This is a genomic window from Pedococcus ginsenosidimutans, from assembly GCF_039544395.1.
Taxonomy (GTDB): domain Bacteria; phylum Actinomycetota; class Actinomycetes; order Actinomycetales; family Dermatophilaceae; genus Pedococcus; species Pedococcus ginsenosidimutans.
Window position 1 is genome coordinate 1 of sequence record NZ_BAABLO010000003.1, and the last position, 55536, is coordinate 55536.

A 55536-nucleotide genomic window follows, 5' to 3' on the forward strand; every position below is an offset into this window, starting at 1 on the left:
GCAAGATCCAGTACGAGCGCGGCTCGATCACCGTGGCCCCCGAGGTCGCCCAGGCCATCGTCGACGGCAAGTCCGTCGTGGTCGTCCACGGCGTGGACCACAACAACGACGGCAAGTACGACGGCGCGACCAAGAGCGACCTCGACCCGAGCCTGCCCACCGAGGCCACCGACCCGGCCATCTGTGGCGTCCTCGCCGCGGCGCCTGCCGGTGGCATGGACACCGGCGCGGGTGGCACGTCCACCGGCACCAACGAGGGCATGCTCGCCCTCGGTGGTGGCCTGCTCCTCGCGGCGGCCGGTACCGGTGTCCTCACCGCCCGCAAGGCGCGCAACCGCGCCTGATGAGCACCAGCACGAGGTTCGGTGACCGCCGCGGCACGATTGCCGCGGCGGTCACCGCCCTGCTGCTCCTGGTCGGCGGCTCGGCTCATCACGTGTGGTGGCGCGTTCGACCAGGCCACCGACCACTACGTCGACGACATCGTCGCCTTCGCCCACCTCGTCGGCTGACGCCCTGCCTACTGCACAGCACTGGTGAAGGTGTAGGCGCCGGCCGACCCGGGGGTCGAGACCTCGATGCGGAAGTCCCCTGCAGGGAGCGCCCACTCGTGGTGCCCGTTGATCGCACCCCAGCTCTTGCCGGTGGCGACCTCGACGAGCTTTGACCCGTTGCGCAGCGGCCACGAGTACGTGTCGGAATCGAACACGACCAGCTGGCCACCTTCGGCCACGGTGAACGTGTAGACGTCAGCCGAGGCCGTCGTCTCCAGGTTGCCGGCGCCCTCCGCCGCGACGCCACCGACCTTGCCCGGCTCGACCTTCTGGCCGACTTGATAGGTGAACGACTGTGTGTCCGGCTTCACGAAGCTGGTGAAGGTGTAGGCGCCGGCCGACCCGGGGGTCGAGACCTCGATGCGGAAGTCCCCTGCAGGGAGCGCCCACTCGTGGTGCCCGTTGATCGCACCCCAGCTCTTGCCGGTAGCGACCTCGACCAGGTTTGACCCGTTGCGCAGCGGGCCACTGTAGGTGTCGGAGTCGAAGACCACGGTCCTGCCGCCCTCGGGGACGCTGAACGTGTACGCGTCCTTGGACGCAGTGGTCTCCAGGTTGCCCGCCCCCGCCGCGGAGACGCCGCCGACCTTGCCCGGCTCGACCTGCTGCCCGATCTGGAACGTGAACGACTGCGGGTCCGGCTTCACGAAGCTCGTGAACACATACGTCCCACCGGAGCCCGGAGTGGTGACGTCGATCCGGTAGTCACCCGCAGGCAGGGCCCACTCGTGGTGCCCGTTGATCGCACCCCAGCTCTTGTCGGTGGCGACCTCGACCAGGTTGGACCCGTTGCGCAACGCCCACGCGTAAGTGTCGGAGTCGAAGACCACGGTCCTGCCGCCCTCGGGGACGGTGAACGTGTACACGTCCCTGGACGCAGTGGTCTCCAGGTTGCCCGCGCCGTCAGCGGCGAGACCGTTGACCTTGCCCGGCTCGACCCTCTGGCCCACCTCATAGGTGAACGACTGCGGCTCCGGCTTCACGAAGCTCCCGAAGGTGTAGGTGCCCGTCGATCCCGGCCACTCCACGTCGATGCGGTAGTCACCCGCGGGCAACGCCCACTCATGATGGCCATTGATGGCCCCCCAGCCCTTGCCCGTCGAGACCTCGACCAGGTTCGAGCCGTAGCGCAGCGGCCACGAGTAGGTGTCCGAGTCGAAGACCACGGTCCTGCCGCCCTCGGGGACGCTGAACGTGTACACGTCCTTGGACGTGGTGGTCTCCAGGTTGCCCGCCCCCGCGGCGGCGACGCCGCCGACCTTGCCCGGCTCCACCGACTGGCCCACGGTGTAGGTGAACGACTGCGGGAGGGCCTTGGCCATCGAGGTGAACGTGTAGGTGCCGGCGCCCCCGGGCGTGGTGACCTCGATGCGGTAGTCCCCCGCGGGGAGATCGAATACGTGGTGGCCGTTGAGGGTCCCCCAGTTCTTGCCCGTGGCGAGCTCGACGAGCTTGGACCCGTTGCGCAGCGGCCACGAGTAGTCGTCCGCGTCGAACACGACCTGCTGGCCACCCGCAGGCACGCTGAACGAGTAGACGTCCTTCGAGGCTGTCGTCTCCAGGTTGCCCGCCCCGTCCGCAGAAACACCGCCGACCTTGCCGGGCTCGACCTTCTGACCCACCTGGTAGGCGAAGTCCTGCTGGTCCGGCTTCACGAAGCTGGTGAACGTGTAGGTCCCGGTCGATCCCGGCCACTCCACGTCGATCCGGTAGTCACCCGCGGGCAGCGCCCACTCGTGGTGACCGTTCAGCGAGCCCCAGTTCTTGCCGGTGGCGACCTCGACGAGCTTCGACCCGTAGCGCAGCGGCCACGAGTAGTCGTCCGCGTCGAAGACCACCGTCGAGGTCCCTTCCGCGACCGTGAACGAGTACACGTCCTTGGACGTGGTGGTCTCCAGGTTGCCCGCCCCCTCAGCCGCAACGCCGCCGACCTTGCCCGGTTCCACCTTCTGACCCACGGTGTAGGTGAACGACTGCGGGAGTGCCTTGGCCGTCGAGGTGAACGTGTAGGTGCCGGCAGCCCCGGGGGTCGACACCTCGATGCTGTACTCACCCGCAGGCAGGTCGAACACGTGGTGACCGTTGAGTGCGCCCCAGTTCTTCCCGGTGGCGACCTCGACGAGCTTCGACCCGTTGCGCAGCGGCCACGAGTAGTCGTCCGCGTCGAACACGACCTGCTGGCCACCCGCAGGCACGCTGAACGAGTACACGTCCTTCGAGGCCGTCGTCTCCAGGTTGCCCGCCCCGTCCGCAGAAACACCGCCGACCTTGCCGGGCTCGACCTTCTGACCCACCTGGTAGGCGAAGTCCTGCTGGTCCGGCTTCACGAAGCTCGTGAACGTGTACGCGCCGGAGGCACCCGGGGTCGACACCTCGATCCGGTAGTCGCCGGAAGGCAACGCCCACTCGTGGTGACCGTTGAGGGCGCCCCAGTTCTTCCCCGTGGCGAGCTCGACGAGCTTCGACCCGTTGCGCAGCGGCCACGAGTAGTCGTCGGCGTCGAAGACCACCGTCGGCGTACCAGCCTCCACCGAGAAGGTGTACTCGTCCCTGGAAGCTGTCGTCTCCAGGTTGCCCGCACCCTCGGTCGCGATGCCACCGACCTTGCCCGGCTCGACCTTCTGACCCACCTCGTAGCCGAACGACTGCGTATCCGGCTTCACGAAGCTGGTGAACGTGTAGGTGCCTGCGGAACCGGGGGTCGAGACCTCGATCCGGTAGTCACCCGCGGGCAGCGCCCACTCGTGGTGACCGTTCAGCGAGCCCCAGTTCTTCCCCGTGGCGAGCTCGACGAGCTTCGACCCGTTGCGCAGCGGCCATGAGTACTCGTCGGCGTCGAACACCACCAGCCAGCCGCCCTCGGGGACGGTGAACGAGTACAGGTCTTTCGACGCTGTGGTCTCGAGGTTGCCCGCACCGTCGACGGCCACTCCACCGACCTTGCCCGGCTCGACCTTCTGGCCCACGTCGTAGGCGAATGCTTGTTCGTCCGGCTTCACGAAGCTGCTGAGCACGTAGGTGCCTGCGGCACCAGGGGTCGAGACCTCGATCCGGTAGTCACCGGCGGGGAGCTGCCACTCGTGGTGACCGTTGAGGGCGCCCCAGTTCCTCCCCGTGGCGAGCTCGACGAGCTTCGACCCGTTGCGAAGCGGCCACGAGTAGTCGTCCGCGTCGAAGATGACCTGCTGACCGCCCTCGGCAACGCTGAACGAGTAGACGTCCTTGGAGGCGCTCGTCTCGAGGCTGCCGGCACCATCGGCCGTGACGCCCCCGACCTTGCCCGGTTCGATCTTCTGCCCGACCTGGTACGCGAAGGACTGCTCGGCGGGCTTGACGAAGCTCGTGAACGAGTACGTTCCGGCGGTCCCGGGAGTCGAGACCTCGATCCGGTAGCCACCCGCGGGCAGCTGCCACTCGTGGTGTCCGTTGAGCGCGCCCCAGTTCTTCCCGGTGGCGACCTCGACCAGCTTCGACCCGTTGCGCAGCGGCCACGAGTACTCGTCGGCGTCGAGGACCACCGTCGAGGTCCCTTCCGCGACCGTGAACGAGTAGACGTCCTTGGACGTCGTCGTCTCCAGGTTGCCCGCGCCGTCCGCGGTCGTTCCCCCGACCTTGCCCGGTTCCACCTTCTGTCCGAGCTGGTAGTCGAACGTCTGGTCGGTCGGCTGCACGAAGACCTTGGCCTTGTACTCACCTGCGACGCCGCCACTCACGGCCTCGAGCCGGTAGCTCCCGGCCGAGGGCAGCACGTAGCGGGCGCTGCCACAGTTGTAGCGGATCGGCGTCAGGGCGAGTCCCGAGTCGAGGCTGCGCAGTGTGAGGTAACCAGAGGTGGCACACGGCGCCTCGATGACCAGACCGAGCGCGGCCTGCGCCTCCGAGACGGTGAAGGTGTAGTCGTCACGGCCACCAGGGGTCTCCAGCAAGCCGGCTCCCGCCACGGGCTGGTCCTTCGAGATGTCGAGGGGGAGGGTGACCGCAAACGTCTGCGCAGGCTCGGTGTCGAGGGTGAGGTGGAGATTGTCCACGGCGAGCGCCGTGTTCGTGAGGCCGTGGAAGTTGTGGGGCAGCACCTGCAGCTTGAGCACCTGCGTCGCATGGTCGATGGTCACCTGCACGTTGTAGACGCGGAACTGGGTCCCGTCCTCCAGCGTGCCTGCCCGCTCGAACCTCAGGCGGACGTCCGGGTCGGCCACCGTGGGGTTGCCTCCCTCCAGTGGGAGGTTCACGGCCGGACGGTCATCGATCCGGACCCCCACGCTCTGGGGGTTGTCGTCCGTCTCGGTCGGGCCATAGGCGACGAAGTCCAGACCGTAGGTGAGCCTGTCGTGCCGGGGCACGTTGGCCAGTGCCACGGAGTACGGCTTGGTGTCGAAGAGAGGGCCGGCCACCCGGGAGGTAGCGGGGTCGTCCATGTAGGTCTCTGAGGCGAGTGCCGCGGGCACGGGCGAGCCGAAGTCCTCGACCAGCTCCCCGTTGTCGTCGAAGGCGATCTGCGTCGGGTCGGTGGCAGACCCGACGTCGGCAGCGGCCCTCACGTACTTGTCGTCACCGGTGGACACGAGGTCGTAGATGCAGTCCTCGAGTGCGGGTCCCTCCCCCACCCCCTCGTTGCGGCAGGTCTGGTCCGCGACGTTCAGCTCGGCTGCGGAGAAGTCGGCCAAGGTCGTGATCTGGGCCGGGAATGTCTTGTCCGTGTAGGACTCCGTGGACTTGCCCTCCGCGTACGTGAATGCCGACTCCGCCTCGGTGATGCGCCAGGAGTCCGCGAAGCGCCCGTGGACGACGCGAGCCGGCGCATCCGCCGCCAGGACCTCTCCCTGGGCGGTGACCAGGTCCTTGTCAGCAACACCGTCGTTGTTGCCCAGCAGGCCCTTCGAACGGACGTCCTTGTCCAGCTTGACGCTGAGCGTGCCTCGGTTGAAGCGGACGATGGCGCTCGGGTTCTCCAGGGCCAGGATCCGCTCAGCACCCGACCGCAGCAGGACCGAGCCGTCTGCCATGGCCAGGCCCCCATCGGCAGGCAGCGCGGTGTCGTCGCCGTCGACCAGCACCTGGCCGTTGGTGCGGAGCTCCACGACCTGCGTGCCAACCTTGACGGCGATGGCGTCCGTCACCGAGATCGAGGAACCCATGGGGACGAACCTGGCCTGGATGTCGAGGTCCCCGGCCTGCACCATGTGGAACTCGCCCACAGCCTGGAGGTCGTAGGCACGTCCGTCCAAGGTGACGAGGTGGGGGTCGCCGAAGGAGTTGGGGTTGAGGGCGCACGAGCCGATCACACCGAGCACCACTCCGGCAGACACCACAGCGGCCGCGCCGCCGATGGACGCTCCGGCCGCCGTCTCCGCCGTCGCCACGGTCGTCGTGGTGGCCACCTCGGTCGCTGCCCCTCCGACGAGCACGAGGCGTGGCGCGACCGTGCGCACCTCCGCGTCGACCTTGGTGCTGGCCCAGCGTGCGGCGGTGAGGCCCAGCTCTGCGGCGTTGAGCAGGCACCCGCCGAAACCAGGGCCCTCGGGGTCCGGGGGCCCCGTCGGGGTGTCAGTGGGGGTGGGGGTCGCGGTCGCGGTGGCGGTTGCCGTGGCTGTCGGGACGGGGTCCTGCTGGCACGGCCGGGTCTCGATGGTCCGAGAGACCAGCAGGACACCGGCATCGTTCGAGGTCGTCGTGTACTGGTCCCAGATCTCGTCAGGCTGACCCGGCCCGCACTTCGTCCGGCTGTAGCGGAACTGGTCGACGAACGGCACACCCGCCCGCGGCCCGAGTGCGTCGGCCAGGGCAGGGCTCCCGAATGCCAGGGGTGCGGCGGGGATGTTCTGGAAGCGGAGCTGGGCGAGGTACGCCTGCACCTGCGCGGCCGCGTAGCCGAGGCCCTCGCCGCCTGCCGAGGCGTCCAGCTTGACCTCGGACACGTAGACGGTGGGCTTGTCGTCCGTGCGCCGGTAGACGAGCAGGTCGGGACGGAAGCTCCCCGGGGTGAGCCCCATGTACGAGCTCTTGGAGGTGTTGACGAGCCGGGTCTCCCACTGGAGGTTGGGGGTGATCCCGGTGGGCGACGTGTCGCCGTAGACACCGGTCTGGTTGAGCTGCGAGATGACGCGCGCCTGGGCGATCGCCTCGACGCGGTCGTTCTTCGACGGTGCCGCCTTGCAGTCGGTGTACGGGTCGTACATCGCGTTGGGCACCAGGGCACGGCTGTCGTTGTCACTCGTGCAGCGCCAGACATAGCCGCGGCTTCCGGTGTTGCTGAGGCCGCCGATGCAGTCGTTGATGCTCTGCGTCGTCGTCTGCACCGAGTTGGGAGGGCAGGTACCGGACGACTGTGTGGCCACTGCAGTGGCCGCGCTCGTCACGGTCTGAGCCGCCGCTGGCGACCCGGCCACGAGCCCCGCGACCACGAACATCGGCACCACGCAGAACAACCCGGCCAACACGCGTCGAATCATCGTCCTCCCCCTGTTTGCCCCTACTGATCCCCATTCAGCAGGAGGAAGGTAGCAGCCGGGTGCGCGTGTTTGTAGGCGTTTGCCGAAACTCGTCCCCGGAGACCACCATGTACCTCGTGAGCGTGACAGTGGAGGCGGGGCCGATCAGGGCTCGAGCGGCAGCGCTGCGGCGCACAGGATCTGCTGGCGTCCAGCTCCAGGTCCACCTGGAGGACCACCGTGGGACCGAGGTGTCCTCGGTGGAGGACGTCCTCACGGCAGCTCTCGACTCCTACAGGACCGGCGCGCACGCCCTCTACCCGATGGCCGGCGGTCTCTGGGTGGTCGTGCCCGGCGAGACGAAGTGGAAGGTGGTCGTCGACGCCGTCGCCGGCGCGCTGGAGGACGCCGGCGTCACCGCGACCCTGTCCGCTTCCCCGCTTCTCGACATCGACACCTTCCTGCCCCAGAAACCAGTCACACCAACGGTGTTCGGTGCCTTCACGATGGCATCGCCACTGGCTGACCTACCGGTGAACGCGCACGGGGTGCCCGAGTTCCGCTGGGGTGTGGACCCCGCCGTCACGGACCGTGCATTCTCCTCCGCCCTGGACTGGCTGGCCGGTGTCGACGGCGAGATGGAGTTGCGCGGCGCCGGCCCCCTCCTGCCCATGGATGCAGTGGGCGGCCCGGCAGTCCTCCACGCCAGTACCGGGTACGCCGACCAATGGCTGGTGGCGCACGCGCTCGGACAGGGGCCGGGCCAGGGGCAGGAGCACTACCGGGCCGTGCATTTCGCACACTGGGGCCAGGTCACCTGCACCGAGGTCGCGTCGGGCCGACAGGCTCCGCGGACCGCGGAGTCGCTGCTGAAGCCGATCACCGAGCTCGCCTCGTCGTTGGACGCCGCGGCTGTGTGGCTCGCCAACCCTCTCTTCCCGTCGTGGAGCAGCCTCCTGCATGGTCCCCAGTGGATCCTTCGCCGAGACCTCTGGGCCAGCCATGTCCTGGACGTCGCCGGCATCCAGCTCCTCAGCTCCGACCAGCTCGACCGGGCCAGCGACCTCGCGGCGTGGAGTGTGGAGCGGGTGAGTGACGACCGATGGCTCGTCAGCGCCAAGGACCTGAGGGCTTGGTATGACGCCCCGGATCCGGTGGCTTGGGGACAGGGACGCTTCCCCGAGCCTGCGATGGTCGCAGCCGCACGGGCGGACTTCGGCGAGCTGGTCATCCAGCCCGAGGCGCTCTAGCGGCTGAGGTTTCGCTTGACGTCCTTGGCGCCGAGGCCGGCGACGGCTGCGCCGAAGGCCTCCTCGGCCGAGCGTCCCCGCTCCTGCTCGAGTGCGTGCAGCAGGCCGAAGGTGAAGGCGTTGTCGCCCTCGCGGTGTGCGTCGATCCCCCACTGCCGCAAGGCAGCCCGCGCCACCACGGAGTCCTGGTGCTCGCCGAGCGCAGACTGGACCTTCTTGGCCCGGCGAGCCACCTTCCTCGCCCCGGGGCCGAGGACGTGCTGCGCACTCTCGGCTGCGTACCGCAGGCGCTTGGCCTTCTTGCGCACGGCGTGCAGGGCTGGATCGCGGTCGGCGCCGTCCGCGGCACGGGCGCGCCTCGTCGCTTTCCGCACTGCTCGGGCACTCTTCTCCAGCAGCGGCGGCAGCACCTCGTCGGCCCTCTCCCCGGCCAGGTCCGACCACTGCGGCGCCTCCACCAGGTCGTCGAGGAGGTCTAGCAGCCGGTAGTAGCGCTCGCTGCGCATGGCCTCGTCGGCGGCCTCGGCGCCTGCTCTTTGGGCCTTCGACAGGTCCCTGTCGATGCGCGAGGCGACAGGACCGAGGACCAGCTCAGCCGGCTGGTCCCCGACCATTGCAGCCAGCCGCTGCCGCAGGACCTCGGCGTCCCTCGCCGGCGCGAGCACCTGGCCCACCCACCGGAGCTCCCCGATGACCAGGTCGTTCGCGCCGGCCACCCTCAGTGGTGCGAACGCGTCCAGGGCGGAGCGGAGCCGGCGGGCCGCGATCCTCAGCTGGTGGACGGCCCTGCGGTCACCCTCGCGCACTCCCCGGTCCTGGCGGACGATGGCCGCGACCTGGACCTGGACGTGCTGGAGCAGCACCGTGCCGGCCGTCGTCCTGCGACCCCGCCGTCGGCCGCGACCCGTCGAGCTGCCGGTGTCGTCGCGGCGGTGCGCCACGTCCCCGAGCACCCGTCGCACCTTCGACGACGACGCCGACACCACCGCGCCACACTCGAGGAGCGGGACCTCCAGGCGCTCGAGCAGGTCGGCGGCCCGGCCCTCCTCGAGCTCCAGCTCCACCTCTCGCCAGGACAGCTCCCGGTCGGGCGCGAGCAGGCTCTGGGCCACGACTCGGTCGTCGCACAGCGTCGCGAACGCCCGTCCCGCGTCGTCGAGGACCGCCTGCTGGAGCCGGTGCGTCCTCACTCTGGCGACCGGTCGCAGCGGACGGTCGCGGACGATCGCCCGGACGGGTTCCAGCAACCGCGACGGCACCGTCCGCACCGCGCGCCCGAGTGGGACCTGCAGCTCCGTACGCCGGTCGTCCTCACGCGGGAGCTTCAGGTGCCACCCGTCGTCGACGCCGCCCGTGCGCCGGCGGACGCTGATGCCGTGCCGGTGCAGGTCCATGCCGGCCGTGTCGAAGTAGACCGCCTCGAGGTCGTGCACCTCCTGCTGGCCCAGGGACGCCACCCCGTCGACGGTCGTGAGCGCAGGCAGCCGCAGGTCGTCGGCGACGTCGTACTTGCGCTCCACCTCGTCGTGCCGGGCGATGCTCGAGCTCATGGCTCATCGTCGCGCAGATCCTCGACCGTTGCCCTGCGTTCCGGATACCGCGGAACCAAAGGCAGCCGCCGCGAGCGTGGCCGAGCCTCCGCAGGCCCATTGGCGAGCCGGGACCGGTGCCATGCGCGGGCCAGCTCGCGCACGTCGCCGGTGCGCACGACCTCCTGCGCGAGGAGTGCAGTGCCGTCTTGAGCTCGGTTGCGAGCCTCGTGTCCAGCAGTCCCTCGGAACCGGAGCTCCGCGATCATGGCCCGGTCGACTGACCTTCCTCCACGCGGGCCCGCAGAGCGTCGATCTGTGCGCGATCAGCAGCAACCGCTCGACGGGAGGACCTCAGAGGAGGGTGCGCAGCGCGTCGGGGACGATGTCCACCCGTACCGCGGTGCCCGTGGGCAGCTCGACGACCTCGCCGTCCACCTGCAGGGGGAGCGGGGTCACGGTGGTGAACGCGTACGTCCGGACGCTCGGCTGCTTGCCCAGCCCGGTCGTGCTGGCCTTGATCGCAGTCGCGAGGATGCGCCACTTGGCGGTGTGCCGAAGGGTGATCACCTCGAACATGCCGTCGTCGGGCCTGCCCTGGTCCTCGGCCAGTGTGGCCACCTTGGCCATCTGCGCGATGTTGGCGAAAACCAGGCTGTCGAAGCTCTCGCGACCGGCGTCGTCGGTCTCGATCTCGAAGGGGCGGAACTTGGCGAAAGACCGCACGACGGTGACCATCTCGCGCAACGAGCCCTTGCCACCCTTCTCGAGATCGACTGCCACCACTGGGGTCAGGCCGAGCCCGATGTACGAGTGGGCATGGCGCACGACTCGGCCGTCGGGACCGTCCGAGGTGAATCGGAGGAGGTCTATCCGGCTGACGTCCCCACGGATGATCGCTTCAGCCATGGGCTGTTCCTGCGTCGCGCGCCGGTGGTCGTTCGCGTTGCCCGCAGCCAGGACCGCAGCCACGGCCTGCTCGTTCCCTGCCTGCATCACACCGTTGACGACCTCGTTGTAGCCACCGTCCCCACTCACCGAGACGACGAGCGGCACACCGCTCCGGGCGACAGTGCGCGCCAGCTCGGTGGCGTGGCCGGCGTGCTCAGTGGGGAGCATCTCGACGACGAGGTCCGGCGACCGTTGCGCCAGGTCTCGTCGCAGGTCGGCGGCTCGCTGCTGGGCCTCGCCAGTGCTGTTGGGGTTGAAGATCAGGACCACGCGGTCGAATGAGGGCACGCCCTGAGGGTAAGCGCGTTCGCAACAAGCCGTTGACCAGCGCGTTCGTCCCATTTTCAACGCCCGCTGAATTGACAGGGGAGGCCTGCTCAGACAGTCTTCAGGGACCGCATGAAGCGGCCGCCTCGTCGAGGCCGGCCGCCGCCCCCTCACTCGGAGGGGTTGAGTGTCCAACAGAGGGCCATTGCGCGGAATCCGATCCACACCTCCAAACTCGTCGGAGGAAACAGGAGTCCACATGGCTACCCAGACCACCACTGATGTCCACACCGCTCGCGGCTCGCGCCGTTGGGTGACCGAGACCCGTCCTGCGGCCAAGACGACCGAGCTGATCGCGTACGTCGCCGCTGTGCTCGCGGTCGCACTGACGGCTCTCTTCGTCGGAGACGGTGGAGACGGTGGCGCTGACCCGTTCAGCGCCGAGCAGGCCCTTCGATACATCACCTTCCTCACGATCGGCTACATGGTCGCCCGAGGCTTGGCCAAGTCGGGGACGCGCGGCAACGACAGCGACCACGACGCCTGACCAATGCCTTGACCTGAACTGCCGCCGGCCCCGCAACGACCTCGTGGGGGCCGGCGTCAGCTCATCTTCTGCAGGACTGAGGAACTCACCATGGGCGCAGCCCGCAGCAACCGGTTCCGGCTGGGGCCCATCCCCAACTACTCGGCCACGACGGCGAACGGCACGAGGGTCTCCTGCGCGGGATGCTGTCTCCCGCTCCCCCTCGGATGCCTCGCGAGCGTCGTGGCGCTACTCGTGCCGCTGGCCGCAGCAGTCATGCGGCGTCGGCGCGATCGCTGATCCTCCCATCGAGGTTCGGCGACCCCAGCGCGACAGGACGCCGTCCCGGCACACCGGCTGAGGCAGGACTTCGGGCCCAGGTCGTCCAGACGTCACGACCGCTCAGCTGCGGTACTGCTCAACCATGGGACAGGTGAACGGATCTCGTTGCCCCAGCCCCACCTGGTTGAGGTATCGGACGACGATGGCGTACGAAGCTACCAGGCCGGTCTCCGCATACGGCACGTCCATGCTGGTGCAGTAGGCCCGCACCAGGGGCCGGGCGTGGCGAAGGTTGGCCCTGGGCATGCTCGGGAACAGGTGGTGTTCGATCTGGTAGTTCAGCCCGCCCATGGCCGCGGTGAGGAACGCCCCACCGCGGATGTTGCGGGACATCAGCACCTGGCGTCGCAGGAAGTCGACTCGCGAGCCGCGGGGCACGATCGGCATCCCCTTGTGGTTGGGGGCGAACGCCCCACCGAGGAGCACCCCGAACACTCCGAGCTGCACGGTCAGGAATGCCGCGGCCTTGAGCGGGTCCAGGGCAAGCACCACCAGCGCGACGTAGCCGCCGAGGCGTGTCAGGAGGAGGGCGAGCTCAAGGCGTCGCCACGCCAGCTCCTTGTTGACCACGACGGCCCTCAGGCTCGCGGCGTGCAGGTTCAGCCCTTCCAGCAGCAGCAGCGGGAAGAAGAGCGCCCCCTGGTGAGCGCCCATCCAGCGACCTGCTCCTGAGCGACGTGCTGCATCCTCTGGTGTGAAGACCAACCCGCCGGGGGCGATGTCCGGGTCGCGGCCGACCTGGTTCGGGGCGCTATGGTGCCGACTGTGCTTGTGCGTCCACCAGCCGTAGCTCAGCCCCACCACCCCCGTGGACAGGACCCGTGCCAGCCACTCGTTGCCGCTGGAGCTGGACAGGACCTGGCGGTGCGCCGCGTCGTGGCCCAGGAACCCGAACTGCGCCAGCACGAACGCCAGAAGCACGGCGGTGGCCAGCTGCCACCACGAGTCTCCGAGGGCGACGGCCAAGGACATCACCACCCCGAGGCCCAGGGTCAGGGCGACGCCCAGCAGCAGGTAGAAGCCCCGCCGGCGCTCCATGAGGCCGGCTGCCCGGATCTCGACAGCCAGCTGCGCGTAGTCACTGGGTGGCCTGACTCGCCGCGCCACAGGCGGGGCCCGTGTCACTCCTGCCGCGCGGGCGCCGACGTCGCTGCCCGTTGCCACCGCGGGCTGCCGATGGTCCATGGATGCCCCGTCTCGCCGTCTTGACGCCGCCGGGGTCCAGGGCAACTCACTTTGGTCCCCTGACTCAAACACCACTGCCCCACTCACGCAACCGGGCGAGCATGGTCCGCCGGTGCGCAGTGCCGCCCGGACGTGGGAGGCGCGACCAGGCGCCCCCACGACGACAGGGAGCCTGCTCGAGGAGACCGCAGTGCCAGACTGGGAGTGACGTGCTGGAGAGAGCCGACGAGGGGACTTGAACCCCTAACCCCCTGTTTGCCTGCCCGGGGGTTCTGGCGGCTTCGGATCTTGCTGTGCGCGGCGGTTCTGAGCACGGATCTCGGCCGGGTGGTCGCGGTAGAGCGCAGACACCTCGGTGCGTCTCGGGCTCAAAGCGTGGGGCAAAAGGATGGGTCGGCGGCTCGGGCCACCACGCGGGCCTGCGCAGTGACCTCGGGCTTGGGTGGCTGGGAATTGCCCGGCTGCGATGCCGGTGCGGGAGCCCCTTGGACTGGTCTGAGAAGGGATGCCATACGGGTGGTGAGGGCTGGGGCTTGCGGCAGCCAGGCACGCGCCGGCCCCTGCCGTCATCAGCGCAGTGGGCGTGACCACTGACCGAACTGAGAGCAGCGCCCTGGGATTGAACCCGGGCGCTGCTTCATGCCGCGGCCTGATCGCCGAGCCACCCAACCACGCACCTCTGGGCGACGTGTCTGTGAAATACCGAGGCGTCTCAGAAGAGACCGGCACCTTGCTCCACGCATCGCGGTGGCCCGACACTCGCACCCATGATGCACGAAGGTCGAGACCGACGGCGCAGTCCGGCCGCTTTCCGATGAGCAGGGACGAGGTGGCGATCGGAATCATCTCGGCGCCGGGGGCGGCCGCCGAGCATGCGTCGATCCTCGCCGACGACCTGCACGCCGAGCTGACCTCTCACGTGCCCACCGTCACGTGGCGCGTGTCCACCGTGGTCGACGCCCTCGTGCATCCACCCTCCGACGACGCAGCCCTCGTCGCCGCGGCACGGGACCGGCTCTTGAAGGCAGGGTGGGATCTGGTCGTCTGCCTCACCGATCTACCACTCAAGGCTCACCGTCGACCGGTGGTGGCGCACGCGAGTCCGCTGCACGGCGTTGCCGTCGTGTGCCTCCCGGCGCTCGGCGCCATCGGGCTGCGTAGACGGATCCGGGACACTGTCGTCGGGCTGGTGCGCACCCTGCTCGGCGACACTGCGGATCACGCCCTCTCGAGCAGTGCCGCCGGGCTCGGACGCAGTGCTGGCGAGCTCGGCAGGAGCCAGCAGCCGGACGGCGACGGCAGTGTCATGTTCACCGCGAGGGTGCTCACGGGCAACCTGCGACTCCTGGTCGGGATGATTCGGGCCAACCAGCCGTGGAGACTTGCCATCGGCCTCTCGAGAGCGCTGACCGCCGCTCTGGCAGCTGGGGTGTTCGCCCTCGTCACCCCGGACATCTGGCAGCTGAGTGCCGCGCTCGGCTGGGTTCGGCTCTCGGGGATCGGTGTGGCGTCCGTCGTCGGGATCACGGTCGCCCTGATCGCGGGCGCGGGCCTGTGGGAACACACGTCGCACCCGGTCGGTCGCAAGCAGGTGGCCCTCTTCAACCTGGCTACCGCGGCGACGGTCGTCCTGGGTGTGCTCTTCCTCTACGCCGCACTGCTCCTGCTCGCCCTCGTGACCTCACCGGTCCTGGTGCCCGCACCACTGCTCCAGGCGGGCACCGGGCATGCGGTGCACCTCGGCGACTACGTGAAACTGGCGTGGCTCACCAGCTCCCTCGCGACAGTGGGCGGTGCCCTCGGGGCCGGTCTGGAGAGCGACGAGGCGGTCCGGGCCGCCGCGTACACATACCGGCAGGAGTCGCGTCAGAACGCGAGCGAGGAGTGACCGAGCGCCCGTCCGCGGCGTCCGACACGTGCGCGCCAGGCTGGTTCCCGTGGCGCGTCAGCCCAGGGCTCGTCACCCCACGGCTCCGCTCAGGCCTCGGCGGTCGGCTCCTGTCTGCGTGGCAGGACGGTGAGGACCATGCCGATCCAGGTGCGGAACTCGGCCATGTACGCGCGCAGGAACTCCTCGGTGGACTCGTCGGTGACCTCGCCGTCGTCGTGGAATACGTCTGGGGAGTACTGGATGTAGGCCTCGGGTGAGGTCATCTGGCGGGCGTTGCAGAAGCTGAGCACACCACGCAGGCTCTGTTGACCCATGGCCGTACCGATCTGGCCGATCGAGGCCCCGATCACGGCGGCTGGGATGTGGTCGAAAGAATTCTGTCCCCATGGTCGCGACGCCCAGTCGATCGCGTTCTTCAACGCCCCGGGGATGGAACGGTTGTACTCGGGGGTGACGAAGAGGATCGCGTCGACGGCCGCGATCGACTCCTTGAGCGCTCGGGCCTCGGGCGGGTAGTCCTGGTCGAAGTCCGGGCTGTACAGCGGCAGGTTGCCGATGGGGATCTCGCTGAACTCCAGGTCGTCCGGAGCCACCCGGATGAGGGCCTTGGACAGGATGCGGTTGATCGACGTCGATGACAGGCTTCCGACGAAATAGCCGACCGTGTACGTGGTCACGTGTTCCTCCTCGTTTCGTGATTTCTCGGGGTGTTGCGGTGGGTCACCGACGTCCTTCGGCCTCCAGGAACTCGTGGACCTGGCGGATCGCGACCGAACCCTCACCGACCGCAGAGGCGACGCGCTTGACCGAGCCACTGCGTACGTCGCCCACGGCGAACACGCCCCGGCGGCGGGTCCCGAACATGCCGTCCGAGCCATCGGCCGCCGGCCCGGTGAGTATGAAGCCCTTCGGGTCCAGGGGAAGCTCCCCCTGGAGCCATGCGGTGTGGGGGGCCGCACCGATCAGCATGAACAGCGCTCGCGTCGCCACGCGCTGCTCGTCATCCGACTGGAGCTGGTGCAGCAGCACCTCCTCGAACCCTTCCTCCCCGATGAGCTCGCGCACCTCGCTGTCGCGCCAGACCGTGATGCGTGGCGACTGCTCGACGCGGTCGGCCAGGTAACGGGACATGTCCCTTCCCAGGTCGTCGTGACGGATGACCAGGTTGACCACGGGCGACCGACGGGCCAGGAAGCAGGCCGCCTGACCCGCCGAGTTGCCGCCTCCCACAACGGTGACGGGGTCCTGTCGGCACAGCCGGGCTTCGAACTCCGTGGCGGCGTAGTAGACGCTGCTGCGCTCGAGACGGTCCAACCCCGGGACGTCGAGACGTCGGTAGCGCACACCCGTCGCGACGAGCACGGCGTGGGCGACCAGGCTGCCCCCGTCGGCCAGCCCCACCACGTGGTACCCGTCGGCCTCCGTGAGCGAGGTTGCCTCGCCGGGGATGCTGAAGGCGGCGCCGAACTTGCGGGCCTGCACCACGGCGCGGTCAGCCAGCTCAAGCTCACCATGTCCTCGACGCTGAACTCACCCGAGCGGAGGTAGGCGTCCGACGACCGTTCGACGTCGAGCTGCGCCGATCGTCGCGAGTAGTCGGGCCCGGGCTGGCCGACGGCCCGGTCCCGGACCAGCGCAGGCTCGACGTCGTCGATCAGGCACATGCACTTGTCGCCCTGACGCAACCCCTCCTCGATGAAGGGGTACAGCAATCGGTCGCGCTGGGCCGGGCCCGAGTAGAGCGCACAGAAGTGCGTTCCTGGCTTGACGACACCGACCCCCGGGATCCCAAGGCTCAGACCGTTCATGATGGCCACCGTTCACCGGTTTCCGAGGTGCACGTAACACTACGCGCCATCGGCACCCTGCGCCTTTACCTCGGCCGCCCCGCGTCCGCTCAGTAGTCGACTCCCCGCAGCGGAACCACCAGGGGTGACGCGGTGATGCGTCGTTCGGCCTCGGTCAACAGCGACGCCGGGTCGCCGTTGAAGAGGTCCACCCCCTCGGCGACGCAGATCATCATCGAGTCGAGTGACCTCACCGGGAACGTCCACTTCAGCCTGGTTCCGGCTGGCAAGACAGCCCTCATGAGCTGGATGCAGGACAGGCCCGTCCGCCTGCCTGCCCAGGAACCTCCCTGCAGGAGCCAGGCACCCGTGGCGCCCAACCGTTCACACACTGCCACGGTCTCGGCCGCAGTCAGCCCGTCGGTGTCAAGCACCACCCGCACTCGCACTCCACACGCCCGCATTGCCTCGACGAGCACGCTGGTGTCGTCGGCGAGACGACGCCAGCCGTCCGCCCTCAGCCGGCCGACGGTGGCAAGCACCCCGACTTCGTTCGCGCCTTCTGCTGCCAGCCGTCGAGACTCTGCGATCAACTCCCTGGGGGTGAGCGGCTCGACGTCACCGCCCTTGCTCCACCCGGGAATGGTGACCAGGCCGACCGAGGTACCAGCGAGGTGCAGTCCCACTGCGGGCACGTCCCCGGGCAGGGCAACCACGCTGGACAGCCCGCGGCGGACAGCGAGAGCACATCCGTCGCGCAGCGTGTGTGGTGTCGACTCGGAGAGGTAAAGGCGGTGCTCGAGCCTGGCTGCCACCTCACCGAGGGTCAGGGTCCGCCGAGCCCTGGTGACCGGCGTCGCCGGATCGTGCCCCGCGTTGTCAAAGACTGCACCCACGTCGTCCCCTTCATACGAAGGCTCGATCCCTATGCCGGTCCCACCGGACCCGGGGCCCACGGCAAGGTCCCGATGGAGGCGGGTGGTCCCGGACATGGGGGACGGCCCGGGACCACCCGCTGCGTTGCCACTATGGGAGAGCCGAGACCCTTCCTCCTAGCCGTTTCGCGCACACCGATGGCCACATCGCGCAGGGCGCTGAGAGCGCACCTCGCGCGGCTTTGTCTCCAGGCGCTACCCGGGCGGTCTCTGCAGGGTCCGGGAGGGGAGCTCTCCGAACTCACGGCGGTAGGCCGCAGCAAAGCGGCCCAGGTGCAGCATCCCCCAGTCGTAGGCCACGGACTCCACCGTGGTGCTCCCCGGCGTCGCCGCCACCAGGTCCCCGTGGATCCCTCTCAGCCGCAGGTCGCGCAGGTAGGCCATCGGCGGCTGCCCCACATGCGTGTGGAAGCCACCCTGCAGTGAGCGCACACTGAGGTGAATAGCTCGAGCCAGGACGGTGCTCGACCACGGCTCTGCGGGGCGCTCGTGCAACAGGTCGACGGCTCGTGCGACGGCGGCAGGGGCGGCGGGCCGGGCATGCCGTTGGATCTCATCGAGGTAGCCGTGGGGGTGACCCAGGATGAGCGCGTCGAGCAACCCCCTCTCCAGCTGGCGGCCGGCGCGCGGACGTTCCAGCAGACGTGCCGGGCTGTCCAACTCTCGACCGATCAAGTTCGCCATGCTGTGCCACACCCGCCCCTCGGGCGTGGTGAGACTCATGTGAAAGGGCAGCCGAAGGGGCGTCTTGACGGCATGTCCCAGGAGCCCCTCGAGCTCCGTCTCCAGTGTCGAGCTCGGGACCATGACGCACAGCTGGACAGCGTCCGAGCTCCACTCCATGGTGGCGGGGGCACCCTCTGGGAAGGCCGCGGCCGAGCCGATCGTGGTGGCGTGTGGTGCAGAGCGGCCCACGCGAGACACGGCGGTCCCCGCCAGGGGCGTGTTGACATGGATGTGCCGAGCCTCCTCGGTGACCAGCCGGATCCGGCGTCCGTAGCCGAGCCGCCCAGCCGTTGTCGTCCCGAGACGGGCAGCGGTCAGGAGCATGGACAGCCGACCTGGCTCCAGTGTCTCGATGCTGTGCGGCAGGTACGCGCCGGCGACGGCTGCCTCGGCCTCATCCGGCGCCGTCGCCCGCAGAACCGTCACCGACGGCGCCCCCGGCGTACCGCCCTCCCCCTTCGAGGCGCCGGCGGCCTGACCGGGTGGACCGTCGATGCCGTACGGCTTCTCCGTGCTCATCCGCACCACCCCCGTGCCTGCCGGGACACACTGGCGACGGCGAGGCTACCGGCGGGCCTGGTCCACCGCGAGGTGGTGAGGCGTAGTCGCGGCCCGAACATGTCGTGCACCACTATCACTCTTCCCCTGGGTGGGCCCGAACCCGAAGAGACCAGCGTGGTGTCACATTGATTCGTGCCCTAATTGTTTGTGCACACACGATACAGCGGCTCTCGTCGTGACCGAAATCGTGGCCCGCTGGGTCCGGTGGTGCGCCGTGGCTGCGGAGCAGCTAGACAGAGGGTGTGCCCCACGACCCGAACGAACCCTTCGTCCACGTTCGTGGAGCCAGCGAGCACAACCTGAAGAACGTCGACGTCGACCTGCCACGTGATGCGATGGTGGCCTTCACCGGGGTCTCGGGGTCGGGCAAGTCATCACTGGCCTTCGGCACGCTCTACGCCGAGGCGCAGCGTCGCTACTTCGAGTCAGTGGCTCCCTACGCCCGCCGACTGGTGCAGCAGATGGGCGTCCCCCACGTGCAGGAGATCACCGGTCTGCCGCCTGCGGTGGCGTTGCAGCAGCGCCGCGGCGCCCCCAGCTCACGTTCCAGCGTGGGCACGCTGACGACCTTGTCGAACCTCCTTCGCATGCTCTTCTCACGCGCCGGCACCTACCCCGCCGGCGCGCCCCACCTGGCGGCGGAGGCGTTCTCGCCCAACACCGTGGCCGGCGCCTGCCCCCGGTGCCACGGCCTCGGTGTGGAGCACGACGTCAGCGAGGAGCTGATGGTGCCGGACCCCTCGCTGAGCATCCGCGAGGGCGCCATTGCAGCGTGGCCCGGTGCGTGGCAGGGCGCCAACCTGCGCAGCATCGTCACCGGTCTCGGCATCGACGTCGACAAGCCCTGGCGGTCCCTCACGAAGAAGGACCGGCAGTGGCTGCTGTTCACCGACGAGCAGCCGAAGGTGTTCATCAAGCCTGAGCGTGACCGCGTCGACCATGGCTACCACGGCCTGTTCTGGAGTGCCCGCGCCCACATCCACCACGTCCTGGCCACCTCCAAGAGCCAGATGATGCGCGACAAGGCGATGCGCTTCATGCGGAGCGTCCCGTGCCCGGACTGCGAGGGAACCGGGCTGCGTCCCGAGGCGCTGAAAGTGACGTTCCGCGGCCTCAACATCGCCGAGATGAACGCGCTGTCGTTCACCGAGCTGGTCGCCCTGCTGCGGCCGGTGGCCGAGCTGCGGGAGGCAGCCGCGGCAACGTCGTCGGCCGACTCGGGTGAGGCGACCGAGGTGGCGGTGCGGCTGTGCGCCGACCTCGTCGCGCGGGTCCGGGTCCTGCTCGACCTCGGGCTCGGCTACCTCTCACTGGGGCGCAGCTCCACGACCCTGTCACCGGGGGAGGCCCAGCGCCTGCGCATCGCCACGCAGCTGCGCTCGGGGTTGTTCGGGGTGGTGTACGTCCTCGACGAACCCTCCGCCGGGCTGCACCCTGCCGACGCGGCGCCGCTGCTCGACGTCCTCGAGACGCTCAAGGGCTCGGGCAACTCGCTGTTCGTCGTCGAGCACGACCTCGACATCGTGCGGCGGGCCGACTGGGTCGTCGACATCGGTCCGGGCGCCGGCGAGGGTGGTGGCCGCGTCCTGTACTCCGGCCCGGTCGACGGCCTCGAGCAGGTGGCGGACTCCGTGACGGGCGCCCACCTCTTCGGCCGGGTGGAGGCACCACACCGCCCCCAGCGCGTCCCGCAGGGGTGGCTGCACCTGCGCGGGGTCAGCCGGCACAACCTCGAGGACCTCTCGGTGGACGTGCCGCTGTGCGTCATGACCGCGGTGACGGGTGTCTCCGGCTCCGGCAAGTCGACCCTGGTCACCCAGGTGCTGGCCGAGCTGGTGCGCCGTCACCTCGGGCAGGCTCCCGACGACGCCGAGGACGACGAGCTCGAGATCGACATCGACGCCGCCACCGGGCTGGAGTCCTTCGACCGGCTGGTGCGCGTGGACCAGCGCCCGATCGGCCGCACCCCGCGCTCCAACCTGGCCACCTACACGGGCCTGTTCGACGCCGTGCGCAAGGAGTATGCCGGGACGCCGGAAGCCCGTGAGCGCGGCTACGGCGCCGGTCGCTTCTCGTTCAACGTGGCCGAGGGACGGTGCGAGACCTGCCAAGGGGAAGGCTTCGTCACTGTCGAGCTGCTCTTCCTGCCCGGCACCTACGCACCGTGCCCGACCTGCCACGGGGCCCGCTACAACGCAGAGACACTCGAGATCGAGTACCGCGGCAAGAACATCGCCGAGGTGCTGGCCCTGTCGGTCGACGAGGCTTCCGACTTCCTGGCCGACCTGCCGGCGGCCGCGCGCAGCCTGACCACGCTGCGTGAGGTCGGGCTGGGCTACCTGCGTCTCGGCCAGCCCGCCACCGAGCTCAGTGGGGGCGAGGCCCAGCGGATCAAGCTGGCCACCGAGCTCCAGCGCGCACGTCGAGGGCACGCGCTCTACCTGCTCGACGAGCCCACGGCCGGCCTGCACCCCGCCGACATCGCTCTGCTGTTGCGCCAGCTGCACCGGTTGGTGGACGCCGGCAACACCGTGGTGCTGGTCGAGCACGACCTCGACACGATCATCAGCGCCGACTGGGTCATCGACCTCGGCCCACGAGGCGGGGACGAGGGCGGCCGAGTGGTGGCCACGGGCACACCAGAACAGGTCGCCCGGGCCGAGGACAGCGCCACCGCGCCCTACCTGGCCGCCCGCCTCTCGCCCCAGGGGAGTAGCGGGTAGGCGCGCAGCGATCCGGCTCCTGTACGCGAAGGCGTCGGCGCAGCCACCTATCCAGGTCGGCGGGCTCCTGCTACGTTGCCGAGGATCGGCCGCAGCCGTTCGACCGCGCAAGCGAAGGACTCAGACCCATGCTGACCAAAGCTCTGCTCGTGCGTCTCGAGGCCCTGCCGGGCAAGGAGACCGAACTCTCAGACTTCCTCACCAACGCGCGGTCGATCGTCATGGAAGAGCCGGGCACCGTCGCCTGGTTCGCCATCCAGTTCGGTCCGTCGTCCTTCGGCGTCTATGACGTCTTCCCCGACGACGACGCCCGCGACGCCCACCTGGCCGGTGGTGTCGGCCAGGCCCTCGGGCCGAACACCGGCGTCCTCTTCTCCGAACCGCAGATCGAGAAGATCGACATCCTCGCGGACAAGGTCCCGCGATAGGCCCACGCATCGACTGACCCAACCGGCATGATTCCCATGCGTCACCGGACACGGCGGATCGCAGAGAATCGCGTTGGCCGCCGTTCCGTCACTGACCCGGGTTCGTGACCACGTTGTCGGCCACCGCGAGCACCCAGGTGCTGCGTCGTCGGGCTGCGCTCGGGGTGGACCGGATGAGCCGGTGTTCGGCACCATCGACGGCGGGTTCCGAAAGCCCCGCACCGTGAGTCGGTGGCTGTTCCAGATCCGCGAGGCCAACGGCATGGAATGGGTCACGACCCACACGTGGCGCAAGACCACGGCCAACGTGCTCGACGGGTCGGGCATCACGGCCCGGATGATCGCCGACCAGCTGGGCCACTCGCGGGTGTCGATGACCCAGGACGTGTACCTCGGGCGGGGCGCCGTGGACCCTCGCGTCGTGCAGGCCCTGGAGGCGGCCGACCCCAGCCGTGGATCTCACAGCGTGGGGCACAGTGATGGATCTGCCGCCTCCGGCGAGGGTTCTTGAGGTGTTCGTGCTGGTCAGAGAGCCGACGAGGGGACTTGAACCCCTAACCCCCTGTTTACAAGACAGGTGCGCTGCCAATTGCGCCACGCCGGCACGCCTGCCTGCGCAGGACGGCCACGATCGTACCGACACGGACGAGCGGGCCCGGCACCACGCGGTACCGAGCCGGGCACACCACCGTCGTCACCGGTGGTCGCCCCGGTCCGCGAACTTTCGGCCACTCGCCCGCAAGCCCGGCCCCGGCCCGGACGACGCGCCCCAGCTTTCGGCCACTCGCCCGAAAGCCAAGCGGAAAGCCCAACCCCGAGCCTGAGCTCACGACCAGCCCGTACGACGCCCACGCCCAGCACGACGAAACGGCCCGGCACCAGGAGGTGCCGGGCCGCCGGGACGTCACGGACGGTGCCGTGACGTCAGCAGGTCAGTGCTGGTTCAGGTAGGACTGGAGGCTGCGCACGGTCGCGCGGTCCAGCGAGTGGGAGCCGTTGCGCTTGGCGCCGATCTTGGTCTGCAGCGCGCGGACGGTGCGCGGGCCGATGACACCGTCAGGAGCCGAGCCGACCTTGCGCTGGAGCGCCTTGACGTCGGTACGGGAGAGGTTGCCGTTGACCGACCCCCCGACCCAGCGCTCGATGGCGGCGTTGGTCTTGGGACCGCGGACACCGTCGACGACGAGCTTGCCTGCGGAGACGGAGTGGACCGGCGCCCTGCGGACGGCCGAGCGGGAGATGGTCGTCGAGGTCGATCCCGCGTAGACGGCTCCACCGTTGGTCCTGGTCAGGCCCGCGCGGGCGCCGCAGGTCGGCCACGCGCCGGGACCCTGCGCGGCGAGCACCTTCTGCGCGACCGTGATCTGCTGCGCCTTGGTGGCGCGGTTGGCGGTGCTGGCGTAGCGCTCGCCGCCGTAGGCGTCCCAGGTGCTGTCGGAGAACTGCAGGCCGCCGTAGTAGCCGTTGCCGGTGTTGATCGACCAGTTGCCGCCGCTCTCGCAGGAGGCGACCCGGTCCCACACGGTGGAGGTGGAGGCGGAGGAGGCGGTAGCGGTCGCCAGACCGCCGGCGACGGTGGCCGCTCCGGCCACGGCGGCACCGGCGATGCGGCGACGGACGGGCTTGGCTTTCCGAGCAGAGTGCTTCGGGGCATAGAACATTGCTGGGGGAGTTCCTCTCCTGACCGGCGCCTGCGAGGTGAGCTGTCGGGTTCGGGCTGTCAGGTGCCCGGCCGGTGGTCCCGGCTTCACCCCAAGGCCGCCGGAGCGGTCGAGTTGGGTCCCCCGTCCTCGTCGTGCCCGGAGATCTTCCGGCGAATCACCCGCCTGACGAGGCTCGGCGCTGCGGGTGAGCATGTGTTGGGTATGCCGTGTGGAGTTGTCGCGGCGCGTCTGCGCTGGTCAACCGTAAGGGGGGCCAGTCCCCCACGACAAGCGAGTCGGCGGAAATGGGGCCAAACGCCCGAGGTGTGGCCCGTGGGTCGCCTGCGACCGGCCGCGCCGACGGCCTCCTCGGGGGAACCGGGCGCACCACCGGGCGTGCCCCGGGGAGGGTCAGCGGCGGCGTACGCGGCGCTTCTGCACCATCCGGCGGTCGAAGGGCGCCGCCATGAACTCCCCCAGGACGCTGCCGGCCGCGATGGCCAGCAGGACCGCCATGGCGCCGAGCAGGGTCGTGATGCCGCCCTGGAGCGACAGCGAACCCGAGTCGGCGGACGAGCCGTTGACCATCTCGTAGAGGCCACGGAAGATCGCCAGACCCGGGAGCAGGCCGTAGGACGCAGGCACCACGAGGACCATCGCAGGGGCACCCATCCGCAGCGCCACGAGGCGTCCCACGCAGCCGAGGACGGTCGCGGCGACCCCGGCGGCCGCGAGCTGGCCCAGGGACTCCAGCCGGTCCACCCCGAGGGAGACGGCCACGCCGGTGGCGGACAGCAGGCCGGCAGGGACCACCAGGTTGCGAAGGCTGCGCAGCGACACCGCACCCGACAGCCCCACCACGAACGCACCGGCCACGGCCAGGCCTACCGGTGCGCTGAGCGCACGGGTCGCCATCACCGACGGCGAGACCAGCTGGAGGTGGAACGCCGAGGTGAGGGCCAGGGTCACCGACAGCCCGGTGGCCACCCCGAGGATGATCCCGGCCGTGGTGAGGAAGACGCCGAACATCCGCCCCGCACCGGTGACGGAGTAGCCGGAGATGGCGTCCTCGAAGGCCGAGGCGACCGTGCGACCGGGCAGCAGCACGGTGATGCCACCGGCCACGATGAACGCGAACTCCTCCGACGACACCGGCAGCCACCCGTTGGCGCCCAGGCTGAACGCACCCCAGGCGATGACCGTGGCGAAGAACCCGCCGATGGCGCACTGGTAGAAGTCCGGCAGGCCGTGCCGCCCGAGCGTGCGCGCGGCATACCCCACGAGCAGTGACGACAGGCCGGCGACGAGGGCCGCGACGGGGCCGGCCCCCAGCATCACGGTGACGGCGGCGGCGAGGACCCCCAGCGATCCTCGCACCGCCCAGCTCGGCCAGAACCGCGGCGCCCGGCGGATCTCCCGCAGCCTGGCCGCGGCGGCCTCGAGGTCGTAGCTGCCGGCGACGAGGTTCTCGACGAACTCGTGCACGGCGGTGAGCCGGGCGAAGTCACGCGTCGCCGAGCGCACCACGCGAAGCATGGTGATGGGCTGGCCGGAGGCGGTGGTGCACTGGACGAGCAGCGACTGCAGCGTGATGTCGACCTCGAGGTGGTCGAGCCCGGCTGCTGCCGCCACCGCGATCACCGACGACTCCACCTGGGGGGCCCCGGCGCCGCAGCGGAGCATCAGCTCCCCCACCCGCAGCGCGAGGTCGAGGGAGGCGCGCGCGTCGCGCTCCTCCGCCGCCGCCTGCCGGACCCGGGCGTTGCGGTACGGCGTGTGCCGCAACGAGTCGACCATGGGCAGCGTGTCGGTGATGTCCTCCCCGCGCCAGATGCGGCTGTGCCGCAGCGCCGGACGCAGCGCCGGACGCCGGGGCGGGAGCGGCGGGGTCTGCTGCACCATCAGGAACCGGTGCCCGGCAGGACGGCCGACGGGTCCTGCGCCGGCCACCAGTCCGGCACCCCGCCCTGCGTCAGGGTCCACACGCCCAACCCGACGGCGGCAGCGAGCAGCACGAGCACGAACACCCGTCCCCCGCGCCCCGGGCTCACCCCGCGCACGATGCTGCGCGAGCCGCGCCGCAGGCCGGAACCGCCCGGACCCCACCACGCCATGAGGCCGGCGACGACGGCGCCGGCGGCCACGGGCCCCGGAGCGTTCGGCTGCGGGGAGCCACCGGTCACCGCGACCATCGCCAGGGCGGCGCTGAAGACGGCGCACACGCCGACGACCACCGGCAGTATCGCGCTGACGAGGGTGGCGAGCGCACCGACCACGAGGTGCCAGGGGCTGGCTACCACGGCGAAGGGCACGTCCGACCTGCGCCGGCCCTTCTGGTGGCGGCGCAGCACGAGCGAGGTCACCGACCGGTCGGCCGTGCGCGCGACCCATGACCAGAGCAGGGCCACCACGGCGGCCACGACCGGGAAGGCTGCCGCCGCGGCCACGAACAGGGCCAGCACCGCCAGGAGGCTGCCGGTGCGCTGGGCCCGCCCGATACGGGGGTCGGGCTCGCCCGGCTCGCCCTCCCAGGCGGCCTGCCAGTCCGACACCTCCTCGTCGTCGAGGTCGAACGGCACCAGGTCGGCCACGTGGGCCGGCGCGTCCACGGGGACCGCGTCGCGCCACGGCGCCTCGGCGTGCGGCGGGGCGGCCCACTCCGAGGTCGGCTGCGGGTGGAGGACCTGGGTGTGACGGGCGTCGGTCCGCAGCACCTGGGTGACCGGCTGCCCCGTGGCGTAGCGCTCGAGCGCCTCCACGACCTCGTCGGCGTCGGGGCGCCGGCGGGGATCGGGAGACAGCGCGGCCTGCAGCAGGGGTGCCAGGGCGGGGTCGACGCCGGTGAGGTCGGGCTCCCCGCGGCTCACACGGTTGAGGACGAGGTCCATGGGCCCGCGCCCGAACGGCGGAGAGCCGCTGGCCGCGAAGGCCAGGGTCGCCGCCCAGCCCCACCAGTCGGTCGCCTCGGTGACCGGCGCGCCCTCGACGACCTCGGGCGACAGGTAGCCCGGGGTCCCCATGACGAGCCCGGTCATCGTGATGCGCACGTCGTCGGCGACGTGGGCGATGCCGAAGTCGATGAGGACCGGGTCACCGTCGAGCATGAGGACGTTGCCGGGCTTGAGGTCGCGGTGGATGACGTCAGCGGAGTGGATGGCGTCGAGCGCCTCGGCGAGGCCCCGACCGAGGGAGAGCAGGTCGCCACCGCGGATGGGCCCGTGATCCTTGACGACCTCGTCGAGCGGCGGCCCGGGGACGTACCGCGTCACGAGGTAGGGCCGCGGGCCGTCGAGGTCGGCGTCGATGACCGCGGCGACGCGCGGGTCGCGGATCCGCCCGAGGACGTCCACCTCGCGCGCCAGGCGCGTGCGGGCGTCCTTGTCGTGGGCGACGTGGGGACGCAGGAGCTTGAGCGCCACGGCGCGGCCGTTGGGGGCCAGGGCGAGGTGCACCACACCCATACCGCCCTCACCCAGCTGCTGGATGAGCCGGTAGGGCCCGACCTGTGAGCCCTCGGGCAGGCCGGGCCGGCCGTCGCTGTCCTCCAGGGCCTCCGTCCGCATCCCCCTACGGTAAGGGAGGGGCCTGTGTGAAACGGGTCAGGCTACTGCTGGATGTAGCCCACGAGCTGGTCACGTTCTGCCTGGAGCTCGTCGATGCGGTGCTTGACGATGTCACCGATGCTCACGATGCCGTGCAGCCTGCCGTCGACCACCACGGGCACGTGGCGGATCCGCTTCTCCGTCATCGTCCGGGCCAGCTCCTCGAGAGCGACGTCGGGGTCGCAGGTGGTCACGTCGGCGGTCATGATCGCCGAGATCGGCCCGATGAGCACCGCCGCACCGTCGCTGTGCAGGTGGCGCACGATGTCGCGCTCGCTGACGATGCCGTCGATGCGGCCCCCGTCCTCGCTGACCACCAGGGCACCGATGCGGTGCTCGTGGAGGAGCTCCAGCAGCCTCTCGACCGACTCGTCCGGGCGGACGGTCACGACCTGGTCACCCTTGCGACGCACCACATCGGAGATCCTCATGGTCAGACGGTAGACCGCTGGGGAAGCCACCGCTAGGGGAGATCGCACCCCTCGGCATAGTGTTGGGGGCCGCAGACCCGACCTCGGAGTTGATGAGCCAGTGCCCGGCACCAAGCAGAAGTTCGACCTCGTGATCGCCGCCAACCGCCTCCCCGTCGACCGCGTGGTGGATGCCGACGGAGAGGTCTCCTGGCGCACCAGCCCGGGCGGCCTGGTGACCGCCATGGAGTCGGTGATGCGCGGCCGCGAGGGCGCCTGGGTGGGCTGGGCGGGTGAGGCCGGCGAGGCGCCGCAGCCGTTCGAGCAGGACGACATGTTCCTCAACCCGGTCGCCCTGTCCGAGGACGAGGTCGCCCACTACTACGAGGGCTTCAGCAACGACACCCTGTGGCCGATCTACCACGACGTCATCGTCCCGGCGACGTTCCACCGCTTCTGGTTCGGGGCGTACGAAGCGGTCAACCGCCGGTTCGCCGAGGCCGTCTGCGCCGTCGCCGCCAAGGGCGCCACCGTGTGGGTGCACGACTACCAGCTCCAGCTCGTCCCGGCCATGGTCCGGGAGATGCGCCCTGACGTGCGGATCGGCTGGTTCAACCACATCCCCTTCCCCCCGGTCGAGCTGTTCGCCCAGCTGCCGTGGCGGCGCGCCATCCTCGAGGGCCTGCTCGGCGCCGACTACCTGGGCTTCCAGCGCGTCGCCGACGCGCAGAACTTCATCCGTGCCTGCCGCCAGCTGCTCAGCCTGCCCACCAAGGGCGACACCGTGTCGGAGTCGCGCTCGGAGGGCGCCCGGCGGATCCGCGCCAGCGCGGTCCCCATCTCCATCGACTTCAAGGGCCTCGAGGAGCTCGCCAGGCGGCCGGAGACCCAGGCCCGCGCCAAGGAGATCCGTGCCTCCCTCGGCGACCCCGAGACGCTCATCCTCGGCGTCGACCGCCTCGACTACACCAAGGGCATCGGCCACCGGATCAAGGCGTACGGCGAGCTCCTCGCCGAGGACCGGGTCGCCCCGCCCAGGCAGATGTTCGTGCAGGTGGCCACGCCCAGCCGCGAGCGCGTCGACGCCTACCGCGACCTGCGCACCGAGATCGAGGGTGAGGTGGGCCGCCTCAACGGCGAGTTCAGCAGCATCGGCGCCCCGGCGGTGCAGTACCTCCACCACTCCTACCCGCGGGACGAGATGGCGGCCCTCTACCTCGCCGCCGACGTCCTGCTCGTGACGCCGCTGCGCGACGGCATGAACCTCGTCGCCAAGGAGTACGTCACCTGCCGCTACGACAACGGCGGTGCGCTGGTCCTGTCCGAGTTCACCGGCGCCTACCACGAGCTGCACCAGGCGTTCGTCTGCAACCCCCACGACATCGAGGGCCTCAAGCAGACGATCATGCGGGCCATCGAGACCCCGGCCAAGGAGAAGGCCCGGCTCATGCGCGCCATGCGGCGCCGGGTCGCCGACCACGACGTCCAGCACTGGGCCGCCCGTTTCCTGGACAACCTCGCCAACGCCCCGGAGCGGGGTGGGGTGTGATCCCGGACGACCTGCGAGCAGCGGTCGAGGCGCTCGTGGCCCACGACCGCGTCCTCGTGGCCTCGGACTTCGACGGGGTGATGGCACCCCTCGTCCTCGACCCGTCGACGTCCACGCCACTGCCGGGGACCGTGGAGGACCTGCGCCGGCTGGCCGCGATGCCGGGCACGTATGCCGCGGTGGTGTCCGGCCGCGACCTCGCGACCCTCACCGAGCTCACCGGGCTCGCCGACAGCGACGTGACCCGGATCGGCAGCCACGGCGGGGAGTCCAGCGACGCCGACCAGCAGGCGCCGGACCTGACCGACGACCAGCGCGAGCGCCTGCGCCGGCTCACCGCCGAGCTGGAGGAGCTGTGCGCGTCGCTGCCCGACGGCGCCTACCTCGAGCCCAAGCCTGCCGCGGTCGTCCTGCACACCCGCCGGATGGCCAAGGAGGACGCCGACGCCGCGGAGGAGGCCGCCCTCGAGCTGGCCGGCCGGCACACCCACCTGTCGGTGCTGCGGGGCAAGCAGGTCGTGGAGATGAGTGTCGTCGAGGCCGACAAGGGCAGCGCCCTGGAGGCCCTGCGGGACTCCGTGGGGGCGCAGGGCGTGGCCTACCTCGGTGACGACGTCACCGACGAGCACGCTTTCGAGTGCCTGTCCTCCGACGACCTCACCGTCAAGGTCGGTCCCGGGGACACGGCGGCGCGGTTCCGGGTCGACGGCCCCGAGGACGCCGCCGAGGTGCTCGCCCTCGTCGCCGAGAGGCGCGCCGCCGCGATCGGCTAGCGGTTGGGGGACGCGCCGGTCGAGGCACGCACGACCAGCTCCGGCCTGAAGACGTACTCGGCCCGCGGGGCGGCCTCGCCGGAGATCTCGTCGAGCAGGGCCCGCACGGCCGCCTCAGCCATCGCCTGCACGCTCTGCCGCACGGTGGTCAGGGGCGGGTCGGTGAACGCGATCAGCGGCGAGTCGTCGTAACCCACCACGGAGAAGTCCTCGGGCACCCGCAGGCCGGCGCGCCGTACCGCGCGGATGGCACCGAGCGCCATGAGGTCGGAGCCGCACACCACCGCGGTGCACCCCTTGTCGAGCAGCCGTGCCCCTGCGGTGTCGCCGCCCTCCACCGAGAACATGGTCCGCTCGATGAGGTCGTCGACGTCGTCCTTCCCGAGCAGGTTGCGCATCGACGCGCGGTACCCGGCGATCTTGCGGATGACGGGGACGTAGCGGTCCGGGCCGATGGCCAGGCCGATCCTGGTGTGGCCGAGCTGCACGAGGTGGGTCAGTGCGAGGTCCATCGAGGCCACGTCGTCGTTGGAGATGAACGGTGCGTCGATCCCCTCGTGGTAGCCGTTGACGAGCACGATCGGCACCCCCCGCTCGCGCAGGTTGGTGTAGCGCTCGGGGTCGGTCGTCACGTCGGCGTGCTGGCCCGAGACGTAGATGATCCCGGCCACCCCGCGGTCGAGGAGCATCTGGACGTACTCGTCCTCGTGCACCCCGCCGGGGGTCTGGGTGCACAGGACCGGCGTGAACTGGTGCCGGGCCAGCGCGGTCTCGATGATCTGGGCGAACGCCGGGAATATCGGGTTGGTCAGCTCCGGGACGATGAGGCCGACGAGGTCGGCACTCTTGCGCCGCAGCCGCGAGGGGCGGTCGTAACCCAGCACGTCCAGGGAGGTCAGCACCGCCTCGCGCGTGGACTCGGCCACCCCGGGCTTGCCGTTGAGCACGCGGCTCACGGTGGCCTCGCTGACATCGGCATGGGCCGCGATGTCGGCCAGTCTCGCCTTCACGACGCGCCCTCCCCTGGTGTTGTGTTGCGGGCTGCGCGCAATCTAGCAAGAACTTGCAGCAGCCCTGCGCACCGCCGTGCAAGAAGTTTCACCCACCCCGGGCCCACGAGGAGCAGCGCTCCGCCGGCCACCCCCTGGGCAGGTGGTGGCGCAAAGTGCCGTGCTCGGTCAGACTGACCTCACCCGCGGACACCGACGTCCCGGGTGTTCCACCTTTACAACGGATCGTCCGGCACGTTCCTGCCGGTGAAGGAAAGGCAAAGACGCCCATGGCAACTGTGAAGTTCGACGAGGCCACCCGCCTCTACCCCGGCAACGACAAGCCCTCTGTCGACAGGCTCAACATCGACATCGAGGATGGCGAGTTCCTCGTCCTCGTCGGGCCGTCCGGCTGTGGCAAGTCCACCTCCCTGCGCATGCTCGCGGGCCTGGAGGAGGTCAACGCCGGCAAGATCTGGATCGGCGACCGTGACGTGACCAACCTGTCCCCCAAGGACCGCGACGTCGCCATGGTGTTCCAGAACTACGCGCTCTACCCCCACATGACCGTCGCCGACAACATGGGTTTCGCGCTCAAGATCGCCGGCGTCGACAAGGGCGAGATCCGCAAGCGCGTCGAGGAGGCTGCCAAGATCCTCGACCTCGAGCAGTACCTCGAGCGCAAGCCGAAGGCCCTCTCCGGTGGCCAGCGCCAGCGTGTCGCCATGGGCCGCGCGATCGTCCGGTCGCCCCAGGTCTTCCTCATGGACGAGCCGCTGTCCAACCTCGACGCCAAGCTCCGCGTCCAGACCCGCACCCAGATCGCCTCGCTCCAGCGTCGCCTCGGGGTCACCACGGTCTACGTCACCCACGACCAGGTCGAGGCCATGACCATGGGTGACCGCGTCGCGGTGCTCAAGGACGGCCTTCTCATGCAGTGCGACACCCCGCGCCACATGTACGACCACCCGAACAACGTCTTCGTCGCCGGCTTCATCGGCTCCCCGGCCATGAACCTGCTCGACGTGGACGTCACCGACGGTGGCGTGCAGGTCGGCGGCTCGAAGATCCCGGTCGAGCGTGCCCGCCTCGACTCCTCGAGCGGCAAGCAGGTCACCCTCGGCGTGCGGCCGGAGGACCTCGAGCTGACCACCGAGGGCCAGGGCATCCCGGTGACGGTCGACGTCGTCGAGGAGCTCGGTGCGGACGCCTACATCTACGGCTCCACCAACGCCAAGCAGCACGCCGACTTCGACGAGTCCGGCGCGGAGGTCCCCGAGCGCCCGTTCATCGCGCGCGTCGACGGCCGCCGTCCCCCGGCCAAGGGCGAGACGGTCTACCTCGCCCCCAAGTCCGGTCACGTGCACCTGTTCGACGCCGGCTCCGGGCAGCGCCTCGGCGACTGACCGCACCACCGTGTACGCCGCGTGGCCGGCCCCCAGCCCGGGGGCCGGCCACGCGCCGTTCGTGGGGCCTGGCGGCGGACGTCGCCCGGTCACCGCCGAGCATTCTGGGAGCATGGACCCGTGGCCCTGAACATCACCGCATCCCGGCCCGACCAGGCCCTGCTCGACCTGCCGTGGGAGCTCCCTCTCGAGACCTGGCCCGAGGAGCACCTGGCAGCGCTGCCCCGCGGCATCTCCCGGCACGTCGTGCGGTTCGTCAAGCTCTCCGGCCGCGTCCTGGCGGTGAAGGAGATCAAGGCCGACATCGCCGTCCGCGAGTACCAGATGCTCCGGGTGCTCAACCGGATCGAGGTGCCCTGCGTCGAGCCGTTCGGGGTCGTGAGCGGACGCGTCGACACCGACGGCAATCCCCTCGACGCGTGCCTCATCACCCGGCACCTGCAGTTCTCGCTCCCCTACCGCGCCCTGTTCAGCCAGTCCCTCCGGGCAGGCACGTCGACCCGTCTCATCGACGCCTTGGCCGTCCTGCTCGTCCGCCTGCACCTCAGCGGCTTCTGGTGGGGCGACGTGTCCCTGTCCAACACGCTGTTCCGCCGTGACGCCGGCGCGTTCGCCGCCTACCTCGTCGACGCCGAGACCGGCGAGCTGCACCAGTCGCTCACGGACGGCCAGCGCGAGCACGACCTCGACATCGCCCGGGTCAACATCGCCGGCGAGCTCATGGACCTCGAGGCGGGCGGCTTCCTCGAGGCCGGGACCGACGCCATCGACACCTCCAACCGCATCGTCACGCGCTACACCGAGCTGTGGGACGAGCTCACCGGCCTCGAGCGGTTCGAGAAGGGCGACCGGTGGCGCGTCGACGAGCGCATCCGTCGCCTCAACGAGCTCGGGTTCGACGTCGACGAGCTGGCCATCTCCACCGACTTCGACGGCACCCACATCGCGATCCAGCCCAAGGTCGTCGACGCCGGCCACCACTCCCGACGTCTGCTGCGCCTCACCGGCCTCGACGTCGAGGAGAACCAGGCGCGGCGCCTGCTCAACGACCTCGACTCCTACCGCGCCGGCACCGACCGCCAGAACGAGGACGAGGAGATCGTCGCCCACGACTGGCTGGCGAAGATCTACGAGCCGATCACGCGCACGGTCCCGCGCGACCTGGCCGGCAAGCTGGCCCCGGCGGAGCTGTTCCACGAGGTGCTGGAGCACCGCTGGTACATGTCGGAGCGGGCCGGGCACGACATCCCCATCGAGGACGCGATCCGCGACTACGTGGCAACCGTCCTGCCCTCGAAGCCCGATGAGGCTACGGTCGTCGGCGTCGACACCGTCGAGATGCCGGTCGTCGCCATGTTCGACGACCACTGAGCCACCCGCAGGAGGGGACCCCATGACCGACCAGAGCTACCCGCCGCCGCCACCGCCGCCTCCCGGGCCGTCCTCGTCCCCGCAGTCCCCCGGCCCGGCCTGGAACTCGCCGGCCCAGACCTGGCAGCAGCCCGGGCAGCAGGACCCCGGGTACCAAGGCGGCGGGTACCAGGGCGCCGGGTACCCCGGTGGCGCGTACCCCAACGTCCCGGGCCAGGGGCCGTGGGGTCCGCTCGCCGGCTGGGGCTCGCGGGTCGGCGCGATGCTCATCGACACGCTCGTGCAGCTCATCGGGATGGTGCCCTACCTCGTCGGGGCCGTCATGTTCGCCGCCGGCGCCCCCGACACCTCCTCGCGCTACGACTCGACGACCGGCACCGTGACCGACGTGACGACCCGCGACGGCAACGTCGGGCTCATGGTGGCCGGCGGCCTGCTGGTCCTGCTCGGCTTCCTCGGCATGCTCGGCATCCAGATCTGGAACCGCTCGTTCAAGCAGGGCCGCACCGGCCAGAGCGTGGGCAAGAAGGCCCTGGGGCTCAAGCTCGTCGACGAGCGCACGGGGCAGCCGATCGGCGCCGGGATGGCGTTCGTCCGCGACCTCGCGCACGTCCTCGACGGCTTCTTCTACATCGGCTACCTCTGGCCGCTGTGGGACGACAAGCGCCAGACGTTCGCCGACAAGATCCTCAACACCGTCGTCGTCCAGGTGCCCAAGGGCTGAGCCGGCCGATGCGAGAGGGCGGTGACCACCAGGTGGTCACCGCCCTCTCGGCGAAGCAGTGCAGTCCGCTGTCGTCCCGGGTCAGGCCCTCGGTGCGGAGGAGGCCGCGTAGAACTCCGAGGACTCCTTCTTGTAGAGCAGGAAGATGATGTAGGCGCCGAGCAGGGTCGACACCACCGTGAGCAGCTTGCTGATGACCGGTCCGGCCTGCAGGAGGGTGCTGACGAGGCCGAGCAGGCTGAACGCGAAGAACACCGTCGCGACGATGCGGGCCCAGGACTTGCCCTTGCCGTTGGCCGAGGCCATCCAGAGCCAGAGCCCGACGCCGAGCAGCCCGAACACGATGCCGGTGGCGGTGCCGACCGCGACCGCGGTGTCGACCTGGGCGGGCGTCAGGCTGGCGTTGGACTTCTCCACCGCGTCACGGATGGCGCCGTGCATGAACAGCGACAGCAGCAGGCCGAGGAGGCTGATGCCGGCACCGACCTTCATCAGCATCACTGCCTGGTCCATGGCCGGGGGACGCACGGCCGCGGCCTGCGGCGCCCCGCTCTGGTTCATCTGGGGCATCTGCCCGTAGCCGCTCTCGGGGCCCGGCGGAGGAGGAGGCGGAGTTCCGTAGTCAGACATGCTGTTCCCTTCCAGCGTGGTTGGCGCCGCTCCCCCCATTGGGCGCGACGAACGCGAACGCTATCGGACCCGCGTGCCCATCCCGCGGATTCAGCCCGCCTGAGCCCGGCGCCGTGCCACCTCGTACAGGGTGACGCCGGCCGCGATACCCGCGTTGAGGGACTCGGTCGTCGAGGACATGGGGATCGACACGATCTGGTCGCAGGTCTCACGGACGAGGCGGGACAGGCCCTTGCCCTCGGACCCCACGACGATGACGATCGGCTCGGTCGCCAGCTCCAGGCCGGGGAGCTCGACGTCACCGTCCATGTCGAGACCGAGGACGAAGAAGCCCGCCTTGCGGTACTCCTCCAGCGCCCGGGTCAGGTTGGAGGCCAGGGCCACCGGGACACGGGCCGCGGCACCGGCGGAGGTCTTCCACGCGCTCGCCGTCATGCCGACCGAGCGCCGCTCCGGCACCACGACCCCGTGGCCGCCGAAGGCCGCCACGGAGCGGATGATCGCGCCGAGGTTGCGCGGGTCGGTGATCCCGTCGAGGGCGACGACGAGTGGGATGCCGGGGGCCTCCGGGTCGATGAAGTCCTGCGGGTGGGCGTACTCGTAGGGCGGCACCTGCAGCGCCAGGCCCTGGTGGACGGCGCCGTCGGTGATCCGGTCGAGCTCGCCGCGGGGCGTCTCGAGGACGGCGATGCCCCGTGCGGTCGCGGTCTTGAGCGCCTCGCGCACACGGTCGTCGGCGTCGATGCGGCCGGCGACGTACATCGTCGTCACCGGCACGTCGGCGCGCAGCGCCTCGACGACCGAGTTGCGGCCGGCCACGATCTCGCTGGAGGCCTTGCCGCCGGAGCGACGGGTGCCACCACCGCGCGAACCGGTGCCGCGCGAGGTCGGACCACCGCTCTTCGCGGCGGCCTTGGCCATCTTGTGGGCCTTGTGGTTGGGGCGGTCCTCGGCGCGGGGCGTCGGCCCCTTGCCCTCGAGCCCACGACGACGCTGGCCGCCGGAGCCGACCGACGCGCCCTTCTTCGACGCGCCCTTGCGGACCGCGCCGCGGCGCTGGGAGTTGCCTGCCATCAGATGTCGCCTGTCTCTTCGTTGTCCCGCCGGGCCAGCGACCAGTTCGCGCCCGATGCGGTGTCCTCGATGACGATGCCGGCCAGCGCGAGCTGGTCACGGATCGCGTCCGCCGTCGCGAAGTCGCGTGCTGCGCGGGCGGCGGCCCGCGTCTCGAGCTGGGCCCGCACGAGGGTGTCGAGGGCGCCCTGGGCGTCGCCCGAGCCGGGCGTGGTGTCGGCACCCCACTGCGGGTCGAGCGGGTTGACCCCGAGGAGGTCGGTCATCGCGACCACCGCTGCGAACGCCGACTGCAGGGCCTCGGTGTCACCGTCGTCCAGGGCGGTGTTGCCCGCCCGCACGGTCTCGTGCACGACGGCCAGCGCGCCGGACACGTTGAGGTCGTCGTCCATGGCGGCGGCGAACGCGTCGGGCACCCGCGTGTGGTCGGGGGTCGTGGAGGTGCCGTCGGGCAGCGCGCGGACCGCACGGGTGAGGAAGCCCTCGATGCGCTCGACGGTGGCCTCGGCCTCCTTGAGCGAGCCCTCGTAGAAGTCGATGGTCGAGCGGTAGTGCGCGGCCGTGAGGTAGTAGCGCAGGGCCAGCGGTCGGGCGGTCCTGGTCACCTCGGAGACGACGAGGCTGTTGCCGAGCGACTTGCTCATCTTCTCGCCGCCCAGGGTGACCCAGGCGTTGTGCAGCCAGAAGCTGGCGAAGCCGAGCCCTGCGGCGTGCGACTGGGCCTGCTCGTTCTCGTGGTGGGGGAAGCGCAGGTCGACGCCGCCGCCGTGGATGTCGAACGCGTCGCCGAGGTACTTGCGCGCCATCGCCGAGCACTCGAGGTGCCAGCCCGGGCGCCCCACCCCGAACGGCGTGGGCCAGGAGGCGGTGGCGGGCTCGGACTCCTTGCGGCCCTTCCACAGCGCGAAGTCGCGGGGGTCGCGCTTGCCACGGGGGTCCGCGTCCTGGGCGGCTTCCATGTCCTCGATCCGCTGGTGGGTGAGCGAGCCGTACTCGGGGAAGCTCTTGACGTCGAAGTAGACGTCACCACTGCCGTCCGGCGCCGCGTAGGCGTGGCCCTTCTCGACGAGGGTCTGCATCAGCTCGACCATCTCCGGGATGTGCCCGGTGGCGCGGGGCTCGTAGGTCGGCAGCAGCACCCCGAGCGAGGCCAGGGCCGCAGCCGTCGCCACCTCGTTGCGGTAGGAGAGGGCGAACCACTCCTCCCCCGCCTCGGCCGACTTCGCGAGGATCTTGTCGTCGATGTCGGTGACGTTGCGCACGAGCGTCACGTCGTAGCCGTGGCGCCCCTCGAGCCAGCGGCGCAGCACATCGAACGCCACGGCGAACCGGACGTGGCCGATGTGGGGCTGGCTCTGCGTGGTGAGCCCGCAGATGTAGATGCCGACCTTGCCGGGAACCAGCGGGGTGAACTCACGCAGCTCGCGCGTGGCGGTGTCGTACAGGCGAAGACTCACGCGCGCAAGGCTACCTGCGGGGACGGTCCCGGACCGAAACGGCGAGGACGGTTCGAGCCCGCCGGAGGGCGCGCTCGCCGTACGCTGTGCCCGCACCGGAGCCGCCCGGGGGTCGGACGGCACAGACAGCCATGGGGGAACGATGCTCAACCCGTTCGAGATCGGCAGCGTCAACGTCCTCGAGGTGGTCACCGTGGCGTTGCTCGCCGGCGCAGCCGCCCTGGTGCTCTCGCGGGGACGGAATGCCCGCTGGGCCAGGCGCGCCGCCGCGGGCGTCGGCCTCCTCGCGCTCTCCCGCCTCCTCGGGATCCTCGCCCTCCAGTGGCTGCTGTGGGAGCGGCAGACCGCCATGGTCGAGAAGGTGCGCGCCTACTCGTGGATGCAGGCCGGCCTGTGGCTGCTGAGCACGGCCGGGCTCGTGCTGCTGGTCGTGGCCGTGCTGACTCAGCGAGAGGCACCGGTGCCCGGCTCGGACGCGCCGTACGCCCAGGCTCAGGCGGAGTAGACGAGGGCGGTGGCGATGGCGGCGACGCCCTCGCCGCGCCCGGTGAGGCCCAGGCCGTCGGTGGTGGTGCCGCTGAGCGAGACCGGGGCGTCGACGGAGGCCGACATCGCCTGCTCCGCGAGGTGCCGCCGGGTCCCGATCTTCGGACGGTTGCCGATGACCTGGACCGCCACGTTGCCGACCTCGAACCCGGCCTCGCGGACCAGCCGGGCAGCCTCCGCGAGCAGGGTCCGCCCCGACGCACCCGCGAGCTCGGGCCGGTCGGTGCCGAAGTGCAGGCCGAGGTCACCCAGCCCCGCCGCCGAGAACAGGGCGTCGCACGCCGCGTGACACGCCACATCAGCGTCGGAGTGGCCCTCGAGCCCGGTCTCGCCGGGCCACAGCAGGCCGGCGACCCACAGCTCCCGGCCCGGGTCGGTGGAGAAGCCGTGGACGTCGACCCCGATCCCGCTGCGCGGCATCCCTGGCTTGACCATGCCGCCATCCAACCACCGTCGGCGGTAAACCGGTGGACACCGACAGCGCGGCGGATAGCGTTGCCGCGCATGAGCGACCCCCTGCAGATCCCCGTCCTGTCCGGCGACCTGGTGACGCTGCGCCCCCACCGGGAGTCAGACCTCGACGCCGTCTACGAACGGTGCCTGGACGAGGACACCCGGCGGTTCACGACGATCCCGCTCGAGTACACCCCCGAGATGGCGAAGGAGTACCTCACCGGGCTGCTCGACCCGTCGGAGGCGATGATCTCCTGGGCCATCGAGGTGGACGGGTCCTACGCCGGCACGATCGACCTGCGGCGCATGCCGGTCGACGCGGGTGCAGGCGACCTGGGCTACGTCACCCACCCCGCCTTCCGCGGGCGCGGTGTCATGAGCGAGGCCGTGCGCCTGGCCGTCCGCCACGCCTTCCTGGGACTCGGCTGGCAGACGGTGCGGTGGCAGGCGCATGCCGGCAACTGGGGCAGCGCCAAGGCGGTGTGGCGCAACGGCTTCCCGCTGCCGACCCGGGTGCCCGACCTGCTCGTCGAGCGCGGCGCCCTCGTGGACGGCTGGATCAGCACGCTCCACGCACCGGCGCCGACGGGTCCCGTCGTGTCCTGGGACGAGCTGCGGGCCGCCCTCGGGGACCCTGCCTGACCTAGGCGTCGTCGAGGTGCCGCTGGGCGGTCGCCAGGTCGTCGGGGGTCGTCACCTTGAACGCCATGCGTTCCCCCTCGACCACCCGCACGTGGCCGCCGGCGGCCTCGACGAGCGCCGCGTCGTCGGTGGCGACCACGCCTGCAGCGTGCGCGTGCTCGAGCACCTCGCGCAGGAACGCCTGCGGGGTCTGTACGGCGCGCAGCCCGGCCCGGTCGGGCGTCGCCACGACCACCCCGTGGGCGTCCACCTGCTTGATCGTGTCGGCCACCGGCAGGCCCGGGACCACGGCGGGGTGGCCTGAGCGCACCTCGTGGACCAGCCGGGTGAACAGCGACGACGGCGCCAGGCACCGCGCGGCGTCGTGGACCAGGACGATGCCGTCGTCCGGACGCAGGGCGCGCAGACCCGCGGCCACGGAGTCGGTGCGTTCCGCCCCGCCGGCCACCACGTCGACGTCCGCGGGCCGGGCGCTCCGGGACGCGACGACGCCCGCCTCCCGGAGGTGGGAGGCGGGCGCGACGATGATGACGTGGGAGACCTCAGGTGCCCCGAGAGCACGCTGCAGGGCGTGCTCGAGGAGCGATGCCCCACCCAGGGCGACGAACGCCTTGGGCTCGGCGGCGCCCAGCCTGGCCCCGCGGCCACCGGCCACGAGGATGACTGCGGCGCTCAGGAGGCGAGGACCTCGTCGAGGATGGCCTCGGCCTTGTCCTCGTTCGTCTTCTCGGCCAGGGCCAGCTCGGAGACGAGGATCTGGCGGGCCTTGGCGAGCATGCGCTTCTCACCGGCGGACAGGCCACGGTCCTTGTCTCGGCGCCACAGGTCGCGGACGACCTCGGCCACCTTGATGACGTCGCCGGAGGCGAGCTTCTCGAGGTTGGCCTTGTAGCGGCGCGACCAGTTGGTCGGCTCCTCGGTGTGGGGGGCGCGCAGGACGGCGAAGACCTTGTCGAGGCCCTCCTGTCCGACGACGTCCCGGACGCCGATGTCCTCGCAGTTCTCCGCAGGGACCTCGATCGTCAGGTCGCCCTGGGCCACCTTGAGCTTGAGGTAGATCTTCTCCTCGCCCTTGATCGTGCGGGTGTTGATTTCTTCGATCAGTGCAGCCCCGTGGTGGGGGTACACGACCGTCTCGCCGACCTTGAAAACCATGTGCTGTTTTCCCCTTTCGCGACCTCCAGAATATCACGACACGCCGGTACCGGGAAAGCCGGTGAAACTGCGTTTGTGCTGGTCAGGGGCGTGCAAATGCCTTGTCCGGCAACCAATTCGGTCTTGACAGAACCGCTGCCCGCGTGCAACGCGCACGGGTGCGCGCTCCCAAGCGGTGGCCCGGTAGGCTGTCCCCCGTGATGCGCCGAACCCCTCTGGCCGCCCGCTCCGCAGGCCGCCCCACGTCCCTGCGTCGACTCCTCCCCGTGGCCGCCGTGGGCGCCGCGCTCGCCCTGTCGGCGTGCCAGACGCAGTCGCCGGTGCAGACCGACAGCACCTACCAGCCCGCCGACGGCGTGGCGGTCGACCTCGGCCCGGTGCAGCTGCGCGACCTCGTGGTCATCAGCGACGGCAAGGACAAGCCGGGCGTCCTGTCCGCGTCCGTCAGCAACACCAGCGGCGACGCCCAGCGCCTGGCGTTCGCCCTGCCCCAGGGCCAGCCCGTCTACGCCGAGACCAAGGCCTACTCCGAGGAGCGGCTCTCCGACACCTCGCAGGTCCAGCTGCCGTCGGTGCCGGTCAACCCGGGTGACGTCATCACCCTGACGGTGCAGTCGCCCGCCGCCCCCGCAGCCGTGGTCGTGGTGCCCGTGCTGCCGGCCTCCGGCTACTACGCGACGCTGGCCCCGACGGCCGTCCCCTCCACGACCGCCAAGCCCTGACGCGGCCCGACGGCGGGTCGGCTCAGTCCGACTCGAACTTGTAGCCGAGCCCACGCACGGTGACGATGTACCGGGGCTCTGCCGGGTCCGGCTCGATCTTGGCGCGCAGCCGCTTCACGTGGACGTCAAGCGTCTTGGTGTCACCCACGTAGTCGCTGCCCCAAACCCGGTCGATGAGCTGCATCCGCGTGAGCACCCTGCCGGTGTTGCGCAGGAGCATCTCGAGCAGCTCGAACTCCTTGAGCGGCAGCTGCGTGGTGCTGCCGCCGACGGTGACGATGTGGCGCTCGACGTCCATGCGCACCGGGCCGGCCTCGATCGTGGCGGGCATGAGGTCCTCGGGCTCGGACAGGCGCCGGAGCACCGCCTTGATGCGGGCGAGGAGCTCGCGCGAGGAGTACGGCTTGGTGACGTAGTCGTCGGCGCCGATCTCGAGGCCCACGACCTTGTCGATCTCGCTGTCCTTGGCCGTGAGCATGATGACCGGGACGTTGGACCGCTGGCGCAACGCCCGGCACACCTCGGTGCCGGACAGCCCGGGCAGCATGAGGTCGAGCAGGACCAGATCGGCGCCGGCGCGATCGAAGTCCTCGAGGGCGTCGGGCCCCGTCTCGGCGACGGCCACCTCGTACCCCTCCTTGCGCAGGAGGTAGGACAGCGGGTCCGAGAACGAGACCTCGTCCTCGACGACCAGGATGCGGGTCATGCGCGGGGTTCTCCTTGGTGCTGGTCCGGTGCCGCGGAGGCGGCGACCGGCTGCGGGTGGTCGGGGTTTGCGCCGCCGGAGCGGTCCGCGGCGGCGGGGAGCCGGATGGTGAAGGTCGAGCCCCGGCCCTCCTCGCTCCAGACCGTGACGTCACCGCCGTGGTTGGCGCAGATGTGCTTGACGATGGCGAGGCCGAGACCGGTGCCACCGGTCGCGCGCGACCGGGCCGCGTCCACACGGTAGAAGCGCTCGAAGATGCGGTGCTGCTCGGCCTCGGGGATGCCCTGGCCCTGGTCGGTGACCGTGACCTCGACCATCTCGCCGTTGAGCCGGCCACCCACGGCGACCCGGGTGCCGGGTTCGGAGTAGGCGACGGCGTTGCCCACGAGGTTGCGGACCGCCGTGACGAGGAGGTCCTCGTCACCGAAGACCTTGAGGTCGGGCGCGCACGCCTCCGCGATCTCGATCTGCTTGGCGTCGGCGCCGACCCGCGAGTAGTCGATGGCCTCGTGCACCGCGGCGGTCACGTCGACCAGTCGCGGTTCGTGCAGGGTGTCGGCGACCTGCAGGCGCGACAGGTCGACGATCTCCTTGACCAGCCGGGCCAGCCGGTGGCTCTCGACCTGCATGCGGCTGGCGAACCGCTCGACCGCCTCGGGGTCGTCCCTGGCGTCGAGGATCGCCTCGGCAAGCAGGCCGAGGCCTCCCACGGGCGTCTTGAGCTCGTGGCTGACGTTGGCCACGAAGTCGCGGCGGACCTCCTCGACCCGGCGGGCCTGGGTGTGGTCCTCGACCAGCAGCAGGATGTGGTTGGCGCCCAGCGGGGCGACCCGGGCCTGCATGATCGAGCGTCCCTGGCCCAGCGGGCCCCGCGGCAGCTCGAGCTGCGCCTCGCGGATCACCCCGTCGCGCCGCACCTGCCGCGCGAGGTGCCGCAGCTCGCCGTGGACGAGCTCGCTCCCGCGCACGAGCCCGTAGGCGACGGCAGCGGGCGAGGTCTTGATCACCGCGTCGGCGGAGTCGACGACGATGGCGCTCGAGCGGAGTACGGCGAGCACGTCACCGACACCGGCGGGGATGGGCGCGGGCGCCGGCCGCGGCGGCACGCTGCGCTGCTGGCGCTCGGAGTAGCGCACCGCGACGACCGCGAGCGCACCGGTCAGCAGGCCGGCGAACCCGGCCAGCACGGCAGCAGTGGTCGCATCCACGATCCCAATGTACGGTGCGCGCCATACCGCCCAGCGCAGGAAGACGGGCCCTCGAGCGCACGTCCCCCAGATGTTCACCTGAGGTCACCCGACCGTTCACTGCCCCGTGGGAGCCTCGGCTCGCACGCACCGCCGCACTCACGCTAGGGAAGTAATGCGCGACGCATTCCACGAGGACCTCGACACGATCTCCGACCAGCTGGTCGAGATGACCCGCCTTGCGGGCTCCGCGATGTCCCGGGCCACCACCGCCCTCCTCGACGCCGACATCCAGATCGCCGAGTCGGTCATCGAGGCCGACAAGGAGCTCGACCGCATGCGCGAGGACCTCGACGCGCTCTCGGTCGACCTCCTCGCCCGCCAGCAGCCGGTCGCCACCGACCTGCGCATGGTCGTGACGTCGATGAGGATGAGCGCCGACCTCGAGCGCATGGGCGACCTCGCCCGCCACGTCGCCAAGGTCGCCCGCCTGCGCTACCCCGACTCGGCCGTCCCGGCCGACGTCCACGCGACGATCCTGCAGATGGGCCAGGTCGCCCAGCGCATCGTCGCCAAGTGTGGTCAGGTCATCGCGGCCAAGGACGTCGAGGAGGCCAAGACCCTCGAGCGCGACGACGACGCGATGGACGAGCTGCACCGCACGCTGTTCAGCCACCTCATCGACGGGTCGTGGAAGCACGGCACCGAGGCGGCGGTCGACATGACGCTGGTCGGGCGCTACTACGAGCGGTTCGCCGACCACGCCGTCTCGGTGGCCCACCGGGTCGTCTACCTCGTCACCGGCGAGTGGGACGTCGCCGAGGACCACGAGGAGCAGGAAGACCAGCCCACCACCCGCCCGTGACCCCGGCACCCCTGCGAAACGCCGGTTGCCCGGCAAGAGGTGGGTCCTGAACCCGACTCTTGCCGGGCAACCGGCGTTTTGCGGGGTCGTCCCGCAAAAAGAGTCCGAAACCTCTCAACCTGGGGGATGCTGACCCGCGTCTAGGAGTCAGGTGCCGACACCAGGTCGGCCGGCGCGAGGGGGACCCCAGTGGATGCGGACGGCGAGGAGGAGTTCCGCCAGTTCGTGCAGGCGCGGTGGCACTCACTGGTGCGCACGGCGTTCCTGCTCACCGGTGACCAGGGACGGGCCGAGGACCTCGTGCAGACGGTCCTGGTCAGGGTGCACCGGCGCTGGCAGCACGTGAGCCACTCGGGCTCGCCCTACGCCTACACCCGGGCCGCCCTCGCCAACGAGTCCGCCTCGTGGTGGCGCCGCCGGCGGGTCGCCGAGACCCTCGGCGAGGTCCCCGCCCACGCCGACCGGGCGCACGGTGACGCGTACGCCGCGTACGACACCCGTGACGAGGTCGCCCGCGCGGTCCTCGCCCTCCCCCCGCGGATGCGGGCGGTGGTGGTGCTGCGCTACTTCGACGACCTCTCCGAGGCCGACACGGCCGAGGCGCTCGGCATGTCGACCGGCTCCGTGAAGAGCCAGGCGTCCCGCGGTCTCGACCGCCTCCGCACCGTCCTCCAGCAGACCCAGGGCACCCCCGAGAGGAGCCTGTCGTGAGCATCGAGACCCAGCTTCGCGAGGCGCTGTCCGCCCGCGCCGACGACGTCGACGGACCCGCCTTCGACCCCTACGAGCGCGTGGCCGGCGCCGTGGTCACCCACCGCCGTCGCCGCCGGGCCGCCGCCGTCGGCACCGTGGCGGCGCTGGCTGCCGTCGCCGTGCTGGTGCCGTCGCTGGTCCGCGGCGACGACCACCGCACCACCCCGGCCAAGCACACCCAGGTCGTGCCGGGACCGAGCGACCCCCGGTGGAAGTCGCTGTCCACCTGGCCCCTGCGCGGCTCCCTCGCGAAGGACACGGCTCTCGTCCAGGCGGTCGCCGACCGGTTCGGCACCCAGCACGTGCTGTACGCCGCGGACCTGCCGACCTCGCGGGTCGTCGTCGGCTGGGACCCCGAGGCCGACACCGACGGGAAGCTGACGATGTACTCCGGCCCCCGCGGGGGTTCCGCCGACACCCTCGCGCTGGTGTCGTCCGACGGCGGTGGGCTCGGGGACGCCGTGACCATCCGCGAGCACGCCGACACCAACTCGACCCTCGTCGTGCTGGCGCGACCGGGTGTCACCGAGGCGGCTGTCTCGGCGTCCGTGCAGATCGGGACCGACGGCTCGGTGACCCGTGACGCCTTCCGCCCGGTCGACCTCACCGACGGCATGTACGTCGGCCCCCTGGAGGGCTCACCCGCCACCCTGACGCGGGTCCGCGTGGGCGATGCCGCCGCGGGACGGGTCTCGCTGATGGCGCCGGCCACCGAGGCGCCCCAGGTCGACCAGGGCTCGGTCTGCCTGAACTGCAAGGGCGAGGACTTCCGGGTGAAGGCCGAGGCTGGGATGGGCGCCGGGGTCGCGATCAACCTGGGCCTGCGTCCCCAGGACGTCACGACGACCACGCGCTACTTCGGGGTCATCGACCCGGCGACCGCCCACCGGCTGTGGGTCGGCGACACGGATGTCCCCGGCGCCGTCACGCGGCTGATGGTCACCGACTCGACGCTCCCTGGTGGGCAGGTGCTGCGCAGCGCGCTCGTCGTCGTCACGGCCAAGGACGGGAGTGCCGCCTCGACGATCGAGCTGGCGACGGGGGTCCCCATCGATGCCGCCACCGCCGAGAGCCACCCGTTCGTGGTCCGGAGCTCCGGACCGGAGACCTCGACGATGTCGTACGAGGTATTCGCACCGGGTGCGGCGAAGGTGCGCCTGGTGTCGCCGACCTCCCCGACCATCTACCCGCCCACCGAGATGCTCACGCTGCGCAACGGGACGGCCCTCGCGACCACGCCGTCGTGGTCGGACCAGTCCACGCCGTACGAGGTCGAGGCCTACGCCGCCGACGGGAGCCTGCTCGGGCGCTGGCCGGTCGACCTGCCGAGCGAGGACGTCTGGACCGAGGGCACCAGGCCCTGACGTCGGGGACCTAGCGGCCCTGGTTGGCCACGGCCGCCGCCGCCTCGGCGGCGGCCACGGGGTCGAGGTACTCCCCCGGCCGGGTGGGCATGAAGTCGTCACCGAGGGTGTAGACCAGCGGCTGGCCGGTCGGGATGTTGAGGCCGGCGATGTCCTCGTCGCTGATCTGGTCGAGGTGCTTGACCAGGGCGCGCAGGCTGTTGCCGTGGGCCGTGACCAGCACCGTCTCACCGGCCCGCAGGTCGTCCTGGATGGCGCCCTCCCAGTAGGGCATCATCCGGGCGATGACGTCCTTGAGGCACTCGGTGCGGGGCACGTCGACGCCGGCGTAGCGCGGGTCGCCGGTCTGGTCGAACTCCGAGCCGACCTCGATCGGCGGCGGCGGGGTGTCGAACGAGCGGCGCCACAGCATGAACTGCTCGTCGCCGTACTTCTCGCGGGTGGCCGCCTTGTCGAGGCCCTGGAGGGCTCCGTAGTGCCGCTCGTTGAGCCGCCAGTCGCGGCGCACCGGGATCCAGTGGCGGTCGGCGGCGTCGAGCGCGAGGTTGGCGGTGGTGATCGCGCGGCGCAGCACCGAGGTGTGCACGACGGTCGGCAGCACTCCCTTGTCCTTCAACAGCTTTCCGCCGTCGACGGCCTCCTGCCTCCCCTGGTCGTTGAGGTCGACGTCGACCCAGCCCGTGAAGAGGTTCTTGGCGTTCCACTCGGAGTGGCCGTGGCGCAGGAGGATGAGCGTGTATGCCATGGGAGCCAGCCTAGTGACCGGTGGCAGCCGTGCGCAGGGCCCGTCCGGCGCCGGGGTGGGGATCCCGCCTCAGGCGGGCGAGGGGGCCGGGTCGCCGGGCCGCGCGAGCAGGTGCCGGAAGGCCTCGAGGTTGCGCAGTGACTCACCGCGCGAGACCCGCCAGTCCCACTCCTTGCGCATGCTGGTGATGAAGCCGATCGCGAGGAGCTCGTTGAAGTGCGAGTCGGCTGCGTCGAGCAGCGCCCCGACGAGCTGGTCGAGGTAGGCGGCGTCCACCCCGGCCGCGGGGAGCCTGCCGGTCACGTAGACGTCACCGGACCCGTCCACCGCGTAGGCGAGGCCGGGCAGGCGGAGGTTCTTGCGCAGCAGGTAGCGGTAGAACTCCTCGTGGTTCTCGTCCGGGTTGCGGATGACGAAGGCCGACACCGACAGCGCGTCGGCACCGACGACGAGCGAGACCACCGTCTTGAGCTTCTTCTCCCCGGGCAGCGTCACGACGTACTCGCCCCGTCTGGCCCCGGGCTCCCACTCCAGCCCGGCCTCGTGGAGGAACTCCTCGACCACACCATCCAGCCGGGTCACGGGACCACCGCCGCCGGGACACCCTCGAGCGCAGCCTGGGGCTGGGGCGGCTCCTGGGAACGGGCACGAGCCCTCTTCGCCTCGACGTAGACCTCGTACAGGCGCTCCGCCGTGCGGTCCCACCCGAACAGCGCCGCGTGCTCGACCGCCTTGCGCGACAAGGCATCTCGGCGCTGCGGGTCCAGCAGCAGCTCCTCCAGGGCGTCGGCCCACACCGGTGTGTCGTGACCGTCCACGAGCACCCCCGCCTCACCGACCGCGGACGGCAGGCCACCCACCCGTGCGGCCACCACCGGCGTGCCGCAGGCCTGCGCCTCGACCGCCACGAGCCCGAAGGACTCGGAGTGGGAGGGCACCGCGACGAGGTCGGCGGCGCGGTACCACTGCGCGAGCTCGGTCCGCGGCACCGGCGGCACGAACCTGACCTGGCCCTCGATCCCCAGCGAGGTCGAGAGCTCCTGCAGCGACCGGGGGTGCGCCAGACCCGAACCGCTCGGGCCGCCGAGCACCGCGACGACCAGCTCCCCACGCCACTGCGGGTGCCGGGCCAGCAGCTCGGCTGCGGCCTCGACGAGCACCTCGGGCGCCTTGAGCGGCTGGATGCGCCCCACGAACAAGAGAACCTTGGCGTCGACGGGCAGGCCGACCTCCGCGCGCGCCCGGCGCTGGTCACCGGGCGAGAACAGAGTCAGGTCGACACCGGGGGGCACCACGACCACCTTCTCGGGCTCGGCGGAGTACAGCTCGATGAGCTCGGCCCGCTCGCCCGAGGTGTTGGCGATGAGGCGGTCCGCCGCCTCGACCACCTGGACCTCGCCGATCTCCCGCCCCGACGGCTCGGGGTCGTCACCGCCGGCGAGGTGCAGGTTCTTCACGCGCGCCATGGTGTGCATCGTGTGGACCAGCGGCACCTGCCACCGGTCGGCCGCGAGCCACCCCACCTGGCCCGACAGCCAGTAGTGGGAGTGGACGAGGCCGTAGTGGTCCTCCGGGGCGTGGGCGCCGGTGCGCATCACCCCTGCGGCGAAGGCGCAGAGCTGGCCCGGCAGGTCGTTCTTGCCGAGGCCCTCGTAGGGCCCGGCGGTCACGTGCCGGACGAGCACGCCTGGTTCGAGCTCGACAGTCGGCGGCAGGTCTGCAGTGGTGGTGCGGGTGAAGATCTCCACCTCGACGCCCCGCGCGGCGAGCTGGTGGGCGACCTCGACGACGTAGACGTTGAGCCCGCCCGCGTCACCGGTGCCCGGCTGCTCCAGAGGGGAGGTGTGCACGCTGAGCATGGCGACGCGGTCGATGCGGTCGCTGCTGGGCATGTCTCGAAGTCTGCCACCCGGCTGCCGGGTCGGCAGGCGAGGGGCACCCGGCCGGACGGCCGGCGTCAGCCGGAGGGCGACGGTGCCGGCTGCGGCCGGGCGAACGACGACACCGTGAGGAACGCCGCGTTGGACCAGACGTGGACGTCGATGCGCCCCTCGCCACGGACGTCGACCCCGCGCGCCACCCGTCCCGGCCCGACACCGATGTCGGTGCCGAGGTTGGTGGAGAAGGCGGCCTGACCCTCGACCGAGCTCGGCGCCAGCCACGCCGCCTTCTTCCGCAGGTTGACCGACGGCAGGGCCGGGCGGATGCCTGTCGTCAGCGGGCGGTGGTCGAGGTGCCACACGACCGCGTCGGCACCGTTGACGTCGACGCCGAGCCGGATCACCGAACCGGCGAGCTCCACCCGCATCACCAGCGGCAACGTCACCTCACCGTCGGACACGTGACCGAAGTAGGTGGCCCGCCCGGGCAGGAACGTGAGCTCGTCGATGGTGACGTTGCTGAGGACCCGGGTCACCTTCTCCTCGGTGTCGTCGCCCCGGCCCGTGGCACGCCCGTCGAGGGCGGACAGCATGGAGCCGCCGATCACCGTCTGCGTGAGCAGGTCCTCGCCGCGCAGGATCCGCAGCCCGTCGGGGTACAACGAGACCGAGACGCCGCCACCGAGGGTGGCCACGCCCTTGGCGTCGGCGGCCACGGTGAGCAGGCCCGGCGAGATGTCGTCGAACCCCTCGTCGCGCCCCAGCCACCCGGGGAGGTGCGTCGACAGGCCGAGCAGCGCGAGGGCCGCGAGCGAGGCCACGAGCGCGACCATGCTGCGGCTGATGTCGATCTCGCGCCTGGCCACGCCCTCACCCTAGGGGCGCGCCCTGCGGATGCCTGCCCGTACGCTTCCCTGCGTGGTGCGACAGCGACCGGTCGGGACGGTCACCCGGGGGACCACCAACCCCAACCGGCTGCGGCGCGTCGACCGCTGGCTCGCCGGACCGCAGGCCTGGCGCCTGCGTCAGCCCGGCCCGCCGCCCGTGGTCGTCGACCTCGGGTACGGCGCGTCGCCGGTCACCGCGGTCGAGCTGCACGACCGGCTGCGCCGGGTGCGCTCCGACGTCGAGGTCGTCGGGATCGAGATCGACCCGGAGCGCGTGGCCCTGGGGCAGGCCCTGGCGCGGGACGGCCTGTCGTTCGCGCTGGGCGGGTTCGAGGTGCCGCTGACCGGCGGTCGACGGGCCACGGTCGTGCGCGCGTTCAACGTGCTGCGCCAGTACGACGAGGCGCAGGTCGCCCCGGCGTGGGCCACCGTCCGGGACCGTCTCACCCCGGACGGGCTCCTCGTCGACGGCACCTGCGACGAGCTCGGACGGCGCAGCACCTGGGTGGCGGTCGACCGCGACGGGCCGCTGTCGCTGACCCTGTCGTGGCGGCTGCGCGGGCTGGAGTCACCCTCCGACGTCGCCGAGCGGCTGCCGAAGGCCCTCATCCACCGCAACGTGCCGGGCGAGGCCGTGCACGGCTGGCTCGCCGCCCTGGACCGGTCGTGGTCGCACGCGGCCCACCACGCCAGCTTCGGCCGGCGGCAACGGTTCATCGCGACCGTGTCGGCCCTGCGGGACGAGGGGTGGCCGGTGCTCGACGGCCCGAGCCGCTGGCGGCTCGGCGAGGTCACCGTCGCCTGGGACGCCGTCCGGCCCGCCGGGGGTCAGCGCGCGTAGTCGTCGTCGAGGCGCACGATGTCGGCCTCGTCGAAGTCGCCGAACGCCACCTCGAGCATGCGGGCGGGCGCGTCCCCCTTGTTGGCCATGCGGTGGACCGCACCCTGGGGTGCCCACACCTTCTCGCCCGGCTGGGCGCTCCACGTGCGGTCACCCACGGTGACCTCCATCGGGCCGTCGAGGACCTGCCAGAACTCACCGCGGTGCTCGTGCGTCTGCAGCGAGAGCCGGTGGCCGGGCTCGACGGTGATGATCTTGACCGTCACCCGCTCGTTGGAGACGAACTGCTCGAACTGACCCCAGGGCCGTTCCTGGACGAAGACCTCCGCGCGCGGGTCGCGCATGCCCATCCCCTTGTCTGCCACCGCGGTCACCACGGTCCGTACGGTCCCATGTGCTGGCCCCCGCCCCCGCGTCCCACCATCTGCCGCAGCGCGGGACGCACGTCGGCCAGGTAGATCGCGGCGCCGACGAAGGCGATGAGGCCGATCGAGAAGATCCGACCCGAGGCCCCCAGCGACACGAACCCGAGCAGGACGGCAACGGCCAGGATGATCGTCCAGAACTGCTTCGTGCGCTTGCCTGCCGCGGCGTAGACCTCCGGCTTGTAGCGCAGCGCGTCGACCAGGGCGAAGACCTCGGCCACGAACGCCACGAGGCTGAGCAGCGCCGTCACGACGGCCTGCAGGCTTCCGAGTGTCCCGAACATGGAGGACAGCCTAGACGTCAGACGTCGACGACCAGGGTCACCGGCCCGTCGTTGACCAGGGCGACGTCCATCATGGCGCCGAACCGGCCGGTCTCGACCTCGACCCCGCGTGACCGCAGGGCCTCGACGACCGCGTCGACCAGGGGTTCGGCGACCGGCCCGGGCGCGGCGTTGCCCCAGGACGGGCGGCGCCCCTTGCGGGTGTCGGCGTAGAGGGTGAACTGGCTCACCACGAGCACCGGAGCCCCCACGTCGACGACGGAACGCTCCTCGCGCAGGATCCGCAGCTCGCTGATCTTGCGCGCCAACGTCTCGGCCTGCGCGGGCCCGTCGTCGTGGGTGACGCCGACGAGCGCCAGCAGCCCCGGGCGGTCGATCGCGCCGACGACGACCCCGTCGACGGTCACCGAGGCACTGCTCACCCGCTGCAGGACTGCGCGCACGGCAGGTCAGCTCCCCCGGGCGCTCAGATGTTGACGGCGACGATGGCGCCGACCGGCTCGCCGTGGCCGAGCACCGGCGAGTGCTCGAGCTGGGCGAGGGCCGGGGACTCCACGCCGAGGCGGCGCAGGGCGGCCGCGAGGATGACCGGCTTGGCCCGCGGGTAGCCGTCGGCGACCTTGAGGGCGACGCCGCGCCCGTCGGCCAGCCCCACGGCGTACACGGACTCGGCGCCGTCCTTGGCGATGAGGCCCGGCGTGTGCTCGATGAGGGCGGTGACGTCGCGCCCGGTACCGCCGAGGTAGGCGGGGTTGGCACGGATGGCGTCGGCCACCTCGGCCTCGTGGGTGCCGGCCGGCGCGGAGGCCATCCGCCCGAAGGCGCGGGCCAGGCCCGCGAGGGTCACGGCCATCACGGGCGCCCCGCAGCCGTCGACCGCGGTCGAGGTGATCTCGTCACCGGTCAGCTCGGCCAGCGTCTCGGCGATGGCCTGCTGCAGGGGGTGGGACGGGTCGCGGTACGTCGCGGTGTCCCACCCGTTCACGACGCAGGTCGCCAGCATCGCGGCGTGCTTGCCCGAGCAGTTCTGCGTGATCGGCAGCTTGCCACCGCCGCTGCGCAGCACGGCCTCCCGCGCGTCGTCGTTGACCGGGTAGTCGGGGGTGTTCTGGAGGGCGCCCTCGGTGAGCCCGACGGATGCGAGCATCTCGCGCACCGCGGTGAGGTGGAAGTCCTCGCCGGAGTGGCTCGCCGACGCGATGGCCAGGTGGTGTGCCGGCATCCGCAGCCCTGCGCGGACCATCGCCAGCGTCTGCACCGGCTTGTTGGACGACCGTGGGAACACCGGGTCGTCGACGGCGCCGAGGGCGAGCAGGTGCTCCCCGTCGGGGGCGGTGGCGACCACCGACGCGCGGTGGGCCGACTCCACGAACCCGCCACGCACGTAGTGCGCGAGGACGGGGGCGTCGTCGAGGGCGGGCGGGGTGGCGGTGGTCGGCGTGCTCACCCGACGAGCCTAGCCACGACCCGCGGACGGCGGACGGCCCCCACCCCGGGTCGGGGTGGGGGCCGTCGCGGCTCTGCCCAGGGGCAGGACGGTGGTCAGTCGCCGACCTTCGCCGCGGTGGTCGCGGTGGCCTTCTTGGCGGTGGACGCGGTCTTCTTCGCGCCGGTCGTCGCGCGCTTGGTGGCGGACTTCGTGGCGGTGGCGGACTTCTTCGTGGTCGTCGAGGTGCGCTTGGCAGCCGTACGGGTGCGCTTGGCGGACGCCTTGGCCGCGGTGGCGACCTCGGCGGTCTCGGCCGCGACCGAACCCGCGACGGTGTCGGCGACCGTGGCGGCCTCCTTGCGACCGGTGGTCAGCGTGGCCTTGGCCGAGCGCTGGATCTCGGTGGCGGACTTGCGCACCGTGGTGACGGCACCCTTGCCGAGGGCGACCGTGGTCTCCGCCTGGGCGATGAGGTCCTGGGTGGCCTTCTGGGTGCGGACGCGCTTGACGAGCTTCTCGCCGCGGGCGGCGACGGTCTCGTAGGACTCCTGCGCCTTGCCGGCCAGCTCGAGGCTGCGGTTGAGGGCGAGGGCCGGCAGCTCCTGCGCCTGCTCGGCGACGCCGAGCACGCGGGACTGCGCGCGGGTCTGGATGACGGCCGGGTCGAGGTCGGCAGCCAGCTCGGCGCGCAGGGCCGAGGTGCGGGCGGTGGCGCGGGTGCGGGCTTCGCGCACCTTCTCGACGGCCAGGTCGGTCAGGCCCACGGCGGCGAACACCGGGGTCGTGTCGATGACGTTCTTGCGGATGTCGGCAACGAGTGCCATGTCATTCTCCTTCGGTGCGGGTGGTGGAGCTCTTGGGTGCACGGGGGGCGGCCTTGCGCGTGCCGGGGGTCGCGGCCTTGCGGCTGCCACCCGACGTCGCGGCCTTGCGCGTGCCGGTGCGGACGCGGGTGCTCCTCGGGGCGGCGTCGCCACCGACGAACGAGTCGTAGATGTCCAGCAGGGCGGACTTCTGGCGGGCGTTGAGTCGCGGGTCGGCGCCGATGGCGGCCCGGGTGTCGGGCGCCTCGGCCTGGTGGCCCTGGCGCTCGTCGAGGATCCCTGCCCGCACGTAGAGCGACTCCGCGGAGACCTCGAGGCCCTTGGCGAGCTGCTGGAGGATCTCGGCGCTGGGCTTCTTCAGGCCCCGCTCGATCTGTGACAGGTAGGGGTTGGAGACCCCGGCCAGCTCGGACAGCTGGCGCAGCGAGAGCCTGGCGTTCTGGCGCTGCTCGCGCAGGTAGTCACCGAGGCTCTCACCTCCCAGCGGTCCCAGCGGTATCCGGCTCATGCCTCCAGTGTGCTTGCTCCAGTTAGCAGAATGCAAACTGGAGACAGCGTGACGGTGACCACACCCCATCCATCACCCCACTTCCCCGACTTATTGCCCGCCCGGCACCGAAATCGGGCCGGGAACGGGCTCGAGGCGCGGCGTACGGGCAATAAGTCGGGGAGGATGGGCGGGTCAGGCGGCGGGGCGGCGGTCCTTGACCCCCAGCAGCGCGCGGGCGTCGCCGGTCGACATCGCGGGACGCTGCATGAGCTCGGCGAGACGGGCGGCCCGCTCCACGAGCTCGCGGTTGTGCTGGACGGGCACACCCCGCGCGAACACCACGTTGTCCTCCATGCCCACCCGCAGGTGGCCACCAGCCGCGAGCGCGGCCGCGGCGATCGGCAGGTGCGTGCGCCCGATACCGGTCGCCGACCAGGAGGTGACCTCGGCGGGAAGCATCGAGACCCCGGCGACGAGGGCAGCGGGGGTGCCGGGCATGCCGCCAGGGACGCCGGTCACGAAGTCGACGTGCACCTTGCCGCCGAACGGCAGGCCGTGGGCGTCGATGAGGCGGGCGAGGGCGGCCACGTGGCCGAGGTCGAACAGCTCGAACTCCGGCACCACCTCCCGTTCCTGGGCCTGCACGTAGAGGTCGGACATGAACCCGTAGGGGTTGAGGAAGACGTCGTCGCCGAAGTTGGTCGTGCCGCAGGTGAGCGAGCAGGAGTCCGGCTCGGCATCCAGGACCGTCAGCCGCTGCTCGAGCGGGTCGTGGACGCTGCCGCCGGTCGAGAGCTGCACCACGAGCGAGGTCTGCTCGCGCAGCGCGTCGACGGCGGCCTTGAGGTGGCCGTGGTCGAGCGTGGGACGGTGCTCGGCGTCGCGGATGTGCAGGTGGATCATCGACGCCCCGGCCGCCTCGCAGGCGACAGCGGTCTCGACGAGCTCCTCGAGGGTCGTCGGCAGCTGCGGGAAGTCGCCCTTGGACAGCTCGGCGCCGGTCGGCGCGACGGTGATCAGGGTGCCGGGGGTCGTGGCCATGGCGGACATCATGGCAGCCCGCACGACCGCGATCACCCAGGACCGGTCAGGCCCGGTCAGGCCCGGTCAGGGCGCGACGACCTCCGTCTGCGCGCCGGCCACGCCGTCGACGAGCAGGGTCGCGTCGACCGGGGTGTTGCGCTTGACCAGGGCGAGCCCGATCGGCCCGTCCTCGTGGTGGCGGGCCACCGAGGTGAGGTGGCCGACCTGGCGGTCGTCGAGCAGCACGGGGGCACCGCGGTCGGGCAGCGTGTGGCCCGAGCCGTCGAGGTGCAGGAACACCAGGCGGCGCGGCGGCCGGCCGAGGTTGTGCACCCGGGCGATCGTCTCCTGGCCGCGGTAGCACCCCTTGTGCAGGTGGACGGCCGTCCGCAGCCAGTCGACCTCGTGGGGGATGGTGCGGTGGTCGGTCTCGAACCCGAACCGTGGACGCCAGGCAGCCACCCGCAGGGCCTCAGCCGCCCAGGTGCCGGCGAGGTCGCGGTCGCCCACGGCGTCATCGAGGTCGGCGACGGGCACGAGGACCTCGCGCCACGCACGGCCCTGCGCGGGGTGCCCCTCGACCGGGCCGTATGCCGCCGTGTCA

The 55536-nt window shown here is 71.1% G+C and carries 52 protein-coding genes, 1 tRNA gene, 2 pseudogenes and 1 riboswitch (1 of these 56 only partly in view); of the genes and pseudogenes, 20 read left to right on the forward strand and 35 right to left on the reverse strand.

Features of this window, described 5'->3' with window-relative positions; all coding sequences use genetic code 11:
- Both ABEA42_RS04415 and ABEA42_RS04420 read left to right on the forward strand, forming a co-directional pair.
- Positions 1-344 (forward strand): annotated as a pseudogene (locus ABEA42_RS04415) (hypothetical protein); the annotation flags it as partial.
- Positions 345-365: 21 nt separating this feature from the next.
- Positions 366-512, forward strand: a complete 147-nt coding sequence (locus tag ABEA42_RS04420) for a hypothetical protein (protein ID WP_345501433.1) — start codon at positions 366-368, stop codon at positions 510-512.
- 8 nt (positions 513-520) lie between these two features.
- Here ABEA42_RS04420 and ABEA42_RS04425 read toward each other — a convergent pair whose 3' ends face one another.
- A complete protein-coding gene (locus tag ABEA42_RS04425; RefSeq protein WP_345501434.1) occupies positions 521-7003 on the reverse strand; it encodes a VWD domain-containing protein in 6483 nt (2160 codons plus the stop codon).
- 116 nt (positions 7004-7119) lie between these two features.
- Here ABEA42_RS04425 and ABEA42_RS04430 point away from each other — a divergent pair, with 116 nt between their 5' ends.
- Positions 7120-8232: a hypothetical protein gene (locus ABEA42_RS04430; protein WP_345501435.1), complete on the forward strand. Its 1113-nt coding sequence runs from the start codon at positions 7120-7122 to the stop codon at positions 8230-8232.
- Here the strand turns inward: ABEA42_RS04430 and ABEA42_RS04435 are convergent.
- Both ABEA42_RS04435 and ABEA42_RS04440 read right to left on the reverse strand, forming a co-directional pair.
- Complete coding sequence (locus ABEA42_RS04435) at positions 8229-9782, reverse strand: CYTH and CHAD domain-containing protein (RefSeq protein ID WP_345501437.1); 1554 nt, start codon at positions 9780-9782, stop codon at positions 8229-8231. The genes ABEA42_RS04430 and ABEA42_RS04435 overlap by 4 nt on opposite strands.
- 333 nt (positions 9783-10115) lie before the next feature.
- On the reverse strand, positions 10116-11000 hold the full coding sequence (locus ABEA42_RS04440) for a diacylglycerol/lipid kinase family protein (protein WP_345501438.1): 885 nt from the start codon (positions 10998-11000) through the stop codon (positions 10116-10118).
- Positions 11001-11238: 238 nt separating this feature from the next.
- On the opposite strand from ABEA42_RS04440, the gene ABEA42_RS04445 reads away from it, so the two are divergent.
- The gene (locus ABEA42_RS04445; RefSeq protein WP_345501439.1) at positions 11239-11526 is read left to right on the forward strand and encodes a hypothetical protein; all 288 of its coding nucleotides are present in this window, start codon (positions 11239-11241) and stop codon (positions 11524-11526) included.
- A 381-nt stretch (positions 11527-11907) separates the two neighbouring features.
- Here ABEA42_RS04445 and ABEA42_RS04450 read toward each other — a convergent pair whose 3' ends face one another.
- On the reverse strand, positions 11908-13032 hold the full coding sequence (locus ABEA42_RS04450) for an acyl-CoA desaturase (protein ID WP_345501440.1): 1125 nt from the start codon (positions 13030-13032) through the stop codon (positions 11908-11910).
- Between the two features lie 583 nt (positions 13033-13615).
- On the opposite strand from ABEA42_RS04450, the gene ABEA42_RS04455 reads away from it, so the two are divergent.
- On the forward strand, positions 13616-14920 hold the full coding sequence (locus ABEA42_RS04455; protein WP_345501442.1) for a hypothetical protein: 1305 nt from the start codon (positions 13616-13618) through the stop codon (positions 14918-14920).
- Positions 14921-15009: 89 nt separating this feature from the next.
- On the opposite strand, the gene ABEA42_RS04460 is transcribed toward ABEA42_RS04455, so the two are convergent.
- The 5 genes and pseudogenes from ABEA42_RS04460 to ABEA42_RS04475 all read right to left on the reverse strand — a co-directional run bounded on the left by ABEA42_RS04460 (position 15010) and on the right by ABEA42_RS04475 (position 18890).
- Positions 15010-15600, reverse strand: coding sequence for an NADPH-dependent FMN reductase (locus tag ABEA42_RS04460; RefSeq protein WP_345501443.1), 591 nt, complete (start codon positions 15598-15600; stop codon positions 15010-15012).
- Between the two features lie 43 nt (positions 15601-15643).
- Positions 15644-16405, reverse strand: a complete 762-nt coding sequence (locus ABEA42_RS04465) for an NAD(P)/FAD-dependent oxidoreductase (RefSeq protein WP_345501445.1) — start codon at positions 16403-16405, stop codon at positions 15644-15646.
- 35 nt (positions 16406-16440) lie between these two features.
- Positions 16441-16731, reverse strand: a pseudogene (locus ABEA42_RS18500) (MEDS domain-containing protein); the annotation flags it as partial.
- An 89-nt stretch (positions 16732-16820) separates the two neighbouring features.
- Positions 16821-17525 (reverse strand): beta/alpha barrel domain-containing protein, encoded by a 705-nt coding sequence (locus ABEA42_RS04470; RefSeq protein ID WP_345501447.1) that lies wholly within the window; start codon positions 17523-17525, stop codon positions 16821-16823.
- A 315-nt stretch (positions 17526-17840) separates the two neighbouring features.
- Positions 17841-18890: an AraC family transcriptional regulator gene (locus tag ABEA42_RS04475; protein WP_345501539.1), complete on the reverse strand. Its 1050-nt coding sequence runs from the start codon at positions 18888-18890 to the stop codon at positions 17841-17843.
- 284 nt (positions 18891-19174) lie between these two features.
- Between ABEA42_RS04475 and uvrA the strand changes: the two genes are divergently transcribed.
- The 3 genes from uvrA to ABEA42_RS04490 all read left to right on the forward strand — a co-directional run bounded on the left by uvrA (position 19175) and on the right by ABEA42_RS04490 (position 22594).
- Positions 19175-21655, forward strand: coding sequence for an excinuclease ABC subunit UvrA (gene uvrA / locus ABEA42_RS04480; RefSeq protein ID WP_345501449.1), 2481 nt, complete (start codon positions 19175-19177; stop codon positions 21653-21655).
- A gap of 128 nt (positions 21656-21783) precedes the next feature.
- Positions 21784-22083, forward strand: coding sequence for a putative quinol monooxygenase (locus ABEA42_RS04485; RefSeq protein WP_345501450.1), 300 nt, complete (start codon positions 21784-21786; stop codon positions 22081-22083).
- A gap of 223 nt (positions 22084-22306) precedes the next feature.
- A complete protein-coding gene (locus ABEA42_RS04490) occupies positions 22307-22594 on the forward strand; it encodes a tyrosine-type recombinase/integrase (RefSeq protein ID WP_345501451.1) in 288 nt (95 codons plus the stop codon).
- A gap of 20 nt (positions 22595-22614) precedes the next feature.
- Here the strand turns inward: ABEA42_RS04490 and ABEA42_RS04495 are convergent.
- The 5 genes from ABEA42_RS04495 to ABEA42_RS04515 form a co-directional block, all read right to left on the reverse strand.
- A tRNA-Thr gene (locus ABEA42_RS04495) sits at positions 22615-22687 on the reverse strand.
- 328 nt (positions 22688-23015) lie between these two features.
- Positions 23016-23744 carry a transglycosylase family protein gene (locus tag ABEA42_RS04500; protein ID WP_345501452.1) on the reverse strand — a complete coding sequence of 243 codons (729 nt, stop codon included), beginning with the start codon at positions 23742-23744 and terminating at the stop codon, positions 23016-23018.
- A 12-nt stretch (positions 23745-23756) separates the two neighbouring features.
- A riboswitch (cyclic di-AMP (ydaO/yuaA leader) is annotated at positions 23757-23909 on the reverse strand.
- A gap of 228 nt (positions 23910-24137) precedes the next feature.
- Positions 24138-25628 (reverse strand): threonine/serine exporter family protein, encoded by a 1491-nt coding sequence (locus ABEA42_RS04505; RefSeq protein WP_345501453.1) that lies wholly within the window; start codon positions 25626-25628, stop codon positions 24138-24140.
- Positions 25628-27289 (reverse strand): serine/threonine-protein kinase, encoded by a 1662-nt coding sequence (locus tag ABEA42_RS04510; RefSeq protein ID WP_345501454.1) that lies wholly within the window; start codon positions 27287-27289, stop codon positions 25628-25630. Before ABEA42_RS04510 ends, ABEA42_RS04505 begins: the two co-directional genes overlap by 1 nt.
- 41 nt (positions 27290-27330) lie before the next feature.
- Positions 27331-27759: a CBS domain-containing protein gene (locus tag ABEA42_RS04515; RefSeq protein WP_345501455.1), complete on the reverse strand. Its 429-nt coding sequence runs from the start codon at positions 27757-27759 to the stop codon at positions 27331-27333.
- A gap of 100 nt (positions 27760-27859) precedes the next feature.
- Here ABEA42_RS04515 and ABEA42_RS04520 point away from each other — a divergent pair, with 100 nt between their 5' ends.
- Both ABEA42_RS04520 and otsB read left to right on the forward strand, forming a co-directional pair.
- The gene (locus tag ABEA42_RS04520) at positions 27860-29287 is read left to right on the forward strand and encodes an alpha,alpha-trehalose-phosphate synthase (UDP-forming) (RefSeq protein WP_345501456.1); all 1428 of its coding nucleotides are present in this window, start codon (positions 27860-27862) and stop codon (positions 29285-29287) included.
- Positions 29284-30060, forward strand: a complete 777-nt coding sequence (gene otsB, locus ABEA42_RS04525) for a trehalose-phosphatase (RefSeq protein WP_345501457.1) — start codon at positions 29284-29286, stop codon at positions 30058-30060. The genes ABEA42_RS04520 and otsB overlap by 4 nt, the downstream gene beginning before the upstream one ends.
- Here the strand turns inward: otsB and ABEA42_RS04530 are convergent.
- The gene (locus ABEA42_RS04530) at positions 30057-31070 is read right to left on the reverse strand and encodes a LacI family DNA-binding transcriptional regulator (RefSeq protein WP_345501458.1); all 1014 of its coding nucleotides are present in this window, start codon (positions 31068-31070) and stop codon (positions 30057-30059) included. The two genes, otsB and ABEA42_RS04530, sit on opposite strands and share 4 nt — an antisense overlap.
- A gap of 269 nt (positions 31071-31339) precedes the next feature.
- Here ABEA42_RS04530 and ABEA42_RS04535 point away from each other — a divergent pair, with 269 nt between their 5' ends.
- From ABEA42_RS04535 to ABEA42_RS04545, 3 genes are all read left to right on the forward strand, one after another.
- Positions 31340-32455, forward strand: a complete 1116-nt coding sequence (locus ABEA42_RS04535; RefSeq protein WP_345501459.1) for an ABC transporter ATP-binding protein — start codon at positions 31340-31342, stop codon at positions 32453-32455.
- Between the two features lie 120 nt (positions 32456-32575).
- Positions 32576-33826 (forward strand): DUF4032 domain-containing protein, encoded by a 1251-nt coding sequence (locus ABEA42_RS04540; RefSeq protein WP_345501461.1) that lies wholly within the window; start codon positions 32576-32578, stop codon positions 33824-33826.
- Positions 33827-33848: 22 nt separating this feature from the next.
- Positions 33849-34550 (forward strand): RDD family protein, encoded by a 702-nt coding sequence (locus ABEA42_RS04545; protein WP_345501462.1) that lies wholly within the window; start codon positions 33849-33851, stop codon positions 34548-34550.
- 81 nt (positions 34551-34631) lie between these two features.
- Here ABEA42_RS04545 and ABEA42_RS04550 read toward each other — a convergent pair whose 3' ends face one another.
- The 3 genes from ABEA42_RS04550 to cysS all read right to left on the reverse strand — a co-directional run bounded on the left by ABEA42_RS04550 (position 34632) and on the right by cysS (position 37711).
- Entirely contained in the window at positions 34632-35180 is a 549-nt protein-coding gene (locus ABEA42_RS04550) for a hypothetical protein (protein ID WP_345501464.1), read from the reverse strand.
- A gap of 90 nt (positions 35181-35270) precedes the next feature.
- Positions 35271-36254 carry a 23S rRNA (guanosine(2251)-2'-O)-methyltransferase RlmB gene (gene rlmB / locus ABEA42_RS04555; RefSeq protein ID WP_345501466.1) on the reverse strand — a complete coding sequence of 328 codons (984 nt, stop codon included), beginning with the start codon at positions 36252-36254 and terminating at the stop codon, positions 35271-35273.
- Positions 36254-37711: a cysteine--tRNA ligase gene (cysS, locus tag ABEA42_RS04560; RefSeq protein ID WP_345501468.1), complete on the reverse strand. Its 1458-nt coding sequence runs from the start codon at positions 37709-37711 to the stop codon at positions 36254-36256. The genes rlmB and cysS overlap by 1 nt, the downstream gene beginning before the upstream one ends.
- 142 nt (positions 37712-37853) lie before the next feature.
- On the opposite strand from cysS, the gene ABEA42_RS04565 reads away from it, so the two are divergent.
- Positions 37854-38216 carry a hypothetical protein gene (locus ABEA42_RS04565; RefSeq protein WP_345501470.1) on the forward strand — a complete coding sequence of 121 codons (363 nt, stop codon included), beginning with the start codon at positions 37854-37856 and terminating at the stop codon, positions 38214-38216.
- Here the strand turns inward: ABEA42_RS04565 and ispF are convergent.
- Entirely contained in the window at positions 38204-38692 is a 489-nt protein-coding gene (gene ispF, locus ABEA42_RS04570) for a 2-C-methyl-D-erythritol 2,4-cyclodiphosphate synthase (RefSeq protein ID WP_345501472.1), read from the reverse strand. The genes ABEA42_RS04565 and ispF overlap by 13 nt on opposite strands.
- Before the next feature lie 69 nt (positions 38693-38761).
- Between ispF and ABEA42_RS04575 the strand changes: the two genes are divergently transcribed.
- A complete protein-coding gene (locus tag ABEA42_RS04575) occupies positions 38762-39352 on the forward strand; it encodes a GNAT family N-acetyltransferase (RefSeq protein WP_345501474.1) in 591 nt (196 codons plus the stop codon).
- 1 nt (position 39353) lies between these two features.
- Here ABEA42_RS04575 and ispD read toward each other — a convergent pair whose 3' ends face one another.
- Positions 39354-40007 (reverse strand): 2-C-methyl-D-erythritol 4-phosphate cytidylyltransferase, encoded by a 654-nt coding sequence (gene ispD / locus ABEA42_RS04580; protein ID WP_345501475.1) that lies wholly within the window; start codon positions 40005-40007, stop codon positions 39354-39356.
- Between the two features lie 17 nt (positions 40008-40024).
- Complete coding sequence (locus ABEA42_RS04585) at positions 40025-40507, reverse strand: CarD family transcriptional regulator (RefSeq protein WP_056884891.1); 483 nt, start codon at positions 40505-40507, stop codon at positions 40025-40027.
- Positions 40508-40707: 200 nt separating this feature from the next.
- Between ABEA42_RS04585 and ABEA42_RS04590 the strand changes: the two genes are divergently transcribed.
- Entirely contained in the window at positions 40708-41229 is a 522-nt protein-coding gene (locus ABEA42_RS04590; RefSeq protein ID WP_345501477.1) for a hypothetical protein, read from the forward strand.
- 22 nt (positions 41230-41251) lie between these two features.
- Here ABEA42_RS04590 and ABEA42_RS04595 read toward each other — a convergent pair whose 3' ends face one another.
- Both ABEA42_RS04595 and ABEA42_RS04600 read right to left on the reverse strand, forming a co-directional pair.
- Complete coding sequence (locus ABEA42_RS04595; protein WP_345501478.1) at positions 41252-41935, reverse strand: response regulator transcription factor; 684 nt, start codon at positions 41933-41935, stop codon at positions 41252-41254.
- The gene (locus tag ABEA42_RS04600; protein WP_345501480.1) at positions 41932-43143 is read right to left on the reverse strand and encodes a sensor histidine kinase; all 1212 of its coding nucleotides are present in this window, start codon (positions 43141-43143) and stop codon (positions 41932-41934) included. Before ABEA42_RS04600 ends, ABEA42_RS04595 begins: the two co-directional genes overlap by 4 nt.
- A gap of 154 nt (positions 43144-43297) precedes the next feature.
- On the opposite strand from ABEA42_RS04600, the gene phoU reads away from it, so the two are divergent.
- The 3 genes from phoU to ABEA42_RS04615 all read left to right on the forward strand — a co-directional run bounded on the left by phoU (position 43298) and on the right by ABEA42_RS04615 (position 46104).
- Positions 43298-43987 (forward strand): phosphate signaling complex protein PhoU, encoded by a 690-nt coding sequence (phoU, locus tag ABEA42_RS04605; protein ID WP_345501481.1) that lies wholly within the window; start codon positions 43298-43300, stop codon positions 43985-43987.
- 189 nt (positions 43988-44176) lie between these two features.
- On the forward strand, positions 44177-44698 hold the full coding sequence (locus ABEA42_RS04610; protein WP_345501482.1) for a SigE family RNA polymerase sigma factor: 522 nt from the start codon (positions 44177-44179) through the stop codon (positions 44696-44698).
- Complete coding sequence (locus tag ABEA42_RS04615) at positions 44695-46104, forward strand: hypothetical protein (RefSeq protein ID WP_345501483.1); 1410 nt, start codon at positions 44695-44697, stop codon at positions 46102-46104. The genes ABEA42_RS04610 and ABEA42_RS04615 overlap by 4 nt, the downstream gene beginning before the upstream one ends.
- A 10-nt stretch (positions 46105-46114) precedes the next feature.
- Here the strand turns inward: ABEA42_RS04615 and ABEA42_RS04620 are convergent, their stop codons facing one another.
- The 4 genes from ABEA42_RS04620 to ABEA42_RS04635 all read right to left on the reverse strand — a co-directional run bounded on the left by ABEA42_RS04620 (position 46115) and on the right by ABEA42_RS04635 (position 49595).
- On the reverse strand, positions 46115-46849 hold the full coding sequence (locus tag ABEA42_RS04620) for a phosphoglyceromutase (protein ID WP_345501484.1): 735 nt from the start codon (positions 46847-46849) through the stop codon (positions 46115-46117).
- Between the two features lie 69 nt (positions 46850-46918).
- On the reverse strand, positions 46919-47431 hold the full coding sequence (locus ABEA42_RS04625; RefSeq protein WP_345501485.1) for a YbjN domain-containing protein: 513 nt from the start codon (positions 47429-47431) through the stop codon (positions 46919-46921).
- Positions 47428-48741, reverse strand: a complete 1314-nt coding sequence (gene mshA, locus ABEA42_RS04630) for a D-inositol-3-phosphate glycosyltransferase (protein WP_345501487.1) — start codon at positions 48739-48741, stop codon at positions 47428-47430. The genes ABEA42_RS04625 and mshA overlap by 4 nt, the downstream gene beginning before the upstream one ends.
- Positions 48742-48806: 65 nt before the next feature.
- Positions 48807-49595 carry a hypothetical protein gene (locus ABEA42_RS04635; RefSeq protein WP_345501488.1) on the reverse strand — a complete coding sequence of 263 codons (789 nt, stop codon included), beginning with the start codon at positions 49593-49595 and terminating at the stop codon, positions 48807-48809.
- A 28-nt stretch (positions 49596-49623) separates the two neighbouring features.
- Between ABEA42_RS04635 and ABEA42_RS04640 the strand changes: the two genes are divergently transcribed.
- Complete coding sequence (locus ABEA42_RS04640; RefSeq protein ID WP_345501490.1) at positions 49624-50457, forward strand: class I SAM-dependent methyltransferase; 834 nt, start codon at positions 49624-49626, stop codon at positions 50455-50457.
- Here ABEA42_RS04640 and ABEA42_RS04645 read toward each other — a convergent pair.
- The 8 genes from ABEA42_RS04645 to ygfZ all read right to left on the reverse strand — a co-directional run.
- A complete protein-coding gene (locus ABEA42_RS04645; RefSeq protein ID WP_345501491.1) occupies positions 50445-50801 on the reverse strand; it encodes a phosphomannose isomerase type II C-terminal cupin domain in 357 nt (118 codons plus the stop codon). The genes ABEA42_RS04640 and ABEA42_RS04645 overlap by 13 nt on opposite strands.
- Before the next feature lie 26 nt (positions 50802-50827).
- On the reverse strand, positions 50828-51166 hold the full coding sequence (locus ABEA42_RS04650) for a DUF2516 family protein (RefSeq protein WP_345501492.1): 339 nt from the start codon (positions 51164-51166) through the stop codon (positions 50828-50830).
- Between the two features lie 17 nt (positions 51167-51183).
- A complete protein-coding gene (gene dtd / locus ABEA42_RS04655) occupies positions 51184-51609 on the reverse strand; it encodes a D-aminoacyl-tRNA deacylase (RefSeq protein WP_345501493.1) in 426 nt (141 codons plus the stop codon).
- 23 nt (positions 51610-51632) lie between these two features.
- The gene (locus ABEA42_RS04660) at positions 51633-52613 is read right to left on the reverse strand and encodes an asparaginase (protein WP_345501495.1); all 981 of its coding nucleotides are present in this window, start codon (positions 52611-52613) and stop codon (positions 51633-51635) included.
- A gap of 95 nt (positions 52614-52708) precedes the next feature.
- On the reverse strand, positions 52709-53419 hold the full coding sequence (locus ABEA42_RS04665) for a hypothetical protein (protein WP_345501496.1): 711 nt from the start codon (positions 53417-53419) through the stop codon (positions 52709-52711).
- A 1-nt stretch (position 53420) separates the two neighbouring features.
- Positions 53421-53927: a helix-turn-helix domain-containing protein gene (locus ABEA42_RS04670; RefSeq protein ID WP_345501497.1), complete on the reverse strand. Its 507-nt coding sequence runs from the start codon at positions 53925-53927 to the stop codon at positions 53421-53423.
- A 174-nt stretch (positions 53928-54101) separates the two neighbouring features.
- Positions 54102-54950: a beta-keto acid cleavage family enzyme gene (locus ABEA42_RS04675; RefSeq protein WP_345501498.1), complete on the reverse strand. Its 849-nt coding sequence runs from the start codon at positions 54948-54950 to the stop codon at positions 54102-54104.
- Positions 54951-55016: 66 nt separating this feature from the next.
- Positions 55017-55536, reverse strand: partial view of a CAF17-like 4Fe-4S cluster assembly/insertion protein YgfZ gene (gene ygfZ, locus ABEA42_RS04680; protein ID WP_345501499.1) — the 3' end only. It continues 545 nt past the right edge of the window; the window shows 520 of its 1065 coding nt (coding positions 546-1065); the start codon falls outside the window, past its right edge — the gene reads right to left on this strand; the stop codon is at positions 55017-55019.

What these genes read in the sequence shown, in the direction of transcription:
- ABEA42_RS04645 (WP_345501491.1), bottom strand. Translation starts at nt 50,801, where the DNA reads ATGCGCGACCCGCGCGCGGAGGTCTTCGTCCAGGAACGGCCCTGGGGT.
- ABEA42_RS04435 (WP_345501437.1), bottom strand. Translation starts at nt 9,782, where the DNA reads ATGAGCTCGAGCATCGCCCGGCACGACGAGGTGGAGCGCAAGTACGAC.
- ispF (WP_345501472.1), bottom strand. Translation starts at nt 38,692, where the DNA reads ATGGTCAAGCCAGGGATGCCGCGCAGCGGGATCGGGGTCGACGTCCAC.
- ABEA42_RS04595 (WP_345501478.1), bottom strand. Translation starts at nt 41,935, where the DNA reads ATGACCCGCATCCTGGTCGTCGAGGACGAGGTCTCGTTCTCGGACCCG.
- ABEA42_RS04675 (WP_345501498.1), bottom strand. Translation starts at nt 54,950, where the DNA reads ATGGCCACGACCCCCGGCACCCTGATCACCGTCGCGCCGACCGGCGCC.
- rlmB (WP_345501466.1), bottom strand. Translation starts at nt 36,254, where the DNA reads ATGGCAGGCAACTCCCAGCGCCGCGGCGCGGTCCGCAAGGGCGCGTCG.
- ABEA42_RS04445 (WP_345501439.1), top strand. Translation starts at nt 11,239, where the DNA reads ATGGCTACCCAGACCACCACTGATGTCCACACCGCTCGCGGCTCGCGC.
- ABEA42_RS04535 (WP_345501459.1), top strand. Translation starts at nt 31,340, where the DNA reads ATGGCAACTGTGAAGTTCGACGAGGCCACCCGCCTCTACCCCGGCAAC.
- ABEA42_RS04425 (WP_345501434.1), bottom strand. Translation starts at nt 7,003, where the DNA reads ATGATTCGACGCGTGTTGGCCGGGTTGTTCTGCGTGGTGCCGATGTTC.
- ABEA42_RS04485 (WP_345501450.1), top strand. Translation starts at nt 21,784, where the DNA reads ATGCTGACCAAAGCTCTGCTCGTGCGTCTCGAGGCCCTGCCGGGCAAG.
- ABEA42_RS04575 (WP_345501474.1), top strand. Translation starts at nt 38,762, where the DNA reads ATGAGCGACCCCCTGCAGATCCCCGTCCTGTCCGGCGACCTGGTGACG.
- ABEA42_RS04665 (WP_345501496.1), bottom strand. Translation starts at nt 53,419, where the DNA reads ATGGCACTCGTTGCCGACATCCGCAAGAACGTCATCGACACGACCCCG.
- ABEA42_RS04620 (WP_345501484.1), bottom strand. Translation starts at nt 46,849, where the DNA reads ATGGCATACACGCTCATCCTCCTGCGCCACGGCCACTCCGAGTGGAAC.
- ABEA42_RS04505 (WP_345501453.1), bottom strand. Translation starts at nt 25,628, where the DNA reads ATGGTGCAGCAGACCCCGCCGCTCCCGCCCCGGCGTCCGGCGCTGCGT.
- ABEA42_RS04500 (WP_345501452.1), bottom strand. Translation starts at nt 23,744, where the DNA reads ATGTTCTATGCCCCGAAGCACTCTGCTCGGAAAGCCAAGCCCGTCCGT.
- ABEA42_RS04510 (WP_345501454.1), bottom strand. Translation starts at nt 27,289, where the DNA reads ATGCGGACGGAGGCCCTGGAGGACAGCGACGGCCGGCCCGGCCTGCCC.
- ABEA42_RS04545 (WP_345501462.1), top strand. Translation starts at nt 33,849, where the DNA reads ATGACCGACCAGAGCTACCCGCCGCCGCCACCGCCGCCTCCCGGGCCG.
- ABEA42_RS04650 (WP_345501492.1), bottom strand. Translation starts at nt 51,166, where the DNA reads ATGTTCGGGACACTCGGAAGCCTGCAGGCCGTCGTGACGGCGCTGCTC.
- phoU (WP_345501481.1), top strand. Translation starts at nt 43,298, where the DNA reads ATGCGCGACGCATTCCACGAGGACCTCGACACGATCTCCGACCAGCTG.
- ABEA42_RS04450 (WP_345501440.1), bottom strand. Translation starts at nt 13,032, where the DNA reads ATGGACCATCGGCAGCCCGCGGTGGCAACGGGCAGCGACGTCGGCGCC.
- ABEA42_RS04475 (WP_345501539.1), bottom strand. Translation starts at nt 18,890, where the DNA reads ATGAGCACGGAGAAGCCGTACGGCATCGACGGTCCACCCGGTCAGGCC.
- ABEA42_RS04640 (WP_345501490.1), top strand. Translation starts at nt 49,624, where the DNA reads ATGCCTGCCCGTACGCTTCCCTGCGTGGTGCGACAGCGACCGGTCGGG.
- ABEA42_RS04585 (WP_056884891.1), bottom strand. Translation starts at nt 40,507, where the DNA reads ATGGTTTTCAAGGTCGGCGAGACGGTCGTGTACCCCCACCACGGGGCT.
- mshA (WP_345501487.1), bottom strand. Translation starts at nt 48,741, where the DNA reads ATGCCCAGCAGCGACCGCATCGACCGCGTCGCCATGCTCAGCGTGCAC.
- ABEA42_RS04590 (WP_345501477.1), top strand. Translation starts at nt 40,708, where the DNA reads ATGCGCCGAACCCCTCTGGCCGCCCGCTCCGCAGGCCGCCCCACGTCC.
- ABEA42_RS04565 (WP_345501470.1), top strand. Translation starts at nt 37,854, where the DNA reads ATGCTCAACCCGTTCGAGATCGGCAGCGTCAACGTCCTCGAGGTGGTC.
- ABEA42_RS04670 (WP_345501497.1), bottom strand. Translation starts at nt 53,927, where the DNA reads ATGAGCCGGATACCGCTGGGACCGCTGGGAGGTGAGAGCCTCGGTGAC.
- ABEA42_RS04515 (WP_345501455.1), bottom strand. Translation starts at nt 27,759, where the DNA reads ATGAGGATCTCCGATGTGGTGCGTCGCAAGGGTGACCAGGTCGTGACC.
- ABEA42_RS04550 (WP_345501464.1), bottom strand. Translation starts at nt 35,180, where the DNA reads ATGTCTGACTACGGAACTCCGCCTCCTCCTCCGCCGGGCCCCGAGAGC.